The organism is Xanthobacter sp. NM-59, from assembly GCF_021401125.1.
Classification (GTDB): Bacteria; Pseudomonadota; Alphaproteobacteria; order Rhizobiales; family Xanthobacteraceae; genus Xanthobacter.
In genome coordinates this window covers 114,773-170,952 of the sequence record NZ_JACBFQ010000001.1, presented here as the reverse complement: position 1 = coordinate 170,952, position 56,180 = coordinate 114,773, and the positions used below count along the sequence as shown (strand labels likewise).

At 67.6% G+C, this 56,180-nt stretch carries 53 protein-coding genes (1 of these 53 cut by a window edge); 21 read left to right on the top strand and 32 right to left on the bottom strand.

The window, feature by feature from the left end:
* Positions 1–681 precede the first annotated feature (681 nt).
* Together groL and groES are read right to left on the bottom strand one after the other, a co-directional pair.
* Complete coding sequence (gene groL / locus L0966_RS00795; RefSeq protein WP_234049948.1) at positions 682–2,328, bottom strand: chaperonin GroEL; 1,647 nt, start codon at positions 2,326–2,328, stop codon at positions 682–684.
* A gap of 51 nt (positions 2,329–2,379) precedes the next feature.
* Positions 2,380–2,667 carry a co-chaperone GroES gene (groES, locus tag L0966_RS00790; RefSeq protein ID WP_234049947.1) on the bottom strand — a complete coding sequence of 96 codons (288 nt, stop codon included), beginning with the start codon at positions 2,665–2,667 and terminating at the stop codon, positions 2,380–2,382.
* Between the two features lie 353 nt (positions 2,668–3,020).
* Here groES and L0966_RS00785 point away from each other — a divergent pair, with 353 nt between their 5' ends.
* On the top strand, positions 3,021–3,545 hold the full coding sequence (locus L0966_RS00785; RefSeq protein ID WP_234049946.1) for a hypothetical protein: 525 nt from the start codon (positions 3,021–3,023) through the stop codon (positions 3,543–3,545).
* A gap of 484 nt (positions 3,546–4,029) precedes the next feature.
* Here L0966_RS00785 and L0966_RS00780 read toward each other — a convergent pair whose 3' ends face one another.
* From L0966_RS00780 to lepA, 3 genes are all read right to left on the bottom strand, one after another.
* Positions 4,030–4,203, bottom strand: a complete 174-nt coding sequence (locus L0966_RS00780) for a hypothetical protein (RefSeq protein ID WP_234049945.1) — start codon at positions 4,201–4,203, stop codon at positions 4,030–4,032.
* Between the two features lie 72 nt (positions 4,204–4,275).
* On the bottom strand, positions 4,276–4,467 hold the full coding sequence (locus L0966_RS00775; protein ID WP_234049944.1) for a YegP family protein: 192 nt from the start codon (positions 4,465–4,467) through the stop codon (positions 4,276–4,278).
* Between the two features lie 88 nt (positions 4,468–4,555).
* Entirely contained in the window at positions 4,556–6,361 is a 1,806-nt protein-coding gene (gene lepA / locus L0966_RS00770) for a translation elongation factor 4 (RefSeq protein ID WP_234049943.1), read from the bottom strand.
* 275 nt (positions 6,362–6,636) lie between these two features.
* Between lepA and L0966_RS00765 the strand changes: the two genes are divergently transcribed.
* From L0966_RS00765 to L0966_RS00755, 3 genes are all read left to right on the top strand, one after another.
* On the top strand, positions 6,637–7,398 hold the full coding sequence (locus L0966_RS00765; RefSeq protein WP_234049942.1) for a YkgJ family cysteine cluster protein: 762 nt from the start codon (positions 6,637–6,639) through the stop codon (positions 7,396–7,398).
* A 68-nt stretch (positions 7,399–7,466) separates the two neighbouring features.
* Positions 7,467–7,898 (top strand): TIGR02301 family protein, encoded by a 432-nt coding sequence (locus L0966_RS00760; protein WP_234049941.1) that lies wholly within the window; start codon positions 7,467–7,469, stop codon positions 7,896–7,898.
* A gap of 109 nt (positions 7,899–8,007) precedes the next feature.
* Positions 8,008–8,280, top strand: a complete 273-nt coding sequence (locus tag L0966_RS00755; protein WP_234049940.1) for a hypothetical protein — start codon at positions 8,008–8,010, stop codon at positions 8,278–8,280.
* A gap of 429 nt (positions 8,281–8,709) precedes the next feature.
* Here the strand turns inward: L0966_RS00755 and acs are convergent, their stop codons facing one another.
* The gene (acs, locus tag L0966_RS00750) at positions 8,710–10,668 is read right to left on the bottom strand and encodes an acetate--CoA ligase (RefSeq protein ID WP_234049939.1); all 1,959 of its coding nucleotides are present in this window, start codon (positions 10,666–10,668) and stop codon (positions 8,710–8,712) included.
* Positions 10,669–11,041: 373 nt separating this feature from the next.
* On the opposite strand from acs, the gene L0966_RS00745 reads away from it, so the two are divergent.
* Positions 11,042–11,413: a DUF423 domain-containing protein gene (locus tag L0966_RS00745; RefSeq protein ID WP_234049938.1), complete on the top strand. Its 372-nt coding sequence runs from the start codon at positions 11,042–11,044 to the stop codon at positions 11,411–11,413.
* 73 nt (positions 11,414–11,486) lie between these two features.
* On the opposite strand, the gene L0966_RS00740 is transcribed toward L0966_RS00745, so the two are convergent.
* Positions 11,487–12,149 carry a methyltransferase gene (locus L0966_RS00740; protein ID WP_234049937.1) on the bottom strand — a complete coding sequence of 221 codons (663 nt, stop codon included), beginning with the start codon at positions 12,147–12,149 and terminating at the stop codon, positions 11,487–11,489.
* Complete coding sequence (locus L0966_RS00735; RefSeq protein ID WP_234049936.1) at positions 12,146–12,559, bottom strand: EVE domain-containing protein; 414 nt, start codon at positions 12,557–12,559, stop codon at positions 12,146–12,148. Before L0966_RS00735 ends, L0966_RS00740 begins: the two co-directional genes overlap by 4 nt.
* A 192-nt stretch (positions 12,560–12,751) precedes the next feature.
* On the opposite strand from L0966_RS00735, the gene L0966_RS00730 reads away from it, so the two are divergent.
* Positions 12,752–13,051 (top strand): antibiotic biosynthesis monooxygenase, encoded by a 300-nt coding sequence (locus L0966_RS00730; protein WP_234049935.1) that lies wholly within the window; start codon positions 12,752–12,754, stop codon positions 13,049–13,051.
* Positions 13,052–13,111: 60 nt separating this feature from the next.
* Here L0966_RS00730 and L0966_RS00725 read toward each other — a convergent pair whose 3' ends face one another.
* The 4 genes from L0966_RS00725 to hemC form a co-directional block, all read right to left on the bottom strand.
* A complete protein-coding gene (locus tag L0966_RS00725) occupies positions 13,112–14,749 on the bottom strand; it encodes a heme biosynthesis HemY N-terminal domain-containing protein (protein WP_234049934.1) in 1,638 nt (545 codons plus the stop codon).
* A complete protein-coding gene (locus tag L0966_RS00720; protein WP_234049933.1) occupies positions 14,746–16,212 on the bottom strand; it encodes a hypothetical protein in 1,467 nt (488 codons plus the stop codon). The genes L0966_RS00725 and L0966_RS00720 overlap by 4 nt, the downstream gene beginning before the upstream one ends.
* A gap of 83 nt (positions 16,213–16,295) precedes the next feature.
* Positions 16,296–16,994 carry a uroporphyrinogen-III synthase gene (locus tag L0966_RS00715; RefSeq protein WP_234049932.1) on the bottom strand — a complete coding sequence of 233 codons (699 nt, stop codon included), beginning with the start codon at positions 16,992–16,994 and terminating at the stop codon, positions 16,296–16,298.
* A gap of 18 nt (positions 16,995–17,012) precedes the next feature.
* Complete coding sequence (hemC, locus tag L0966_RS00710; RefSeq protein WP_234049930.1) at positions 17,013–17,993, bottom strand: hydroxymethylbilane synthase; 981 nt, start codon at positions 17,991–17,993, stop codon at positions 17,013–17,015.
* An 81-nt stretch (positions 17,994–18,074) separates the two neighbouring features.
* Between hemC and tsaD the strand changes: the two genes are divergently transcribed.
* Together tsaD and L0966_RS00700 are read left to right on the top strand one after the other, a co-directional pair.
* Entirely contained in the window at positions 18,075–19,166 is a 1,092-nt protein-coding gene (gene tsaD, locus L0966_RS00705; RefSeq protein ID WP_234049929.1) for a tRNA (adenosine(37)-N6)-threonylcarbamoyltransferase complex transferase subunit TsaD, read from the top strand.
* A 2-nt stretch (positions 19,167–19,168) separates the two neighbouring features.
* Positions 19,169–20,149 (top strand): NAD(P)H-dependent glycerol-3-phosphate dehydrogenase, encoded by a 981-nt coding sequence (locus L0966_RS00700; RefSeq protein ID WP_370640586.1) that lies wholly within the window; start codon positions 19,169–19,171, stop codon positions 20,147–20,149.
* A gap of 169 nt (positions 20,150–20,318) precedes the next feature.
* Here L0966_RS00700 and rpoZ read toward each other — a convergent pair whose 3' ends face one another.
* The gene (gene rpoZ / locus L0966_RS00695; RefSeq protein WP_234049928.1) at positions 20,319–20,705 is read right to left on the bottom strand and encodes a DNA-directed RNA polymerase subunit omega; all 387 of its coding nucleotides are present in this window, start codon (positions 20,703–20,705) and stop codon (positions 20,319–20,321) included.
* 201 nt (positions 20,706–20,906) lie between these two features.
* On the opposite strand from rpoZ, the gene L0966_RS00690 reads away from it, so the two are divergent.
* Together L0966_RS00690 and L0966_RS00685 are read left to right on the top strand one after the other, a co-directional pair.
* Positions 20,907–21,515 carry an NYN domain-containing protein gene (locus L0966_RS00690; RefSeq protein WP_234049927.1) on the top strand — a complete coding sequence of 203 codons (609 nt, stop codon included), beginning with the start codon at positions 20,907–20,909 and terminating at the stop codon, positions 21,513–21,515.
* 10 nt (positions 21,516–21,525) lie between these two features.
* On the top strand, positions 21,526–22,218 hold the full coding sequence (locus tag L0966_RS00685; protein ID WP_234049925.1) for a uracil-DNA glycosylase: 693 nt from the start codon (positions 21,526–21,528) through the stop codon (positions 22,216–22,218).
* 229 nt (positions 22,219–22,447) lie between these two features.
* On the opposite strand, the gene L0966_RS00680 is transcribed toward L0966_RS00685, so the two are convergent.
* Positions 22,448–24,382, bottom strand: a complete 1,935-nt coding sequence (locus L0966_RS00680) for a lytic transglycosylase domain-containing protein (RefSeq protein ID WP_234049924.1) — start codon at positions 24,380–24,382, stop codon at positions 22,448–22,450.
* A 58-nt stretch (positions 24,383–24,440) separates the two neighbouring features.
* Between L0966_RS00680 and L0966_RS00675 the strand changes: the two genes are divergently transcribed.
* The 5 genes from L0966_RS00675 to L0966_RS00655 all read left to right on the top strand — a co-directional run bounded on the left by L0966_RS00675 (position 24,441) and on the right by L0966_RS00655 (position 27,636).
* A complete protein-coding gene (locus L0966_RS00675) occupies positions 24,441–24,830 on the top strand; it encodes a hypothetical protein (protein ID WP_234049923.1) in 390 nt (129 codons plus the stop codon).
* A 269-nt stretch (positions 24,831–25,099) separates the two neighbouring features.
* Positions 25,100–25,999 (top strand): 4-hydroxy-tetrahydrodipicolinate synthase, encoded by a 900-nt coding sequence (gene dapA / locus L0966_RS00670; protein WP_255683891.1) that lies wholly within the window; start codon positions 25,100–25,102, stop codon positions 25,997–25,999.
* 72 nt (positions 26,000–26,071) lie between these two features.
* Positions 26,072–26,548 (top strand): SsrA-binding protein SmpB, encoded by a 477-nt coding sequence (gene smpB, locus L0966_RS00665; protein ID WP_234049922.1) that lies wholly within the window; start codon positions 26,072–26,074, stop codon positions 26,546–26,548.
* Between the two features lie 12 nt (positions 26,549–26,560).
* Positions 26,561–26,986, top strand: coding sequence for a VOC family protein (locus L0966_RS00660; protein WP_234049920.1), 426 nt, complete (start codon positions 26,561–26,563; stop codon positions 26,984–26,986).
* A gap of 71 nt (positions 26,987–27,057) precedes the next feature.
* Positions 27,058–27,636, top strand: a complete 579-nt coding sequence (locus L0966_RS00655; RefSeq protein WP_234049919.1) for a peroxiredoxin — start codon at positions 27,058–27,060, stop codon at positions 27,634–27,636.
* Positions 27,637–27,918: 282 nt separating this feature from the next.
* Here the strand turns inward: L0966_RS00655 and L0966_RS22415 are convergent, their stop codons facing one another.
* From L0966_RS22415 to L0966_RS00630, 5 genes are all read right to left on the bottom strand, one after another.
* Positions 27,919–28,614 (bottom strand): hypothetical protein, encoded by a 696-nt coding sequence (locus L0966_RS22415; RefSeq protein ID WP_370640584.1) that lies wholly within the window; start codon positions 28,612–28,614, stop codon positions 27,919–27,921.
* A 100-nt stretch (positions 28,615–28,714) separates the two neighbouring features.
* Entirely contained in the window at positions 28,715–30,931 is a 2,217-nt protein-coding gene (locus L0966_RS00645; RefSeq protein ID WP_234049918.1) for an OmpA family protein, read from the bottom strand.
* Positions 30,932–31,107: 176 nt separating this feature from the next.
* Positions 31,108–32,412, bottom strand: a complete 1,305-nt coding sequence (locus tag L0966_RS00640; protein ID WP_234049917.1) for a porin — start codon at positions 32,410–32,412, stop codon at positions 31,108–31,110.
* Positions 32,413–32,774: 362 nt separating this feature from the next.
* A complete protein-coding gene (locus L0966_RS00635) occupies positions 32,775–34,274 on the bottom strand; it encodes a porin (protein WP_234049916.1) in 1,500 nt (499 codons plus the stop codon).
* A 542-nt stretch (positions 34,275–34,816) separates the two neighbouring features.
* Complete coding sequence (locus L0966_RS00630; protein WP_234049915.1) at positions 34,817–35,833, bottom strand: ligase-associated DNA damage response exonuclease; 1,017 nt, start codon at positions 35,831–35,833, stop codon at positions 34,817–34,819.
* 57 nt (positions 35,834–35,890) lie between these two features.
* Between L0966_RS00630 and L0966_RS00625 the strand changes: the two genes are divergently transcribed.
* On the top strand, positions 35,891–36,814 hold the full coding sequence (locus L0966_RS00625; RefSeq protein WP_234049914.1) for a methyltransferase domain-containing protein: 924 nt from the start codon (positions 35,891–35,893) through the stop codon (positions 36,812–36,814).
* 417 nt (positions 36,815–37,231) lie between these two features.
* On the opposite strand, the gene L0966_RS00620 is transcribed toward L0966_RS00625, so the two are convergent.
* Positions 37,232–37,738, bottom strand: a complete 507-nt coding sequence (locus tag L0966_RS00620; RefSeq protein ID WP_234049913.1) for a tyrosine phosphatase family protein — start codon at positions 37,736–37,738, stop codon at positions 37,232–37,234.
* Positions 37,735–38,298: an HD family hydrolase gene (locus L0966_RS00615; protein WP_234049912.1), complete on the bottom strand. Its 564-nt coding sequence runs from the start codon at positions 38,296–38,298 to the stop codon at positions 37,735–37,737. The genes L0966_RS00620 and L0966_RS00615 overlap by 4 nt, the downstream gene beginning before the upstream one ends.
* Positions 38,299–38,630: 332 nt before the next feature.
* Between L0966_RS00615 and L0966_RS00610 the strand changes: the two genes are divergently transcribed.
* From L0966_RS00610 to eutC, 3 genes are all read left to right on the top strand, one after another.
* Positions 38,631–39,158: an NUDIX hydrolase gene (locus L0966_RS00610; RefSeq protein ID WP_234049911.1), complete on the top strand. Its 528-nt coding sequence runs from the start codon at positions 38,631–38,633 to the stop codon at positions 39,156–39,158.
* A 252-nt stretch (positions 39,159–39,410) separates the two neighbouring features.
* Complete coding sequence (locus tag L0966_RS00605) at positions 39,411–40,799, top strand: ethanolamine ammonia-lyase subunit EutB (protein ID WP_234049910.1); 1,389 nt, start codon at positions 39,411–39,413, stop codon at positions 40,797–40,799.
* On the top strand, positions 40,796–41,575 hold the full coding sequence (gene eutC / locus L0966_RS00600; RefSeq protein ID WP_234049909.1) for an ethanolamine ammonia-lyase subunit EutC: 780 nt from the start codon (positions 40,796–40,798) through the stop codon (positions 41,573–41,575). Before L0966_RS00605 ends, eutC begins: the two co-directional genes overlap by 4 nt.
* A 55-nt stretch (positions 41,576–41,630) precedes the next feature.
* Here eutC and L0966_RS00595 read toward each other — a convergent pair whose 3' ends face one another.
* Positions 41,631–42,011, bottom strand: coding sequence for a hypothetical protein (locus L0966_RS00595; RefSeq protein WP_234049908.1), 381 nt, complete (start codon positions 42,009–42,011; stop codon positions 41,631–41,633).
* A 491-nt stretch (positions 42,012–42,502) separates the two neighbouring features.
* Between L0966_RS00595 and L0966_RS00590 the strand changes: the two genes are divergently transcribed.
* Complete coding sequence (locus L0966_RS00590) at positions 42,503–42,865, top strand: hypothetical protein (RefSeq protein ID WP_234049907.1); 363 nt, start codon at positions 42,503–42,505, stop codon at positions 42,863–42,865.
* 245 nt (positions 42,866–43,110) lie between these two features.
* On the opposite strand, the gene putA is transcribed toward L0966_RS00590, so the two are convergent.
* The 9 genes from putA to crcB all read right to left on the bottom strand — a co-directional run bounded on the left by putA (position 43,111) and on the right by crcB (position 55,273).
* Complete coding sequence (putA, locus tag L0966_RS00585; protein WP_234049906.1) at positions 43,111–46,803, bottom strand: bifunctional proline dehydrogenase/L-glutamate gamma-semialdehyde dehydrogenase PutA; 3,693 nt, start codon at positions 46,801–46,803, stop codon at positions 43,111–43,113.
* Between the two features lie 927 nt (positions 46,804–47,730).
* Complete coding sequence (locus L0966_RS00580) at positions 47,731–48,522, bottom strand: ATP12 family chaperone protein (RefSeq protein ID WP_234049905.1); 792 nt, start codon at positions 48,520–48,522, stop codon at positions 47,731–47,733.
* Positions 48,507–49,253 carry an HAD-IA family hydrolase gene (locus tag L0966_RS00575; protein ID WP_234049904.1) on the bottom strand — a complete coding sequence of 249 codons (747 nt, stop codon included), beginning with the start codon at positions 49,251–49,253 and terminating at the stop codon, positions 48,507–48,509. The genes L0966_RS00580 and L0966_RS00575 overlap by 16 nt, the downstream gene beginning before the upstream one ends.
* Positions 49,250–50,026, bottom strand: a complete 777-nt coding sequence (locus L0966_RS00570; protein WP_234049903.1) for a zinc ribbon domain-containing protein — start codon at positions 50,024–50,026, stop codon at positions 49,250–49,252. Before L0966_RS00570 ends, L0966_RS00575 begins: the two co-directional genes overlap by 4 nt.
* 152 nt (positions 50,027–50,178) lie before the next feature.
* Positions 50,179–51,993: a TRAP transporter large permease subunit gene (locus L0966_RS00565; RefSeq protein WP_234050783.1), complete on the bottom strand. Its 1,815-nt coding sequence runs from the start codon at positions 51,991–51,993 to the stop codon at positions 50,179–50,181.
* A 157-nt stretch (positions 51,994–52,150) separates the two neighbouring features.
* Positions 52,151–52,780, bottom strand: a complete 630-nt coding sequence (locus L0966_RS00560) for a TRAP transporter small permease subunit (RefSeq protein ID WP_234049902.1) — start codon at positions 52,778–52,780, stop codon at positions 52,151–52,153.
* Between the two features lie 251 nt (positions 52,781–53,031).
* Positions 53,032–53,727, bottom strand: coding sequence for a hypothetical protein (locus tag L0966_RS00555; RefSeq protein WP_234049901.1), 696 nt, complete (start codon positions 53,725–53,727; stop codon positions 53,032–53,034).
* Positions 53,727–54,815 (bottom strand): RluA family pseudouridine synthase, encoded by a 1,089-nt coding sequence (locus L0966_RS00550; protein WP_370640583.1) that lies wholly within the window; start codon positions 54,813–54,815, stop codon positions 53,727–53,729. The genes L0966_RS00555 and L0966_RS00550 overlap by 1 nt, the downstream gene beginning before the upstream one ends.
* Positions 54,816–54,886: 71 nt before the next feature.
* Complete coding sequence (crcB, locus tag L0966_RS00545; protein ID WP_234049899.1) at positions 54,887–55,273, bottom strand: fluoride efflux transporter CrcB; 387 nt, start codon at positions 55,271–55,273, stop codon at positions 54,887–54,889.
* A gap of 214 nt (positions 55,274–55,487) precedes the next feature.
* On the opposite strand from crcB, the gene L0966_RS00540 reads away from it, so the two are divergent.
* A complete protein-coding gene (locus L0966_RS00540; protein ID WP_234049898.1) occupies positions 55,488–55,742 on the top strand; it encodes a PepSY domain-containing protein in 255 nt (84 codons plus the stop codon).
* 67 nt (positions 55,743–55,809) lie between these two features.
* Here L0966_RS00540 and L0966_RS00535 read toward each other — a convergent pair whose 3' ends face one another.
* Positions 55,810–56,180, bottom strand: partial view of an O-acetylhomoserine aminocarboxypropyltransferase gene (locus L0966_RS00535; RefSeq protein WP_234049897.1) — the end only. The gene runs 937 nt beyond the window's last position; the window shows 371 of its 1,308 coding nt (coding positions 938–1,308); the start codon falls outside the window, past its right edge; the stop codon is at positions 55,810–55,812.

The window sequence follows — 56,180 nt, the reverse complement described above, 5'->3', positions numbered from 1 at the left end:
GCAGACGATTGGCATAGCGTTGTGCGGCTGGCGGCGCGTCCTGGAATGCGTCTGGCCTCGCGGCCCTTGGAGCCGTTGCCACTCGCCTCGACTCCGTCCCCGATTCCCGACGACTTGCTCGCCGCAGCCTTCTCCTACTTGTGGAGAGGAAGGCACCGCATGGGGGCGCCTGGGCGAGAGGGCAGCAGGCGTCGCCACATGCACTGGGCGTCCGCCACACGCCCCCTTCAGCCCGTAACGGAAACAGCGCGACGGTCTATCCCACTGGCTTTATCCACGTCCATCGCACGCGGCAGTTCTCACAGGTCCGGACACGCCTCCGCCCGCCGACAGCGCCGCTCCCCGAACGACGGCAGTGGCATCATGCCCGATCCTCGCCCGGTGCCATCCCCCTCAGAAAAAAGAAAAGGGCGCGACCGAAGCCGCGCCCTTCCCTTTTTGCAGACCGATGGGGCCGGATCGGGGATCCATGCCGCCACCCCAACCGACCTAACCGGCTGGGGCACTTAAGACGTTTGGTCGGATGGGTTTCCTCAGAAATCCATGCCGCCACCCCAACCGGCTTGGCCGGCTGGGGCACTTAAGACGTTTGGTCGGATGGGTTTCCTCAGAAATCCATGCCGCCACCCCAACCGGCTTGGCCGGCTGGGGCACTCAAGATGTTTGGTCGGATGGATTTCCTCAGAAATCCATGCCGCCCATGCCGCCCATGCCGCCGCCGGGCATGGCGGGCATGGCCGCGTCCTTCTTCGGCAGCTCGGCGACGAGCGCCTCGGTGGTCACCAGCAGGCCGGCCACGGAGCCCGCGTCCTGCAGAGCGGTGCGCACGACCTTGGCCGGGTCCACGACGCCAGCGGCGACGAGGTCCACATATTCCTCGGTCTGGGCGTTGAAGCCGAAGTTGGCATCGGTCGCCTCGAGCACCTTGCCCACCACGATGGAGCCTTCCACGCCGGAATTCTCGGCGATCTGGCGGATGGGAGCCTCAAGGGCGCGCAGCACGATCTTGATGCCCGCCTTGATGTCGGCGTTGTCGGAGGTGAGAGCCTCCACCGCCTTCTTGGCGCGCAGCAGGGCCACGCCGCCGCCGGGGACGATGCCTTCTTCCACCGCGGCGCGGGTGGCGTTCAGCGCGTCGTCAACGCGGTCCTTCTTCTCCTTGACTTCCACCTCGGTCGAGCCGCCCACGCGGATCACGGCCACGCCGCCGGCGAGCTTCGCGAGACGCTCCTGGAGCTTCTCACGGTCGTAGTCGGAAGTGGTGGCTTCGATCTGCGCCTTGATCTGGGCAACGCGCGCCTCGATGTCGGCCTTCTCGCCGACGCCGTCCACGATGGTGGTCTTTTCCTTCTCGAGGATGACCTTCTTGGCGCGGCCGAGCTGAGCCAGGGTCACGTTCTCGAGCTTGATGCCGAGATCCTCGGAGATGACGGTGCCACCGGTGAGGATCGCGATATCCTCGAGCATCGCCTTGCGACGATCACCGAAGCCGGGAGCCTTCACGGCCGCGACCTTCAGGCCACCGCGCAGCTTGTTGACCACCAGGGTGGCCAGGGCCTCGCCTTCCACGTCCTCGGCGACGATCACCAGCGGACGGCCAGACTGCACCACGGCCTCGAGGACCGGGAGGATCGGCTGGAGGCCGGAGAGCTTCTTCTCGAAGATGAGAATGTAGGGCTCTTCCAGGTCGGCGATCATCTTCTCCGCATTGGTGATGAAGTACGGAGAGAGATAGCCGCGGTCGAACTGCATGCCCTCGACCACGTCGAGCTCGGTCTCGGCGGTCTTGGCTTCCTCGACGGTGATGACACCCTCGTTGCCGACCTTCTGCATGGCGCCGGCGATCATCTCGCCGATGGAGCTGTCGCCGTTCGCGGAAATGGTGCCGACCTGGGCCACCTCGGCGGAGGAGGAGACCTTCTTGGCGCGGGCCTGGATGTCCTTGATGGCCGCGGCGCAGGCGAGATCAATGCCGCGCTTCAGGTCCATCGGGTTCATGCCGGCGGCAACAGCCTTGGCGCCTTCCTTCACGATGGCCTGGGCCAGAACGGTCGCGGTGGTGGTGCCGTCACCGGCCAGGTCGTTGGTCTTGGAAGCGACTTCGCGAACGAGCTGGGCGCCCAGGTTCTCGAACTTGTCCTCAAGCTCGATTTCCTTGGCGACGGACACGCCGTCCTTGGTGATGCGCGGCGCGCCGAAGGACTTCTCGATGACGACGTTGCGGCCCTTGGGACCCAGCGTGACCTTCACGGCATTGGCGAGGATATCCACGCCGCGCAGCAGCTTCTCGCGCGCGTCGGCAGAAAACTTGACTTCTTTGGCAGCCATCACGGCCTCCTTATGAAACGTGCGGAAAAAGGCTCAGGCACTCTCTCGCGATCAGCCGATCACGCCGAGAATGTCGCTCTCCTTCATGATGAGGAGATCCTGGCCGTCGATCTTCACCTCGGTGCCGGACCACTTGCCGAACAGCACGCGATCGCCAGCCTTCACATCGAGGGCAACGAGCTTGCCGGCCTCGTCGCGGGCACCGGGACCCACGGCCACAACCTCGCCCTCCTGGGGCTTTTCCTTGGCGGTGTCGGGGATGATGATGCCGCCGGCGGTCTTCTGCTCGGCTTCGATGCGCTTGACCACCACGCGGTCGTGCAGGGGACGGAAGGACATGGGTCTATTCCTCTCGGAACATGGAACTTGGCGCGGCATGCGCCGCTGCCGGCATCGCTGGCACTCTCAAAAGAGGAGTGCCAAGCTCGCGGCGGAGATAAGTGCGCCGGTGCGCGCCGTCAAGGCACGCGGCGTGAACTTCACGACCAAAAGGTGGGATACGAACCGGTAACCGCCAGCCCTTAGAGTGATTTTCCGAAGTCCAGCGAGGCGGTTCACCCCCGGCAGCGAACTCTTGAACGAAGCGTTATCGACGCCGCAGGGATGAGCCGTTATGGTCGGCGCGCCGGCCTGAACCCGCGTGGGCAATGGCAAGGACCGGAGTTGAGACGGCGGAGGCCTTGGAATACCCCATGAACATTTTGCTTGCACGATCGAACGCGCGCCTCGGGAAGCAGGGTCGCGTCGGCCGGGGTCGCCTGGGCCTGGCCGGAGTGGCCGCCACCGCGCTGGCGCTCACGCTCGCCGCCTGCAGCACCACGCCGACCGAGCCGCCGCCGCCCGCCAAGCCGCAATATTTCAGCCCCATCCCGCCGGACCGGCTGGTGGGCCGCTGGGGCCTTGCCGCCTATCATCGCCCCGATGATGCCGGCCGCACCGAGACCCAGGCCAAGGCCCAGTGCTCGAACCCTTACGTCATCACCGCCGGCACCAGCGGCGGCGTCATGATGTATCTGGCGGACGACAACAAGCTCACCGAGGTGGTGTCGAAGCAGGTGGCCAATGGCCCCATCTTCATCGGTCCGCCCGACGAACCCGCCGGCGCCCAGGCCGACCGCCAGGTGATGCGCTTCGACGGTAACGTGCTGGTGCTACGCTGGGTGGACACGGAAGTGGCCAAGCGCTACGGCACCATGGTCTACGTGCGCTGCTCGTGACGATCCAGGGTGGGCGCCGCCAGGCCCCACCCACTGCCAGGCTGCGTAGCGAGCCCGGCCGAAAGGCAGCTCGCCGGCCTGAGGCGTCTTCTGGTTTTCCTGGGACGTTTCCCGGTTTTACGGAATCGCGGAGTTGCCCCAGATCTGCGACTTCACGCATTTTCTTTGCGCGAGCCGGTGCCCTCGCCCGAAAGCGATCGCGCCCCTCTTCAGGACGACCCCTGGTGGGAGTGCAGGATAGCGCGCCGGCGCAACTCCAGCCATGTAAAGACGCGGCCACTGCCGGAGACCAATCGCCATTGGGCGAAGGGAACGGCCCGGCCCGCCATCCGCGTTCCACCACCGGCCCGCTTCTCGCAGCTTGGCACCATCCCCTCTTGCCGGGGAGGGGGCGGGAACGATGGGAGTGGATGCCGAGGCGCGCTACGGGGCATCGCTTCAAAGGGGCGCGCGTGCAAGGGCCGCGTTGGAAGAGCCGGGGGCGTCAACGCAGAGCATCGCCCCTCCCCCCGCCTGGGAAGTAGGCGAGGAGGCGCGCCAGTTGCCGCACCTTTTCTCTTGAATGTCGCTCAAGCGCCTTGAGCTGCAGTGTTTTCCAGACCCGAGCCATATCCGCCACGTCGAAGACGCCAGATTCCGTCAGGCTCAGATCAGCCATTCAGCCCGAACACTAAGGGCTTTCGCGCCGCCCCTCTGCCACCGGCCGAAGGCGCAGGCGGCAGCACGCGCTTCAGGTGCCAGCGCTCTTGGTCTCGTCCTCCACCGGAGCGGCAGGAGCATTCTTCTTGATGGACTCAATGGCGCTCAAGGCCGAAGCCTTCGCCTTATAGCCTTCCGAGGAGAACATGATCTCCCCATTGGAAGCCCGAAACCGGAAGCGGAACTCGCCCGCTTTGTCCTTGAAGACCTCGAACTTCGCCATGGCAGTTTCTCCCGGGTGCTGCCCTCGCAGACCTAGCAGGTCGAGGATGCGATGATTCGCACCCTCACGCCATGCGAGTGGCAGGTCGCTACTCGTCCATCTTCAGCGCGGCGATGAAGGCTTCCTGCGGAATCTCCACCTTGCCGAACTGGCGCATCTTCTTCTTGCCTTCCTTCTGCTTCTCCAGAAGCTTGCGCTTTCGCGTGATGTCGCCGCCATAGCACTTGGCGGTCACGTCCTTGCGCAGGGCGCGGATGGTTTCGCGGGCGATGATCTTGGCGCCGATGGCCGCCTGGATCGGGATCTGGAACAGATGCTGGGGAATGAGATCCTTCAGCTTCTCGCACATCACGCGCCCGCGCGCTTCGGCCCGGGTGCGATGCACCAGCATGGAGAGCGCGTCCACCGGCTCGGCATTCACCAGGATCGACATCTTCACCAGATCGCCGGGGCGATATTCGGTAATCTGATAGTCGAACGAAGCATAGCCCTTGGAGATGGACTTCAACCGATCGTAGAAGTCGAACACCACCTCGTTCAGCGGCAGGTCATAGGTGACCATGGCGCGCGCGCCCACATAAGTGAGCTCGATCTGGTTGCCGCGCCGGTCCTGGCACAGCTTCAGCACCGCGCCGAGATACTCGTCAGGGGTGAGGATAGTCGCGCGAATCCACGGTTCGCGGATCTCCTTGATCTTCACCACATCGGGCATGTCGGCCGGATTGTGCAGGTCGATCACCGAGCCATCCGTCATCTCGATTTCGTAGATGACCGACGGGGCGGTGGCGATGAGATCGAGGTTGAACTCACGCTCCAGCCGCTCCTGGATGATCTCCAGGTGCAGAAGGCCCAGGAAGCCGCAGCGGAAGCCGAAGCCCAGGGCCGCCGAGGTCTCCATTTCGAAGGAGAAGCTGGCATCGTTGAGGCGCAGCTTGCCCATGGCGGCGCGCAGGTCGTCGAAATCGGCCGCATCCACCGGGAACAGGCCGCAGAACACCACCGGCTGGGCCGGCTTGAAGCCCGGCAGGGCTTCGGTGCAGGGGCGCTTTTCCTCGGTGATGGTATCGCCCACGCGGGTGTCGGCCACTTCCTTGATGGAGCCGGTGAGAAAGCCGATCTCGCCCGGGCCAAGCTCGGCCATGGCCACCATCTTGGGGGTAAACACGCCCACGCGGTCCACATCATAGGCCGCGCCCGAGCCCATCATCTTGATGCGCTGGCCCTTCTTCAGCACCCCGTCGACGATGCGCACCAGCACGACGACGCCGAGATAGGTGTCGTACCAGCTATCCACCAACAGCGCCTTCAGCGGCGCCTCGCGGTCGCCCATGGGGGGCGGCAGGCGGGTGACGATGGCTTCCAGAACCTGGTCCACGTTCAAGCCGGTCTTCGCCGAGATGCCAATGGCGTTGGAGGCGTCGAGGCCGATCACGTCCTCGATCTGCGCCTTCACCTTTTCGGGCTCGGCGGCGGGCAGGTCCACCTTGTTGAGAACCGGCACGATCTCGTGATTGTTGTCGATGGCCTGATAGACGTTGGCGAGCGTCTGCGCCTCCACGCCCTGGGAGGCGTCCACCACCAGCAGCGAGCCCTCGACGGCCGCCAACGACCGGTTCACCTCATAGGCGAAGTCCACGTGCCCGGGGGTGTCGATGAGGTTCAGGACATAGGTCTCGCCGTCATGCGCCTTGTAGGACAGGCGCACGGTCTGCGCCTTGATGGTGATGCCGCGCTCGCGCTCGATATCCATGTTGTCGAGCACCTGGTCGGTCATCTCGCGCTCCGTCAGCCCGCCGGTGATCTGGATCAGCCGGTCGGCAAGGGTCGACTTTCCATGGTCGATATGGGCGACGATGGAAAAATTGCGGATGTTCTTCTGGGCGCTCGCGGTCATCCGCGCCGCATAGCACCGGTGTGAGGAGCCCACAAGGCACCGCGACGCGTTGCGGCCCGCTCAGCTCACAGCACGGTATGCGAAGGCCTCCGCCGGCCGGCCGCGCGGCGCGATCCAACCCCGGCCTTTGCCGCCTACGCAGTTTCCCCGAATTGGCCGCTATGCATGCGCGGGAATAATTTTGTTCCAGATCAAAGTGCGCTGCCACAGGCGGCAGTCTGTTGCCCGGTCATGTTTTTTTCCGGCTTTATTTTTTGATTTTCAGGAGAGGCGCGGTGTCCATTGCTCAGAGCGCGGCACAGGCCGCTGAAGCCGAAGGTCCCGTTGCCTTCTTCAAGGCGCAGCACCAGGGCTTTCTCAATACGCTCACAAGCTACCGCGCCAAGCCCGATTTGCTCGATCGGGTCTGGATGCAGGCCTTCACAAGCTTCGAGCGCAATGTGCAGGAGCAGACGCGCGAGCTACCGCCCCTCGCCTGCCGCAAGGGCTGCGGCACCTGCTGCCAGATCCTCGTGGCCGCCACCGCGCCCGAGGTGCTGATGGTCGCGCGCTATGTGCGCTCCATGGCCGCCGGCTTCAGGAATGTGGGCATCGACCTGATCGGCCGGCTTTACGGCGCAGCCGACTTTGTGGAGCCCTCCGGCAATGTGCGGCCCATGGCGCTGGTGCGCGAATGCCCCTTCCTCGCCGAAGGCATCTGCGTCATCTACCCGGTGCGGCCCATGGCCTGCCGCGGCCATGCCTCGTTCAATGAGGAAGCCTGCGTCTCCGCTCTTCAGGGCGGGTTGGACAATGTGCCGGTTTCCGAGCCCCACCGCACCGTGCGCGGGCTGGTGCAGAACGCCCTACAGTCCGCCATGCGCGATTCCGGCTTCGCCTGGGGCCTGTACGATCTGGTCGCGGCGCTGAAAATCGCTTTGGCGCGGCCCGAGACCGAGGCAGAGTTCGCCAATGGCGGCGACCCCTTCGCGGCGGTAGCCCTCGACGCAGTGAGCCGCGAGGAAATGGCGAGCACCTTCGACCGCCTGAAGGACTGAGCCCCGCGCCCCGCCCCTTGACCCGCGCCGCGGAAGATCGCACGACAGGGCGAACCCGTGGACGAGCCATGCGCAGCCGCAGCCTTATCGTGTCCAGCCTTCTGGTGTCCCTCGCTTTGCCGCCCGCCGTGGCCGTTGGCCTAGTCGGCGTGGCCGGTCCGCTTGCGGCCGCCCCCTCGGCCGAAGGCGCGGCGCCCCCCTATGACGACGACCTTCTGAAGCTGGCGGAGATTCTCGGCGGGCTGCACTATCTGCGCCCCCTGTGCGGGGCCAGCGGCGAGGCCCAGCGCTGGCGCGACGAGATGGCCGCGCTCATCGAAACCGAGCAGCCGTCGGACGCCCGGAAGGGCAAGATGATCGCATCCTTCAACCGCGGCTATTCAAGCTTCGCCGAGGTTTACCGCACCTGCACGCCGGCGGCGCGCACCGCCGTGGCCCGGCAGCTGGAAGAGGCTTCCCACCTCGCCCATGAGATCGTGGTGCGCTACGGCGGCAATTGATGAACGCGCCGCGGATGCGTTAACCTTTTGGTTAGAATTGGACTTCCGCTGACGGCCTGTCGTGGTACTGATCTCCTGTCGCCGCCGATGGGCGGCTGGAGGCCAAGACGTGTCCACACTGCCGAACCCAGCCATCGACCTTCCCGACATTGCGGACATGGCAGCGGATGATCGCCATGTGGCTTTGACCTATCTGAACGACGCCTGGGTGGAAGCTGTCCGCGACGGCCTGGAGGAGGACTGCCTGGTGCAGGCCGCGCTGTTCACGGCGCTGCGAAACCTCGTCGCCACCTATGGTGAGGAGGCCTGCGCCGAATTCGTGGAGCGACTCGCCGAGCGCGTTCGCTCCGGCGAATACACCATCGCCAGCAGCCGCCATTGACGCTCCGGCTTCGCCCCCGCGCACGCGCGGGAAGATGCCGGCCCGTCGGGAACACAGCTTCGATCGTCTTATACAGTTTCGAGTAACCGCTTTGATTTGAGGAACCGCTTCACTTGGGCGGATCGGCGAATACCCGATCCGCCCACTTCTTTTTGCGCCTCAGCAAAGCGTATCTCGCGCACGGGCGCCGTCACCACACAGATGAGGCGGCACTTCGACCTGCTGCGTCTCCGCTTCCGCGGACCGACCATCACGTGCCGCACCCTGGCAAGAGCGCCCCTCGCCATTCCAAACAGCGAAGCCCACGCCCCTCCCCCGCCGGGCCGGCGACGCGGCGCCCACCGTGTCTCCCCCGCCATCGCCCCATGAAAAAAGCCGGCGCCCCGAAGGACGCCGGCTCGTGATGGCCGCGCTGCGGACGAAACGGCCTCAGGCCGCCGCGTCGCGCTTGTTCTGGCGATTGCTGATGAGATCTTCCACCACCGTCGGATCGGCGAGGGTGGAGGTGTCGCCCAGGCTCTCGAACTGGTCTTCCGCGATCTTGCGCAGGATGCGGCGCATGATCTTGCCCGAGCGGGTCTTGGGCAGGCCCGGCGCGAACTGGATCAGGTCGGGCGAAGCGATAGGGCCGATCTCGCGGCGCACCCATGCCACCAGCTCCTTGCGCAGCTCCTCGGTCGGCTCCTCGCCATCCATGAGCGTCACATAGGCGTAGATGCCCTGGCCCTTGATGTCGTGCGGGAAGCCCACGACGGCCGCCTCGGACACCTTGGGATGGGCGACGAGGGCGCTTTCCACCTCCGCCGTGCCCATGCGGTGGCCGGACACGTTGATCACGTCGTCCACGCGACCGGTGATCCAGTAATAGCCGTCCTCATCGCGGCGGCAGCCGTCGCCGGTGAAGTACTTGCCCGGATAGGTGGAGAAGTAGGTCTGCTCGAAGCGCTCATGGTCGCCATAGACCGTGCGCATCTGCCCCGGCCAGCTGTCGGCAATCACGAGATTGCCCTCGCAGGCGCCGGTCAGCACGCGGCCTTCGGCATCCACCACCTCGGGCAGCACGCCGAAGAAGGGGCGCGTGGCCGAACCGGGCTTCAGCTTGGTGGCGCCGGGCAGCGGGGTGATGAGAATGCCGCCGGTCTCGGTTTGCCACCAGGTGTCGACGATGGGGCAGCGCTCATCGCCCACCACGCGGTGATACCATTCCCACGCCTCGGGATTGATGGGCTCGCCCACCGAGCCGAGCAGGCGGAGCGACGCGCGCGAGGTCTTCTTCACCGGCTCCTCGCCACCCTGCATCAGCGAGCGGATGGCGGTCGGCGCCGTGTAGAAGATGGTGACCTTGTGCTTGTCGATCACTTCCCAGAAGCGGGACGTGTTCGGGTAATTGGGCACGCCCTCGAACATCAGGGTCGTGGCGCCGTTCGCGAGCGGACCATAAACGATGTAAGAGTGACCCGTCACCCAGCCCACGTCGGCCGTGCACCAGTAAACATCACCGTCGTGATAGTCGAAGATGTACTGATGCGTCATCGACGCATAGACGAGATAGCCGCCGGTGGTGTGCAGCACGCCCTTCGGCTTGCCGGTGGAACCGGAGGTGTAGAGGATGAACAGCGGATCTTCCGCGCCCACATGGGCGGCCGGGCACTCGTCCGTCACCATTGCGGTGGCGTCGTCATAATAGACGTCGCGGCCGGGGTTCATATCCACCTTGCCACCGGTGCGGCGCACCACGATCACGTGCTCGACATCGGAATTGTCGATCAGGTTGATGGCCGCATCCACATTGGCCTTCAGCGGAACCTTGCGGCCGCCGCGCAGACCTTCGTCGGCGGTGATGATGACCTTGGAGCCGCAATCGGAGACGCGGCCGGCCAGGCTATCCGGAGAGAAGCCGCCGAACACGATGGAGTGGATGGCGCCGAGCCGCGCGCAGGCGAGCATGGCATAGGCCGCCTCCGGGATCATCGGCAGATAGATGGTGACGCGATCACCCTTCTCCACGCCGCGATTGCGCAGCACATTGGCGAGCTTGTTCACCTCGCTGGAGAGTTCGCGGTAGGTGATGACCTTCGACTCGTCGGGGCTGTCGCCCTCCCAGATGATGGCGGGCTGGTCGCCGCGCGAGTCCAGGTGTCGGTCCACGCAGTTGTAGGCGACATTGGTGATGCCGTCCTCGTACCACTTGATGGAGACGTGGCCAGGATCGAACGAGGTGTTCTTCACCTTGGTATAGGGCTGGAACCAGTCGATGCGCTTGCCGTGCTCGCCCCAGAAGGTCTCGGGGTCCTCGATGGAGGCGGCATACATGGTCTTGTATCGGGCATCGTCCACATAGGCTTTCTGGGCCCAGATGGTCGGCACATCATAGACTTTGTCGGACATGGCTTTTGCCTCCCTCAGCGGGCCTTGGAACCCGCAACCTTGATCATTTCCGCCGCCGGCGCGTCACCGCGAACAGGGACGGGACGGCTTGCAATCTTTTGTTTTGGGCGATTTGGGTTCGCCTTTATTGGCGGTGGATTATGCTGACCTCGCATCCACTCCACAAGGCACCCGGAAGCCCAACTTTGGGTGCATATCCCGTCCTTCAGCCATGCGCGCCGGGCAGGCGAACGCAGCCCGATACCCGCAACCTGTGGATGGGGAAGCGCAGACCGTGCCTGCCCCCTGGGCTCGCCGATGCTGCGTCCTCGGGGCCAATGTTCGCGATGGCGGTACACCCCTATAACGACAGCAGTGTGGAGGAGCTTTCGTAATGGATATCTGGACGCGGACCCTGCTGTTCCTGGCCGGGCTCATGGGGGCGTGCGGGGTCGCGGCGGCGGCCGTTTCCGCCCACGTCGCCGGCGGCGCCACGCTGGAAACGGCGGCGTATTTTCTGATTCTCCATGCCGCAGCCATCGGCGGCATCCTAGCGCTGTCGCTTCAGCTTGCGCGCGGCGCGGTGCCGTTGCGCGCCGGGGCGTCGGTGCTTGTTGTCGGGGCGCTGCTGTTTTGTGGCGATCTGTCTTCCCGCGCGCTGCTGGATGCAAAGCTGCTGGGCGGCAGCGCGCCCTTTGGCGGCAGCCTGATGATCGCGGGTTGGCTGGTGGTGGCTGGCAGCGCCCTGGTGGCCCGCCGGGCGTAAAGCCGCATGCGGGAAGGCCCCCGGCGGGCGGGTTCAAAATCCCCAAAGGGGTCGCCCCCGGCGGCACCGCGCCTCAATCCTGCGCGCGCGGCTGCCAGACGCAGGTGCGCTTGATCTCCATGTCCTCCAGCTCACGCGTCACGGGCACATGGTATTCGGCCAGCTGCTCCAGCCGGTCCTTCGGCAGATAGGTTCGGCCCGGATCGCCGATAAGCACCCGGGCGCCCCGCCGCGAGAGGGCGAGCAGCCATTCATAGACCCGCCCCGCCAGGTCCTTCTCGTAGCAGATGTCGCCGGCCAGCACCGTGCCCCAGCCGAGATCGCGCCCGATGAGATCCTCACCCACGGGCTGAAGCGCCACCCCGTTGGCGTCGCCATTGAGGGCGATGGCGGAGAGCGCGAACGAATCGATGTCGGCACAGGTCACGCGGCGCGCACCCGCCTTCATGGCCGCGATGCCCACCAGACCGGAGCCGGAGGCGAAATCGAGCACATCCTGGCCGGCCACCAGCTCCGGATGGTCGAGCACGTGCCGCGCAAGCGCCTGCCCGCCCGCCCAGGCGAAGGCCCAGAACGGCGGCGGCAGCCCCATTTCGCCCAGCTCCTCCTCCGTGCGATGCCAGATGGGCACGGCCTCGTCGGCCACATGCAGGCTCACCTCCGGCACCAGGGCCGTGGGGCGCAAGCGGGTTTCGGCGCGGATGAAGGCGACGGGGTCGCTGATGGGGCGGCTCACACCCCACCCATGGCGCAAAGAATCTCCCACTCCTCGTCGGTCACCGGCTGCACCGACAGGCGCGAATACTTGATGAGTGCCATCTCCTGGAAGCGCGGATCCGCCTTGATGGTGGCAAGGCTGATGGGCTTGGCCAGTGGCTTCACGGCCTTCAGATCCACCATCACGAACTTGCCCGTGGGGTCGGAAGGGTCCGGATAGGCCTCCTTGATGACCTCGACGATGCCGACGATCTCCTTACCCTCGTTGGAATGGTAGAAGAAGCCGGTGTCGCCCAGCTTCATGGCCAGAAGCTGCTGCTTGGCAAGGTGGTTGCGCACCCCGTCCCAGTGGGTGCCCTTGGCGCCAGCCTGCACCTGCATGTCCCAGGACCATTTGAAGGGTTCGGATTTGTAAAGCCAATGGGCCATGGGCGCGCTCGAAAATCTCGATGGGAAGAACGGCACCGGTGTGCCGCTTCCGCCGCCGCATTGCAAGCCGCTCCGCGCCGGCGCAGCCCGCCCCAGGCGCCCCCAGCCTGCCCGCGACGGCGGTCGACCCGCCCGGCCGATGGTATAAGAAGGTCCCGCGGCGCCCCCGCCGCGCCAAGCAAGGATCGCAGCATGGTCTATGAGGTCGCAACCATTGAGGTGAAGGACGGCGCCGCCGAAGCCTTCGAGGCGGCGGTAAAGGAAGCCGCCCCCTTCTTCCAGCGTTCGCGCGGGTGCCGCGGCCTGAAGCTCGAGCGTTCCGTGGAAACGCCGAACCGCTATTTCCTGGTGGTGACCTGGGACAGTGTGGAAGACCACATGGTGCACTTCCGCAATGCCCCCGAATTCCAGGAGTGGCGCCGCCTGGCGGGCCCGCACATGGCCTCCCCACCCCAGGTGGAGCACCACGCGGTCGCCCTCACCGCTTTCTGAGGGACGCCCTGTCACGAAAAGCGCCCCGGCGAGGATGATCGCCGGGGCGCTGCAAGCGTCTCAGATCCCGAAGAAGCGCCGCTTGGGCGACGGCTCCGGCTCTTCGCCATTGGGGCCGGGATCATCCGGCAGCGGCGGCATGGCAACGATCGGGTCCGCCGCGCGGGCCGGCTGCGGCGTCGACTCGGGGGCGGCATCCGCGTGCGCCACGGCCTCGACCGGCGCGGGTTCGGGCACACTCTCCACCGTCTCGGCGGGCGCCGGCTCCGAAGGTGCGGTGTGGTGCGTGCTGGCGATTGCTTCGTCAGCCACCGCGCGGGCCTCGGCCTCCGCCAGGGCCTTGGCCTGCTCATTGGCACGCACGGCAGCAATGGCCGCCATCACACGCTCGGCGCCGTGCTCCAGGATGGGAGTGGCCGAGACTCCGGGTGGCACCGCCCACACGAAGGCGTCGAGCCGGCCGCTGACGGGCGAGATGGGCTCCCAGTGGTCGGAGATGACGCCGTCGGCGATCCAGGCCGGATCGCGGGCGGCATGCACCGCCCGGGCGGTCCATTCACGAGCCTTGCCCACGTCGCCCTTCTCCGCCGCTTCCAGCTCCGCCATCAACAGGCACACCCGCTGGCTCGGCTGCTCCAGCAGCGGTTCCAGGGTCCTGCGGGCCTCGTCATACTCATGGGCGTCGAGCGCCGCGCGGGCAATGGCGATGGCGCTTTCCACATGGTGCGGCGCCTTGCCGGCCAGAACCCGCACGCGGCGCAGCCGGTCGAGGGCCGCATCACCCGGGCGCAGATGCGCCTCCACCTCGGCCAGCTCCGGATGGGGATTGGCCGCATAAGCGGTCTCGACGATCTTCGCCGCCTTCTTCAGCTCCCCGGCGGCACCGATGAGGCGGCCGGCGCAGGCCGCAGCCGGCACCAGCGTGGGGGCAAGGCGCACCGCCTCCTGCGCCAGCTCGCGCGCCACCAGCGGGTCGGAATGCTCCAGCATCAACGCCTCGGCGGTGAGCAGCACGGCGCGGCGGCGGCGATATTGGGCCTTGTCGATGCCCTTTTGCGCCATCTGCCGTTCGAGCACCGTACGCGCGGCGCGGAAATCGCCGGCGGCGCAATGGGCCTCAATGACCGCGTCGGCGGCCCAGGCCAGGGTCGGCGCATCGGCCACCGCCTCGGCGGCGATGGCGGCCGCGGCCGCCTTATCGCCGCTCTTGCGCGCCTCCATGTGCAGGCCGCGCAGGCCAAGAAGGCGCGTTTCCGCGCGGCCGGCCATGGCCTTGAAGGCGGCAATTGCCACCTCAGGATTGTTGTCGAACTGCGCCGCCTGCGCGGTCAGAAGGTGGGTGAGCGGCTCATGTGGCAGCAGGCGCACGGCATCCGCCCGGGCCTTGCGGGCCCCCGCGGCATCGCCGGAGCCGATGGCCAGGAGGCCCCGGCTCACCGCGCGCAGCCCCTGCTCGCGCCGTCGGCGGCGGGACAGAGCGGCCACCAGCTTGGGCGAGGCAATGAGGAAGGCAATGAGCCGCCACAAGGCCAGCATCACGCCGGTGACCACCGCGATGACGGCGAGCGCCACCGGCACAGTGGTGTCCACCCGCCAGCCCTGCCAGACGACGGAGATTTCCCCCGGCCGGTCAGCGATCCAGGATGCGCCGAAGGCCAGCGCGGCGAGCAGGACGAGGAAACTGACGAGACGGATCACGGCGCTTTCCCCGAAATGGCGGCAAGCGCCTGCTGATAGAGGGTGGCCGCGGCTTCAGCCGCGCGCCGGCGGGCGTCGAGCTCGGCCACGACCGGCGCCAGCTTCTGCTGGGCCGGCTGGGGCAGCTGCTTCAGCGTCGCGAGGGCAGATTCGATGTCGCCCATCCGCACGGCGGCAACCGCCCGGTTGAGCAGCCCTCGCAGGCTGTCGGGATCGATGCCATCGGCCGGGCGCACCTTCACCAGGCTCTGGGCGCTGGCGAGGAAGCGCGTCACCAGCGACGCATCGGCCGCCGGGGCCTCCGGCGCCGGGGTGAGCCCGTCGATGGCGGCATTTCCGGCCGCGAGCAGCTGATCCGCGAGCTGCGGCAGCGGCGGGAAACCCGTCTGCGCCATGCTGGCGAAGGGCTCCAGCGGCGCGGCACGGGGACCGAGCAAAGCGCGCGCGGCCTCCAGCTCCTGCGTGAACGGGTGTCCCGCATCCACCGACTGCTTCAGCGTGCCGAGCACCAGCACCGATGCCGCCCCGCGATTCACCGACGCGGCGGCATTGGCGGCGTCAGCCGCCTCCTTGCGCACCGTGTCGATGCGGGTGTTGATGCCCTCGAGGCGCGGCGCCAGGCCCTGGGCTTGGCCTTGCGCCTGCTGGGCGGTCGAAGTGGCCGCGGCCACCGCCGACTGCAGGGTATCCTGCGCCGTCTTCAGATTGTCCTGACTCGCCTTCAGCGCCGTCACCCGGCCGGAGACGTCGGCCACCGCCGCCTCGGTCTTGCCGAGAGCCGCCTTCAGCGCATCCACGTTCGGCGCCGGGGTTGCAACGGCGGAGGACGACGCAGGCGCCGTCTTCACCGCGGCCAGGGCCGAATCAAGCGCCGTGAATCGCGCATCCGCCCGGCTCAGGCTCTGCCGCAGGCTGGCGAGCGCCTCGGGATCAGCCGCCGGACGGGCCTCCAGGGCCGCTATCCGGGCGGTGAGCGGCGAGAGATCCACGGCCGCAGGCCGCGGCGCATTCTGCATGAGATAATAGAACACCCCGCCGCCGGCGGCTCCGCCCGCCAGGGCGCCGAGCACCAGAGCGGCGAACACCGTGCCGGCGCCGCCGCGACGTGGCGCTTCGGGTTGCGGCTGGGGCTCCTGCGCCGCCGGCTTATCCGCGCTTTCCGATGCGTCGGGCTTCGCCTGCGGGGCGTCGTCGCCTTCCGGGGCTTCCGCCTTCACGTTGTCGGCAGGCGCTTCGGCGGGCGCCGCGTCTGCGGTAGAAGCCGTGTCGCCAGTGGGCTCATTGGCCGCCGGCTCCACGCCTGCGGGCACAGCCTCGGCGGCGACCGATTCGCCGTCGGCCGGCGTTTCCGTGGCAGCTTCAGAAGGGGTGTCGGCGCGCACTTCCTCAGCCTTCAGGTCGAGGGTTGGCGGAGTGCGGGAGCGGCGGGATGAACCGCCAGCCGTGGGATTATCGCTCGCCATGGGCCTCCTCGTGGGGTCGATCCGCCTCTGCTTCGGATAGACCGCCCGGCGGCCCATCGCAACTTCCGGCGGACGCGGCGCGATCAGAACAATGCGAACAGGGCATCCTCATTGGGCGCGGAAGCCGCCTCGATGGGGAAGCCCGCCTTCACCAGCGGCCCGCCCACCTGCTCGGAAAGGCAGAACTCGCGCACCCCCGCGAGCTCCCGGGTGAGCCCGGCCGCCGCCACGCACGTCAAAAGAGTCTTCACCGTGCGCTGGGAAAAGTGAAGCGCCGCATTAATGCGTCCCGCCGCCAGCGCGTCGCGCGCCTCGGTGGAAAGGGCATCGGCGGGCTCCGCCGCATAGATGATGGTGAGCACCAGCTCCAGCCCCGGGGCCTTCAGCAGCTCGGCAAGGTCCGCCGCCCGGTCCTCGCCCGCCGGATTGAGCACGCGCGCGCCCTTCGGCAGCGCCTCCGCCAGCCGGCCCGCCAGCGCGTCCGCATCGCCGGCGCAATCGGTGACGTGGGAAAATCCCACCGCCCGCGCTTCTTTCGCCGTGCGGGTCCCCACGGCGAAGGCCGGCAGATGGAACAGGCCCGCCCCTTCCGGATGGGCGGCGAACGCCTTCACCCCATTGATGGAGGTGAAGGCCACCGCATCGAACGGGCCCGCCGGCAGCGGCTCCGTGGTCGGGGCGATACGCAGCATGGGGTCCACGGTTGCCTCATGCCCCATCTTGCGCAGCCGTTCCGCGGTCTGGCTGGCCGCCGGTTCCGGACGGGTGATCAGGAAGTGCATGGCGGTGTCCCCCTTCGCTCACAGACCCAGAGCGCGGGCCGGCGCGCTGTCGCGCAGCCGCGCGCCGCAACGGGCGCCCAGGGCAGCCGCCTCCGCGATGGGCGCGCTCTCCCCGGTTTCGGCGGCATCGGAGCCGTCGAGCGCGAGCACCAGTCCGTCCAGCCGCACCCGGTCACCCTCCACCCGGGCAAGGCCCGCGATGGGGGTGCGGCAGGAGCCGTCCAGGGCGGCCAGAAAGGCCCGCTCCGCATCAAGGGCGATGCCGGTGTCGCGGCAGGCGATGGCGGCGATGGCGCCATTGGTCACGGGGTCCGCCACCCGGCATTCGATGGCCACCGCCCCCTGCCCCACCGCCGGCAGGAAGGCGGCGGTGTCCAGCACCGCATTGGCCTCATGGGCGAGGCCAAGACGGGTGAGGCCCGCAAGGGCCAGGAGCGTGGCGTCGAAATCCCCCTCCCGCACGCGGGCGAGGCGGGTGTGCACATTGCCGCGCAGCAGCTCCACCTTCAGGTCCGGCCGCAGCCGCTTCATCTGCGCGGCACGGCGGAGCGAGGCGGTGCCCACCTTTGACCCGGCCGCGAGATCGTCGAGGCTCGTCCCGGTCTTGAGAATGAGCGCGTCGCGCACATCGGCGCGCGGCAGGTAGCCGGCCAGATGCAGCCCATCGGGCAGCACGGTGGCCACATCCTTGGCCGAATGCACGGCGAGATCGATGCGCCCGTCGAGCAGCGCCTCCTCGATCTCCTTGGTGAAGAGGCCCTTGCCGCCGGCCTCCGCCAAAGCGCGATCCTGAATCGTATCGCCCGTGGTGCGGATAATCTCGATGGCGATGCTCTCCACCGGGCGCGAGAGGGCCTCGGCGAGGGCCGCCTGCACCGCATGGGCCTGCCAGAGCGCCAGCGGGCTACCGCGCGTGCCGATGGTGAGGCGCGCGCCAGGCTGGGAAATTCCGGAAATGCCTGAGGAATGGCGCGTTTGGGTGTTCGTGTCTGCACTCATGGGCGCGTACAATGCTCGCAGGAATCAAATCGCGGTAGAGCGGCGTTCCGGCGCAGCCTCGAAAGGTGCGGGAGCGCGGCGATGAATCGAAGCGGGGGCAACGTGGCGGATCTTGTCGTTCTCGGCATCGAGACCACCTGCGACGAAACCTCGGCCGCCGTTGTGGTGCGCTCACCTTCGGGCGCGAGCGAGATCCGCTCCAACGTGATCCGCTCGCAGATCGCCATCCACTCCCCCTATGGCGGCGTTGTGCCCGAAATCGCGGCGCGCGCCCATGTGGAAATCCTGGATCACGTCATCGTCGAGGCCATGCGCCAGGCGAATCTCTCCTTCGGCGAGCTCTCGGGCATCGCGGCGGCGGCGGGGCCGGGGCTCATTGGCGGGGTCATTGTCGGCCTCACCACGGCGAAGGCCATCGCCCTGGCCGCGCGCAAGCCCCTGGTGGCGGTGAACCACCTGGAAGCCCACGCGCTGACCGCGCGGCTGACGGATGGGGTGGCCTTTCCCTATCTGCTGCTGCTGGTGTCCGGCGGGCACACTCAATTGCTGGCGGTGGAGGATGTGGGCCGCTACACGCGGCTTGGCACCACGCTGGACGATGCGGTGGGCGAGGCCTTCGACAAGGTGGCCAAGATGCTGAGCCTGCCCTATCCGGGCGGGCCGCAGGTGGAGGCGCAGGCCGCCCACGGCTATGCCGGCCGCTTCGCCTTTCCCCGCCCCATGATGGGCCGGCGCGAACCGGACTTCTCCCTCTCCGGCCTCAAGACGGCGGTGCGGCTGGAGGCCGAGAAGCTCGCCCCCCTCACGGACGATGATGTCAGCGATCTGTGCGCCGGCTTCCAGGCGGCGGTGGTCGAGGTGATCGTGGACCGCGTGAAGGCCGGCGCCCGTGCATTCCGCGACCGGCTGGGCCGCGGGCCCACGGCCCTTGTGGTGGCAGGCGGCGTCGCCGCCAACGGCGCCATTCGCGAGGCACTGGCCCGCCAGGCAGCGGAGCTGAACACACGGTTCGCCCTGCCCGCGCCGAATCTGTGCACCGACAATGGCGCCATGATCGCCTGGGCCGGCGCCGAGCGCCTTTCCCGCGGCCTGACCGACACGCTGGAGGTGAGCCCGCGCGCCCGCTGGCCCCTCGACCCCGCCGCGGCCGCCTCCGCCCACGCGCGAGCCTGATCGTGAGCGACTTCCAGACCATCGGCGTGGTGGGCGCCGGCGCATGGGGCACGGCCCTGGCTAATGCCGCCGCGCGCGCGGGGCGCAAGGTGCAGCTTTATGCCCGCGACGCGCTGCAGGTGGCCGACATGATGGCGCGGCGGACCAATCGGCGCGCGCTGCCGGGCATCCCGCTCGACCCCGGCGTGACCCCCACCGCCCGGCTCGCCCAGGCGGCGGAATGCGATGCCGTGCTGTTGGTGGTTCCCGCCCAGGCGTGCCGCGCGGCGACACGGGAGCTGGCGCCGCTGCTGCGGCCGCAAACCCCGGTGGTGTCGTGCGCCAAGGGCATCGAGCGCGGCACCCGCGCCTTCATCTCGGAGGTGATCGCGCAGGAGGCGCCGGCGGCCCGGCCCGCCGTGCTTTCCGGCCCCAGCTTCGCGAGCGACGTGGCCGCCGGCCTGCCCACGGCCGTGACCCTGGCGAGCGCGGACGAGGCGCTGGCCTCTGCCTTGGGCGACGCCCTCGGCTCCTCCACGCTGCGCCTTTACTTCTCCACCGACGTGCGCGGCGTGGAGATCGGCGGCGCCACCAAGAATGTGCTGGCCATCGCCGCCGGCATCGTGGCGGGGCGCAAGCTTGGGGCGAGCGCGGGGGCCGCGCTGGTGGCGCGCGGCTTTGCCGAGCTTACGCGCTTCGCCGAGGCCTATGGCGGGCGGGCGGAGACCATGACCGGCCTTTCCGGACTGGGCGACCTCATCCTCACCACCTCCGGCCCCCAATCGCGCAACTTCGCCTTCGGCGCCGCCCTGGGCGCGGGCCTGGAGACGCCGGACAAGCTGGCTGAAGGCGCCTTCACCGCCAATGTGCTGATGGAAATGGCCCAGGCCAAAGGCGTGGACATGCCCGTGAGCAGCGCCGTGGATGCGGTTCTGCGCCGGCGGCTGTCCATTGCCGGCGCCATCGAGGCGCTCATGGCCCGGCCGCAGAAGGCGGAGCGCTGACGCGCGACTGCCGTGCTGGCCGCGCCGCCCGCGCAAGCCAGGCGTTCACGGGCGGCTGCGCCGGTTCCGCCGCGCCCGTCAGTTTTCAAACCAACAAAAAGAAAGCGGCCGGGCAGAACCCGGCCGCTTTCTCAAATCCTTGATCGCGGGGCCGCTCAGGCCGCGCCGATCAGCCTTCGTCGTCGTCCGAATGCTCGGGCGGCACGAGGCCCTGAAGACCCGCCAGCAGCTCTTCCTCAGTCATGCGGTCGAGCATGACGTCGCTGTCATCGCCGCTGCTCTCGCCGGAGGCGATCATGGGAACAGCCTCGGGCTCCGGCTCGTCCACCTCCGTGTACTTCTGGAGCGAGTGGATCAGGTCTTCCTTCAGATCCTCCGGGCTCACCGTTTCGTCGGCGATCTCACGCAGCGCCACAACGGGGTTCTTGTCGTTGTCGCGATCAACGGTAATCTGGGAACCCGAAGAGATCATGCGGGCGCGATGGGCGGCGAGCAGCACCAGTTCAAACCGGTTGTCCACCTTGTCGATGCAATCTTCAACCGTGACGCGGGCCATGGGCTCGGCACTCCCTCATGCGCATTAGCGCTGGATCATAGCCTGGGAAGAGGGGGTCGATACAACACTTTGATATCCGGAGCAAGCGCCGGCACCTTTTTCGCTTGCGTTGAATCAGCCTTCGTCCGAGAAAGGCAGCGGACGGCGAGGCATACAGTCGTTCCAGCGTTATGCCCATCCCTTTCCATCGGCGGACATTTTATGCAGGGCCTTGAAAAGATCGCTCTTCTCATCGACGGCGCAAATCTATACTCCGCGACCAAGGCGCTCGGCTTCGACATCGATTACAAGCGCCTGCTGAAGGAATTCCAGGGACGCGGCTATCTGCTGCGCGCCTTCTATTATACCACCCTCATCGAGGACCAGGAGTATTCGTCCATCCGGCCGCTGCTCGACTGGCTGGATTACAACGGCTATTCCGTCGTGACCAAGATGGCGCGCGAGTTCACCGATGCCCAGGGCCGCCGCCGCGTGCGCGGAAACATGGACATCGAGATTGCCGTCGACGCCATGGAGCTGGCCGAGCACGTCGACCACATCGTGCTGTTCTCCGGCGACGGTGACTTCCGTTCGCTGGTCGAGGCGCTCCAGCGCAAGGGCATCCGCGTGTCGGTGGTGTCCACCATCTCCACCCAGCCGCCGCTGATCGCCGACGACCTGCGCCGTCAGGCGGATGTCTTCATCGATCTCGTGGAGCTCCAGCCCAAGATTGGCCGCGACCCCTCCGAGCGCCAGGGCCGCATGCAGGAAACCCCGCGTTTCCTGGAACGCCGCGGCGCCCCCGCCGGCACCGACAACGACGGCTGCTGAGCGCGCTGCCATGGCGCGCGCCGCCGTCAAGTCCGCCGTCATCGCGAATGCCGCCCCGGCCGGCGCCATGGCGTCGACGGAGCCGTCCGCCGACTGCCCGCTCTGCCCCCGCCTCAAGGATTTTCGCGATGAATGGCGGCTGAATGAGCCGTCCTGGTTCAACGCGCCGGTGCCCGGTTTCGGCCCGATCACGGCCCGCCTGCTCATCGTCGGCCTTGCGCCCGGCCTGCGGGGGGCCAACCGCACCGGCCGCCCCTTCACCGGCGACTATGCGGGCGACCTGCTCTACGCAACGCTGCTGGATTTCGGCTTCGCCCGTGGCCGCTACGAGGCCCGCCCCGACGATGGCCTCGAACTCGAGGACGCGCGCATCATCAATGCGGTGCGCTGCGTTCCGCCGCAGAACAAGCCGACGCCGGAGGAAATCCGCACCTGCCGGCGCTTTCTCTCGCCCACCTTCTCGCACATGCCCCACCTGAAGGCGGTGGTGACCCTGGGCAAGATCGCCCATGATTCCACCCTGGCGGCCTTGGGGGCGAAGGCCTCGCACCTCAAGTTCGGTCACGGGGCCAAGGGTGAGATTGGGGGCGTGAGGGTGTTCGCGAGCTATCACTGCTCGCGCTACAACACCAATACGGGCGTGCTCACGCCCGCCATGTTCCGCGCCGTGTTCCAGGACGTGCGCGACTTCCTCGCGGACTGACGGCGCCTCGGGCGCGCGCACCGCATCACGACCTGCGCTCAGCCAATCCCTTGCCCGGCGCATGCGGCCGCCTTCAAATAGCATCGACCGCTGCCCGATCGCACAGGCGCCTCCCTAAAAGCACAAACTCCCGCCCCCGCGCTGTACAGCAGCGCGGGGGCGGGAGTCTGGTGCGGTAGGATCCGCCGGTTGCCTTAGCTGATGGCCGCGGGTCCCTGGGAGGGGCGGCTCACCTCGTACCGCGCAGGTCCGCTTCCATCTGCAGCTTGGTGGGGCTGTTGAAGCGCACCTTATAGGCTTGGTAGTTTTCCATCACGCGCTGGACGTAGTTGCGGGTTTCAGCGAAGGGAATCAGCTCCACCCAGTCCACCACGTCCACATTGGGGTCGCGCGGGTCGCCATAGCGCTGGATCCATTTGCGGACATTGCCACGGCCGGCATTGTAGGCGGCGAACACCAGAACGAAGTTGCCGTCATAGTTCTGCACCAGCTCGCCCAGCTCGGCGGCGCCGAACTGAACATTGTAGGACTGGTCGCTCATCAGGCGTGCTTCATTATAGGGCACGCCCGTGTCCTTGGAGACCTCGCGGCCGGCGGCCGGCGTCACCTGCATCAGGCCCATGGCCTTGGCGCTGGACAGGGTGCGCGGGTTGAACTGGCTTTCCTGCCGGGCCACCGCATACACGGCCGCCTTTTCCACCGGGTGGCCGATGGACGTGTAGGAGGGCAGACCGAAGGTGGGGAACGCTTCCTGCTCAAGGGGATGGCCCTCGGCCATGCCTTCCTTGCCCACCACCAGCGCGCCGCGCGCGTCGCCATTGGCCTCCGCCAGATTGGCGAGCAATGCGAGCTGGCCGGAATTCTCCATGCGCCAGGCCAAGTCGTAATAGATGGTCAGCGGAATGTCGCGCTCGCCGATGGCATAGAGCAGGCGAATGGCGCGCACCGGCTCGATGCGAGGAAAGTCGTTGCGGTCCTGGAACGAAACCTGCGCGGTGCGCAGCACGACCGGGTTCATGCCGAGCTGGGTACGGGCCAGCTGGCCGTAATAGGTCGCCGGATATTGCGCGGCCTCGCCATAGGCGGAACGGGCACGGCCGGCATCACCCATGGCCTCGGCGGCTCGGGCTTGCCAGTAGGCGGCGCGAGAGAGGGTGATGGGGTGCTTCTGCCCATGGGCCACGCGGGCAAAATGGGCGGCCGCCGTGCGCGGGTCATGCAGGAAGCGCAAGGCGATCCAGCCGGCGGTAAACTGCTGTTCGGCGCGATAATTGTCGGCCTTGGGGGCAACCCCGGTTGCGGCCACCTTGTAGGCGGTCTGGGGATCGCCGGCATCCAGCAGTTCGCGGGCGACGAGGCGGCGCTCAATCCACCATTCGTCCGGATCGGCATTGGCCGCAGGGTCGGCCGCGCCAGCCAGCAGCGCCTGCGCCGCCTCCCGCGGCTTGTCGGCGCGCCGCAGCAGCTGGGCCTTGGCGAACAGATAGGCCGGATCGTTGTTCAAGGTGAAGGGAACGGCACCCAGCAGCGCCGCGCCATTGGGCTGCTTGCTGGCAATGGCAAGCCGCGCCTTGGTGAGGGCCACCACGTCGGATCCCGCGCGGGAGGCGGCGCGCAGCGCGCGTTCGCTGTCCGGCTTGTAGCTGAAGCGGTCGGCGCGCAGCTTGTGGTCCGTGCGGGTCAGCACCGAGCCGAACTCGTCCATGATGGTGGCTTCGAAGCGCTCGTTCAGCAGGTCCTCGCGCCAGGCCTCCCGAACCCAGTCGACGGCATCCTTGCGGTCACCGCTGGCGACGAGCGCGCGCGCAAGCGCAACCTTGCCCTCGCCGGTGATGGGCGGGCGCTCGGCAAAAAAGGCGCGGGTGCGGGAGGCGTCCCGATTCTCCTGGAACAGCACGCGCTCGGCGCGCTGGCGCAGGGTGGAGGGCGTCGGCCAGTCAGGCTCCTCCTTGAGGAATTCCTGGATATTGTTGAAGCCGAGATCGTTCGGCGCATGGCGGATGACAAGCCAGGTGACCAGCTTGCGCGCCACCGGGTCGCTGAGCTGGCGGGCCGCGCCCATGGCTTCGCCGGCGCGCCCGTTGCGGGCCGCGATCACAGCGGACTTGAGCGTGCTCAGCTCTCCCCCGTTCAACCCGCTGGAGGCGGCAACCGCGGGAGCCACAAGGCCTGCCGAGCGCAGCGAGGACGCCGCTTGCGACGAGACGCCACCGGAGGACGGCTTGCTGGATGCGGTCTTGCTGGATGCGGTCTTGCCAGACGTCGCCTTGGACGAGCTCGGCTTGGCCGTGCTGGTCTTGCTCGACGACGGCTTGGCAGCCGACGAGCTCTTGGAGCTGGGCTTGGACTTGTCGCTGGCCTTGCCGCTGGTCTTATCACTTTTGGCGGAGGCCGGCTTCGTGCTGCTGGATTTGGCGGACGTGGATTTGGCGGCGGCGGGCTTGGCTGTGGGCACCGGAGCCGCTCCCGTCGCCGCTTGCGCGACGCCGGCCAGGGCGACAGTGATCGCCAGGACGCTCGCGGAGACCAGGCTCGAGAAAGGCGACATCAGGGTTCCTCGCTTTGCGGGGCGCTCTCAAATGGTGGCCGCCATGTTGGGCGAGGCGCATTGACGAAACCCTAACCAGATCCTCCAATCCGGCTTGCGCGTGTCCCGTGTGCCTCACCCAGGCGCTACAACCTGCCGGGGGATCGCGGCAAAAGCGCGACCTGCTGTAGCTTTGCGCTGTGCCCCTTTCCGGAACGCCCGCGACAGGCTATGGGAGCTATTCCGCGCCGTCCCGGCCGGTGGCCAGAACGCTCCCGGCGACGTCATCACAATGCCGTCATCCGGGCCCACGTCCGCAATTCAACCTCGCTTTCAGGAAACAAGGCGCTCGCCATGTCGCCCATCCCGTCCCCGTCGCCGTTCCGCGGCTCCTTCACCGCCCTTGTCACTCCGTTCCGCGACGGGGCGCTGGACGAGAAAGCGTTTCGCGCGTTCGTGGATTGGCAGATCGCCGAGGGCACCCATGGCCTCGTGCCCGTGGGCACCACCGGCGAGAGCCCGACCCTGACCCACGAGGAACACAACCAGGTGGTGGCCTGGACCGTGGAGCAGGCGGCCGGCCGCGTGCCGGTCATCGCCGGCGCCGGGTCCAATAACACCGCGGAGGCCATTGCCCTCGCCACCCACGCCCAGGAGGTGGGGGCCAGCGCCGTGCTGGTGGTGACGCCCTATTACAACAAGCCGACCCAGGAGGGGCTCTACCGCCACTTCAAGGCCATCGCCGAGGCGGTCGACCTGCCGATCTTCATCTACAACATCCCCGGCCGCTCCGTGATCGACATGTCGGTGGAGACCATGGCCCGGCTGTACGAGATCAAGAACATTGCGGGTGTGAAGGACGCCACCGCCTCCATGGCGCGGGTGTCGCTGCAGCGGCAGGTGCTGGGGCCGGACTTCATCCAGCTCTCGGGCGAGGATGCGACCGCGCTGGGCTTCATGGCCCATGGCGGCGTGGGCTGCATCTCCGTGACGTCCAACGTCGCTCCGCGCCTCTGCGCGCAGTTCCAGACCGCCTGCCTGAAGGGCGACTTCGCCACCGCCCTCTCGATTCAGGACAAGCTGATGCCCCTGCATACGGCGCTGTTCGTGGAGACCAATCCCACCCCCACAAAGTATGCGCTCTCGCTGCTCGGCAAGATGGGCGAGGACGTGCGCCTGCCGCTGGTGCCCGTGGACGAGGCCACGCGCGCGGTTGTGCGCTCGGCCATGGTGCATGCGGGCCTCATCGACTGACCCCTCTCGCGGGGCACGCTTTGACCAGCGGGCCCCCTTGTCTGCCAGTGCCGCAGACATCAGGTTCTGAGCATGACAGACAAGAAAAAGGACGCCCCCCGCAAGGTGGCCGCGGAGAACCGGCGAGCCAGGTTCGACTACGCCATCGAGGAGGTCTTCGAGGCCGGCGTGGCCCTGACGGGCACCGAGGTGAAGAGCCTGCGCACCGGCAAGGCCACCATCGGCGAGAGCTATGCCGCCCAGAAGAACGGCGAGATGTGGCTCTACAACGCCTATATCCCCGAATATCTCGAGGCCAACCGCTTCAACCACGAGACCCGCCGCCCCCGCAAGCTGCTGCTGCACAAGCGGCAGATCGCCAAGCTTGGCAATGCGGTGGAGCGGGAGGGCATGACGGTGGTGCCGCTGAAGATCTATTTCAATGATCGCGGCCGTGCCAAAGTGGAAATCGCCCTGGCCAAGGGCAAGAAGACCCACGACAAGCGCGAAACGCTGAAAGAGCGCTCCTGGGCCCGCGACAAGGCCCGCCTCATGCGCGAGAAGGGTTAGGGAGGCACGACCGTGAGCGATACGCTGCCGCTGGAGCTCGACCACTGCGTGGTTCACGTGAGTGACTTCGCGGTTTCGAACGCCTTCTATGCCGCCGTGTTGGGGGCCGAGGTGCTGCCGCGCGGGGCCGGATTCGTTTATCGCTTCAAGGATCGCCAGCTGAACCTGCATGGGCCGGGGTTGGACCCCAAGCCGGTGGCGCGCGTGCCCGTGGCGCCCGGCAACAGCGATCTCTGCTTCCGCTGGAATGGCCCCATCGAGGATGCCATTGCCCACCTCGCCCGCCACGGCATCACGCCGGAGATGGGGCCGGTGGCCCGCTTTGGGGCGCTGGGACCGGGGCTGAGCGTGTATTTTCGCGATCCGGACGGCTCGCTGCTCGAATTCATCTCCTATCAGGGCGCTTCGCCGTTTCCCGGACGCGGAGAAGTGCTTTAGCTTACGAATGACACGCGTTTTCTGCGCGCGAACCGCGCTCCCCCTCGCTTGAAAACGCTCCAGAGGGCGCCATGACCGATTTCCAGACCCTGCCTTCCGATCTTCCCGCGCCGGAGGATGACGGCGCCGCTGCTCACCTGCCGGGGCTGGAATTGCCCATTATCGCGCTGGCGGCCACCGACGGCCGCAGGGTGGACCTGTCCTCTCTCTCCGGCCGGGCGGTGGTCTATGCCTACCCACGTACCGGCGCGCCAGGCACCCCTTCGCCGGATGGCTGGGATGCCATTCCCGGCGCGCGGGGCTGCACCCCGCAGTCCTGTGCCTTCCGCGATCATTATGACGACCTGCGCGCGGCGGGGGTGGAACATGTGTTCGGCCTCTCAGTGCAGGACACCGGCTACCAGACAGAGGCTGCCGAGCGACTGGGCCTGCCTTTCCCGCTGCTCTCGGATCACCAGCGCGCGTTCGCGCACGCGGTGCGGCTGCCCACCTTCGAAGTGGATGGACAGGTGCTGCTGAAGCGCATCACCCTCATCATCGAGGAGGGGGCCATCTCCCACGTCTTTTATCCGGTGTTCCCGCCCGACCAGAACGCCGCCCAGGTGCTGGCTCACCTGCTGGCCAAAGCCGCCGGAGAAGACGACGCCTAGGGCGTTGCAGAGCGGAGTGCTACGCGGTTCGTGCGAGAAAAATGCGCCAATTCAATGTGCTGGCGCATTTCCCGATTTCCATGACAGAGAAGCATCTTCCGGCGTGCATTTCGTGCGCAGGCGATCTTGCCTCGGCTCGGATCATTGGGTGCGATCAAGAAGCCGGAGCGTTCTCCCGATTCCGCGAAAACGGCGACCTTCTGGGCCCCAGGGGAATGCCAGCCAGCTCCACGCGGCGATGAAAAGCCCCCGTCCATCACCGATGCAGGCGATGCGAAGCCGTCACGGAGCGGGCTTGTCCGGTGCGCCATCGTCTCCCTTGGCCACCAGCGCCTGCGCCTGGCCGATCCAATCCTCCCGCTCGATCCGCCCCGGAAAGGCGAGATAGCTGCCGACCCAGGCGGCCTCATCCGGCGTCCACGCCGCGATCTGCCTGAAATGGAAGATGCCGAGGGCGTGAAGTCGCCGCTCATTCTGCGGGCCGATGCCCTTCAGGCACTTCAGGTCGTCGGCCGCGCCCCCCTCGGGCTCCGTGAGCACTGGCGGGCGCACGCCCGGATGGTTCGCGCCAGCACGGTCGATCGGGCTCGTCCGGCGGGGCGGCGGCTCAGGATCATCGGCGATAGCGCCGGCTGGAACGTTCAGCAGATGACCGAACAGATCCGCAACCGGCTCGCGCAGCGGACGCAGAGCAGGTTGCGCCGGCTCCACTGCGGTCGGCTTCGTGCCTTGCACGCCATCCTCCGCGCGGACGCCCTCCCCTGTGACATCCCCCGCGATCTGGCCCGAGGGTGCCGGTCCTGCCCCATCGCCGGCCGGCGGGTTCGCCCGCGTCGGCGGCAGATTGGACGGCACGGGCACCATGACCTCGCTCTCGGCCGCGCGCCTGCGCACCCGCCGCAGCCACAGACCCAGCACCAGGCCGAGCGCGAACGCCACCAGCAGCAGCAGCAACACCTCCAGATTGAAAGCCGTCACGACGTGCCTCCCGTCCGCTCCCCCTGGAGAAAATAACCGGTGATGGCGCCAATGGCGAATGCCACCAGGAGGTGGAGCCAAAGCGTCAGCATGAGGTAGATCATGGCCCCCGCCCCTCCTTCAACGTGAAGACGATGCGCCGGTTGCGGATGCGGCCCGCCTCGCTGTCGTTCGCCGCCACGGGCTGCGTGGCGCCATGGCCGGTAGTCACCAGGCGCTCACGCGCGATGCCCGCATCCGCTAGGAAGGCTGCGACTGCCGCCGCCCGTGCCTCCGACAGCTTCTGATTGGTCGCCGGCTCTCCGACGGCATCGGTGTGGCCGGCCACCTCCACCATGGTGGAAGGACAGCGCTGCAATACGAAGACCAGCCGATCCAGCAGCCCCAGCGAATGCCGATCGATGCGGGCGCTGCCTGAATCAAAGAGGATCGTTCCGCGCCCCATGAGATCCGAAATCAGCCCCTGGCACTCCTGCGTGCCGACCAGCGGGCCCGGCGGCGCAACCTCCAGCGCGGTCTCGACAGCGAACGGCGATTTCACATCCCGCTTCAGATCGTCCTCGATCTCGCCACCCACGCGCCCCCGCAAGGCCGCCCCGGCGAGACGAAGCTGCGCATCCGTCAAGGTGAGCTCGCCATTTCCCATCCGTGCGAGCGCGCCGAGGCCGGCGAGCGCCGTCGGCAGGAAGCCGACCGGGGCCCCGCTGCCCACGGCGGACAGGTCGTTGACCTTCTCCTGCAGGAAGTCCCGCTCCAGGGCCGCCAAGAGCGCGCGGTGCGCCTTCTCGTCCGGGTAGAAGCCCGACATGGTGAGCCCATCACCCTCGCGACGCACCGAGAAGACATAAGGCGAAATCCGCGGTGGCTCCACCGCCTGCGCGCTCGCCGAGAGCCCGGCGGGCACCGATTTCATGGCCTGCACAAGGGACAGATAGGCCGCTGAATCGAACGCCTCGCCACTGAGCACCAAGCTGGTGCCGCTGGCCGCCACACGCCCCGTACGCAGCCGTGCAAGCTGTGCAACGGCGAAATTCGCGCCGGCACCCCACACTTCGGCCGGCGGCCCGCCGGAAGCCAACTGCATCTCATCCTCAACCGGCACACCCGGGAAGGCACTGCGAACCGCATCAAGCAGCTGCCGCCGCGCCTCGTCCGAGGGCACATAGCCGCGCAGCCGCACCGCATCCGCCGTGCGCACCAGCTCCCAGGTGAACGGTGCCGCCCGCGGCGGCTCCACCGCGAAACGCGTGACCTGAAACCCCTCCGGCGGGGTGCGGCGCGCGGCAGCGAGCACATCGAACGCCGCAAAGGTGGGCGCGACACCTTCGACGCTGATGGTGCTATCTGCCAGCGTGACCTGAAGCTGCGGCACCTGCGCCAGCAGGCGCCCGGCATAGCGCACCGCCTTCAGCCAAAGATCCGTGCTCGGCGCGCCATCCGCAAGGCGGGTATCGTCGCGCACATTCACCCCCGGAAGCGCCGCGATCAGAAGCTTGCCCACCTCGGCGCGCGCATCTTCCGACGGAATGAAGCCGGAAACCCGCAGCGTGTCTCCCTCACGGCTCGCCGACCACACGAAGGGCGAGGCCACCGGCGGGCGCACGGCGAACCGCGCCACTGTCATCCCATACGGCAACGGACCATGGATCACGGCAGACAGGGAATCATAGGTCGCGAGATCCGGCGCCCGCCCCTCAATGGAAAGCGCTCCATCGGATAGAGTGATCCGCCCCGACGGCAACCGCTCCAGCTGTACCAAGGCAAACTCCACCAAGCCGGCGAAGTCCCCAGGGGGCGCCCCCCGCGCCCTCACCAGGCGATCCTGGCCCGTGAGGCTGTTGCCTGAGGCATTCACCGCGGCGATGATCCGCGCCAGCGCATAGCGCGAGGGAACATAGCCATCGAGCGATACCATGCGCCCATCCTTCACCGCGCTGAAGGTGAAGGGACGGCGCTCCGGCAGAAGAGTGGTGTCGTCGCGCACGGTGCGCACACCGAACATGTTCTCCAGCGAGGCACGAACCTTGGCGCGGGCCTCTTCCGCCAGCGACTCGCCTTCAAGCGTGGCGTCGCGCCCCTCGAAACGAGCGGTCGCCCAGGACTCGCCGGTACGAGCCAGCACTGACTCCGCACTCCGCGTCAGATCCGCCTCGACGGCGCCGCGCGCAGTGAGCAACGTGAAAGCCGCCAGCACCGCCCACGCCGCCAGCCCAAGGACCAACACCCAGACCCGCCAACCCGCGAACCGATGGATCGCCCGCCCCCGCTTGCCCGCGACGGGGCCTCCGGTGTCACCTTCCGGTGCATCCAGCGCCATGAAACGGCAACTCCCGACCATTCTCTAAGATCGCTGCGGAGTTCAGCACATTTCGACATCGTTCCGAAACCCCGCGACGACCTTAACCGCACTACGGGGCCGCCAAAAAAAGGCCGCCCCCGGCAATGCGTGCCCGGGGCGGCCCTTTCTAAACATCGCGACCGAAGGCCTGCAGATCAAAACTCACGCTGAGCGAAGAGCAGAACCTGGCTCGCATCAGTCGAGCCCCGGCTGGGGCCATAACCGGTGAACACGTAATTGTCGGCCTTGTTGTAGTTCCAATCGTACTGGACGGCGAGCAGCAGGTTCTTGACCGGAGTGAACCCGATATAGCCACCGACATTGCCGTTCACGCCGCCGGTCGCACCGTAGAAGGACTCGGCCACCGAATCATTGAAATCGTAGGCCGCATAGCCGCCGAACACCGCGGTGCTCCACTTCTCATTCCAATTGTGCAGCAGCGAGGCGGTGACGTTCCAACCGCTGACCTTGCTGATGCCATTGGCGCCGACAAAGGCATCCGGAGCGCCATACGCGCCCGCCGGATCAACCAGCCCCAGATAGCTGGTCGCACCATCCACATAAGCCGTCTGCAGGTAGAGCGTATCGCCCTCGCCCAGCATCGGCAGGTTGAACATCAGGCCCGCCTGGAGGGCATAGCCCCAGCTATCCTCTGTACCGCCCAGGAGATTGATGTAATCCAACGCGCGCACCTGATGCAGCGCGCCCGAGATCTGCGCCTGGCCCCACTCGCCGGTGTAGTTGATGTTGGCGACGATGTCCGGAACCTGAAGGCCCGCCTGATAGTCGTCGGTGCCGAACAGCACCGGATTGTTCACGCCAATCCCGGCCTTGCGGTCGGCGGCATCTTCAAGCGAGATCGTCGCGCTGAAGCCCTTGCCGAACTCGGCGGTATAAGCGGCCAGGTTCAGGCGGACGTCGTCGCCGATCGTTGCGGGATCCGTACCCAGAACGTTCGCGTTGGCATAAAAGTCGAAGAACGACTGCGCCTTACCGAAGGTGAAGCCGGCGAACTGCACATAGGCGTTCCACACCTCGACCTCATTGCCGTTCGGCCCCTCGGACCACGGGTCAGCGGAGCGCCACTTGAAGCGGGTCTCCAAATACGAGCGCAAAGTGCCGTATTCGGTCTCCGTCCGCGCATCGAGGATCACGCCGCCGGTCGCGATGGAGTAGGTCTTGTCGTTCTCCGACGGATAGTCGGAATAGGTGTTGTAATAGCCTTCCGCCCACAGGTAGCCACCAACACGCAGACAGGTGTCAGTGCCCGGGATGTAGAAGAAGCCCTCGCCCTGAGACAGACACTGCTTCATGTAAACCGGCTTCGCCTTCGTCTGCAGCAGATCCGCCGCCTGAACTGGCGCCACCATCGAAAGCGTGCCCGCGGCCCCAAAGAGCGCCGCGAACGCAGTCGACGTGCCCAAGCCCCGAAGCAGCGGACGATGCTGTGCGAAATTCATCACCAACCCCCAATGATATATTGTATCATCACCGACATGCCATAGGGCAGGCGTGATGGCAAGACAATACGGCCCGTTTTCCGGAAACCGGATGACACAACGCCAGCCCTGTCCGAAATACCGACGCCCCGCGGAGCGGTGCGCATAATATTTCGCGCTCACCTGGAGCGATGACTCATCAAAAAGGCAGGCTGCGTCGCTTGCTTGCCATTGTGGATCGAACCTTCGCAGAAGGGAATATCACCAGCTCCACTATAGGAATGTTCCAAACTACCGGACCTTTTTTCAGAAGATCCCGCAGACAAAAGAAAAACCCCAGTGGTTGCCCACTGGGGTTTTCCAAAACATCGCTGATGCGAAGATCAGAAGTTCCGCTGAGCGCGGAAGCCGCCCGAGAACACGTCGGCAGAGCCGCCGATGAGGCCGCTAGCGGTGGTGCCGATCGGAGCAACGGTCGCGCCGTTGACAGCGGTGAGCGAGGTGTCGGACTCAACCTTGGTGTAGAGGAACTCCAGACCCAGATCGAGGTTCTTCACCGGCGACCACACGAGATCCGTACCAACCTGCCAGAGGTTCGCACCGGTCACAGCGATGACGGTGGAGTCAGACGGGCTGTAGTCGACGTAGCCACCGTACACGATGGAGCGCAGACCCGGGGTCCAGTAGTGGCGCAGCTGAGCCTGGATGGCCCAAGCGGTGGAGTTGCTGTAGTTGCCGAACACGTCGGTCACGACAGCGTCAGCCAGCGGCACATAAGCGCCAGAGAGGCTGCCGTTGGAGTTGACCTTGACCTTGCCCCAGGCGCTCGCGGTGCCCTGGCTGTTACCGCCCATACCCGCATAGCTGATCGCGCCATCGGCATAGTTGGCCTGCAGCAGGAGGCTGTCGCCAGCCGCCAGGAAGGGCAGCTTGAACTCGGCCTCGGCGCCGATCGCCCAGCCCCAGTTGTCGGTGGACGACGCGCCAGCGAAAGCGGCCGGGCCCACGCCACCGGTCCAGGTCAGAGCGTTCACCTGATGCAGAGCGCCCGAGATCATGAACGTGCCCCACGCCTGGTCGAGGCGGATGTTGGCAACGATATCGGGAGCCTGCTGGCCGGCCTGGAAGTTGGCGTAACCGAGCGAAGCAGCGGTCACGTTCAGGTCAGGACCAAAGAAGGTGTTGGAGAACGCACCCGCGGTCGAAGCCGCGGTGCTGCCCTGCACGCCGGTCGTGCGGTTGGCAGCGTCTTCCAGCGACAGCGTGGCGGAGAAGCCGTTGCCGAACTGGGCGGTGTAGGCGATGGCACTCGTCCAGGTGTTGGAACCCGCGAACGGCGTGGTCATCATGTAGTTGGTGCCCAGCTCGAAGAACGACTGGGTGTAACCGAACGTGAAGCCCGCGAACTGAACGAAGGCGCGCTCGAAGTACAGGTTGTTGTTCGCGGTGGTGGAGGCGCTCGCCTGAGAGTTCCACTCCGCGCCGAAGCGGACGTAGGAACGCAGGGTGCCGTAGTCGGTCTGCGTGCGGGCGTCGAAGTCGATGACGCCACGAGCGCGGGTCAGGTAATCCGGATCATCAGAATCGCGGAAGGGGAAGTTCAGCGCACCCACGCCCGGGCCACCGAAGCCGGTGCCGGCGGTGGTCGCGATGTCAGGACGGAAGGTGCCGACAGCGTTCACATAGGTGTCGAAACGGGCATAACCGCCGATCTTCAGGCAGGTGTCGGTGCCGGGCACATAGAAATAGCCGGCGCCGTAAGCGGAGCACACCTTAACGTACTCCACCGCCTTCGCCTTGACAGGCAGGTCGGCGGCCTGGGCTCCGGCCACCGCGACGAGACCCGCCGCGCTGCCAAGGAGAAGGCTCTTCACCATCTTCATCGTGACCTCCAAGTTTGGTTCCGAGGGAGCGAGCGCCGCTTCGCCGGTGCGATTGCACTTTTGAGAGGTTCTTGCCCCGATACCCAGTTCGCCGCGCACCCCGTTCCCAGCGCGTCTCCAGCGAACTGATCGACCGGGGACTGCCCCCCTTCGTCGCAAAGCCAACATACAAAAGGCGGAACCGTGATCAATGCGGCAGGGGCGAAACGGCGCCTTGCGCGGCCCCTTTTCCGGCAACTGTTGCACGAAAAGCACGACGGGCAATGCCGTACAATAACACCATTTCGCGTCGCAATATTGCGCGATTAATCCTATGTTATCATTGTACTTTCAGGGGCCACAGGGGGCCACCGTGGCGATGGGAAGAGCTGCTGTTGAGTGTCGTTCGTCGGCTATGCAACAGAGCGAACTTCACAGCCCTTACCTAGCGGCTGGGGCTGCCATCGGGTGCCGCATTGCCCTCTGATTCCCATTGAGGAGGGGGATTTTGAGGGAAAACACGTCCGCAACGGCCGACTCCGGCAACCGGGCGACGCGTCAGGCTAGATGTCGGCCGTTTGCGCTGTGTCGCCATAGCCGACGAGCCGCAGAGGGAGCGCATCGAGCTGGCGCAGCGCGGCCCAGCGCACCAAGGCGTCTTCCGCGCCGTGGGTGACCCAGAGCTGCTCGCAGCCCGTCGCCAGGATGCTGGCGCACAAGCCATCCCAATCCGCGTGGTCGGAAATCACGAGGGGAAGCTCCACCCCACGCTGCCTGGCGCGGGCGCGCACGCGCATCCAACCGGAGGCGAAGCAGGTCATGGGATTCGGAAAACGCCGCGCCCAAATGTCCGTCATCGCCATGGGCGGCGCGATGACGATCGCTCCGGCGAGCTCTTTTCCAGCCGCGTTCTCGACCGGATTCAGGGGGCCGAAGTCCACCCCATGGCTGGCGTAATACTCAGTGGTGGGCCGCAGCGCGGCATGCAGATGGAGGGGTGCTCCATAGCCTTGCGCGCGAAGCAATGCCATCAGCCGCTGCGCCTTGCCGAGGGAATAGGCCCCCACCAGATGGGTGCGCTCGGGAAAAAGCGCCACGGAAGACAGCAGCTTAGCCACCTCCCCGGCGGCATCGGAATGGCGGAACACGGGGAGCGCGAAGGTCGCCTCGGAAACGAACACGTGGCAGCGCTGGGGCTCGAACGGCGCACATGTGGGATCGGCGACGTCCTTATAGTCGCCGGAGACAACCACCACGAGGCCGTCCTTTTCCAGTCGCACCTGGGCTGAACCCAGCACGTGCCCGGCCGGGTGAAGGCTCACGGATACCCCATTGACCTCCAGCCGCTCCCCGTAGCGCAGCGGCTGGCGCGCGCCGGCGAAATTCGGCCCAAGGCGCAGCGCCATCAGGTCCAGGGTTTCGGCTGTGGCCAGCACGTGGTGGTGGCCGGCGCGCGCATGGTCGGAATGGGCATGGGTAATGATGGCCCGCGGCACCGCCCGCGTCGGGTCCACGTGAAAGTCACCGATGGGGCAGTAAAGCCCCTGGGCGGAGGGGCGGAGCAGGTCTTCCGGGCGCATGGCTGGTCTCTCGGGCAGACTCTATATATGGGGAGCCCCTTGAACCTGCGAGGTCCCGTGGCCGCTCTTCACCATTCCGCAAGCTCCGGCGATCCCGCCCTGGATCGGCGCCTGGACTGGGCGCGTGCCCTGTTTGACGAGGGCGATCTTAACGCGGCATGCGACCTGCTCGCCGATACCGTGGCCTCGGCGCCGCGCTTCGCCGCCGCGTGGTTTCTGCTGGGTGAGGCGCGGGAGGCGGCGGGCGATGGAGCCGGCGCCGCCGAAGCGTTCGCCGCAGCCCGCGCGTGCGATGGGGAGGACATGCTGGGCGCCGGCCTGCGCCTTGCCCGGCTGGGGCGGCTGCCGGCGCAGGAAGCGATGTCCGCTGCCTATGTGCGCACCCTTTTCGACCAGTACGCCGACCGGTTCGACACCGCCTTGCGCGACAAGCTCGGCTATCGCGGGCCGGAGCTGCTGCTGGCGGCGCTGCTGCGGGTGGCGGGCGAGCAGCGGCGCTTCCGCCATGGGCTGGACCTGGGCTGCGGCACCGGCCTCGCGGCCCCGCTGATCGCACCGCTGGTGGAGGTGCTGGATGGGGTGGACCTTTCCCCCGCCATGCTCGCGCGCGCACAGGCCCTGGGGCTTTACCGCACGCTCGAAGCCGCGGACATGGGCGAGGCCGTGGCCGCAGCGCCGGCCTCCAGCCTCGACTTGATCGTGGCGGCCGATGCCCTGTGCTACCTCGCCGAGCTGGCGCCGCTGTTCACTGCCGCAGCCCGGGCGCTGGTGGTGGGCGGGCTGTTTACCTTCACAGTGGAAACCCATGGCGGAGAAGGTGTTCTGCTGCGCGAGACCCTGCGCTATGCCCACCCCGCGACCACGGTGCGCGCGGCAGCAGCGGCGGCCGGCCTTCGCGTGCGCCTGCTGGAGGATGCCTCCACGCGCAACGAAAAAGGCGTGGCGGTGCCCGGCCTCGTGGCGGTGCTGGAACGCGGCTGACGCGTCGCCGCAATCACTGCGCCACTGAGCCTGCCCCGACCGCTCCGTTCTTCAGGGCAAAGGCGAAGCAGCCTGCCCTTTGGTCTTTCCGCATTTCCTTTCACGCGAACCGGTGGCCGCCTCGCTCGGAAGCGCTCGGGCGCAGGGGGCCACCGCCGCTCTCGGAACGCCCGTTGACGGGCCTTGCGCCCATCTCGGCGCGGCGTGCGCGAAGCCCCGATTTCGTGGATAGAGCATTCGCTCCGTGAAGCGGCGGTCGCGCCAGGAGGCGCTCGAACCGCGATATGCCGTCGCCAGCGCCCCGCGCTCGCGGCACGCAGCGAACGCGGGGACGGCCCGGCTCCCCTGCATCGAGGGGTGGACGCGCGTACGTTCACCACCTGGAGAGAAGCCGGCCTTTTGCCCGGCGTGTCTGCATCAGTTCACCGGAAGAACGAAGGGCGCGCCCTCGAACGCCTCGCGCCCACGGCCGATGGAGGAGATGGCGGCCACCATGCGCCCTTCGCGCTGGAGGGCGGCGTCCGCCAAAGCGACAATGCGAGCATTGGGGGTGGCGGTGGGCGAAGCCTGCCGCAGGCGGCGGGCCAGCTCCATCTCGTCCTGGTCCGGCAGCAGCGCGCACAAGGACGCGTAGGCCGCCGCCGTGGAACGGGAAATCCCCGCGAAGCAGTGGATCACCAAGGGCGTCTGGCGCGGCCAGGCATGCACGAAATCAAACAGCTCGCGCATGTGCTGCTCGGCCGGCGCCACCATGCCTTCCATTTCATCAACGATGTCGTTGATGCCCAGGAAGAGGTGGTTGGTTGGGTCCACATTGCTCGGGCAGGTGAACACCGTTCCCCCGTTCACCAGCGAGATCACATGGCGCGCGCCAGTGGCCGCCACCGTCTCATGCAGCTTGGACAGGGAGCATACATGAATCATGTGTCGAGCTCCTCGAATCGTTGCAGGAACCGCCGCTTGGCGGTGTCCGCCTCCCAAGGAGTGAGATAGTCACTTTCCTCTAGGTCGTCGAGCCGCACCGGGCGGCCGAAGAAATGCCGCGCCTCCTTGTCGGAGAAGCCGGCAAGGTGGGTGGCTTCGAGATAAGCGGAGGCGCGATCAGCCGCCTTCACGATCTTCACCAGCGCCTGTGGCCAGGCGATCGGCAGCGAAAAGCGCAGCGAAATGGCCGCCAGCAGGCGTGCCTCAATCACCTTGTAGTCGCCCCCCAGCACCGCCTTGAACGGGGAGATCATGTCGCCGATCACATATTCCGGCGCATCGTGCAGCAGCACGCAAAGGCCCCAGCGGGGGTCGAGATCGGGATGGCTCACGCGCGACAGGCGCTCGGTGAGGAGCGAGTGCTGCGCCACCGAGAAGATGTGCGAGCCATGGGTCTGCCCATTCCAGCGGGCGACGCGCGCAAGGCCGTGGGCGATATCCTCGACCTCCACATCAAGGGGCGAGGGGTCGAGCAGATCGAGCCGGCGCCCGGAAAGCATCCGCTGCCACGCCCGCGGCGGGGAACCGGACTTCCCTCGCGGCCCGCGCCCGGAGGCGGGGGAAGGAGAATCCGGCGGCGGCGAAGGGGATCGGGGGGTCACGAATCGAGTGCTCCGTTATCGCAGCGGGGTCATAGCGCACCCCGGTGAAGATTGGTTGCGGCCGGGGCGGGTTGTCACCCGGTCAACCGTTTCAGATATATGCCGCCCGCTGGCATTTCCCCGCTCCACGGACGTCGCGAAATGCCAAGCCTATCGAGTTGACGTGCTTTCTTCACGGAGCGGTTCCGCTTCGCTCGCGACGGCGCCGCGCCGCCACAGGAGTTCACACCATGCCCGCATCGCCAGACACCCCGCGTGACGAGATCCGTCCCACGCTCGCCGCCAGCGCCGCGGTGTTTCGCGGCCCCCTGGTGCTGCTGGCGCGCCGTGGCCATGAGCCCGCGGCGGGCCTGTGGAGCCTGCCCGGAGGCCGGGTCGAGCCGGGTGAGACCCTGGCGGACGCCGCCCGGCGGGAACTGCGCGAGGAAGTGGGGGTGGAAGCGGAGCTGGCTGGCGTCGCCGCCACGCGGGAAATCATCCGCCGCGACGACACCGGCCGCCTGACGGCCCATTTCGTGGTGGTGGCTCACGCCGCCCACTGGCGCGCGGGCGAACCGCAGGTGAGCACAGAGGCGGCCGAGGTCGGCTGGTTCCGCCCCGCCGAGATCGCCCGGCTCCACGGTACGGACGGGCTCGCCGAGGTGGTGGCGGCCGCCGCGCGTGTTCTGGGTCTCGAGGAGCCGCTCGCGGCGGCACCGGGACTGGCGGAGCCCACCCCCCACCACGCGCCCCCGCCCGCCGCCACGACGCAGGCCTGAGCGACGGGGTGATCCCCGGAAGGGGCGTCCTCTGCGGCCCGGCGGGCTGTTTCTCGCGCGCGGCGCACGCGCCGCGTTCGGACAGGCGCGCCCCGGCCGGCTGCTGCGCGGGCTTGTGCCTTGCGAAACGGGGCGAAGACTCTCCCCTGCGGCAGAGGCGCCTCCGCGCATGGACACACAAAGCCACACATCTCCACAAAATGGCACGATTATTGTCTATAGTGCGGACGAATCCGAATAAGGAGCAGCCTGATGGCCTTCGTCCACCGCATCGGCGCCCGAACCCATGCCTTCGCTGACCTGAAGGATCTCATGGCCAAGGCGACCCCTCCCCGCTCCGGCGACATGCTCGCCGGCATCGCAGCGGCCTCCGCCGAGGAGAATGTGGCCGCTAAGATGTGCCTGGCCGAGGTGCCGCTGAAGACCTTCCTCACCGAGGCGCTCATTCCCTATGAGAGCGACGAGGTCACCCGCCTGATCCTGGACGAGCACGACCCGGTGGCCTTCTCCCCGGTCTCTGCCCTGACGGTGGGCGATTTCCGCGACTTCCTGCTCTCCGATCAGGCAACGCCCGATGTGCTCGCAGGCCTCGCGCGCGGACTGACGCCGGAAATGGTGGCCGCCGTCTCCAAGCTCATGCGGAACCAGGACCTCATTTTGGTGGCGAAGAAATGCCGGGTGGTCACGCGCTTCCGCAACACCATCGGCCTACCCGGCACCATGGCCGTGCGGCTCCAGCCCAACCACCCCACCGATGACGCGGCCGGCGTCTCCGCCACCATCCTCGACGGCCTGCTCTATGGCTGCGGCGATGCGGTGATCGGCATCAATCCCGCCTCCGACAGCCTGCCGGTGCTCGATCGCCTGCTGAAGCTGATGGATGAGGTGATCCGCCGTTTCGACATTCCCACCCAAAGCTGTGTGCTCACCCACGTCACCAGCTCCATCGAGCTGATGAACCGGGGCGCCCCGGTGGATCTGGTGTTCCAGTCCATCGCCGGCACGGAGGGAGCGAACCGCTCCTTCGGCGTGGACCTCAAGGTGCTGCAGGAGGGCTATGAGGCCGCCCGCGCCCTCAAGCGCGGCACGGTGGGGCAGAACGCCATGTATTTCGAGACCGGCCAGGGCTCGGCCCTGTCCGCCGGCGCGCACCATGGCGTGGACCAGCAGACCCTGGAGGCCCGCGCCTATGCGGTGGCGCGCAAATTCGAGCCGCTGCTGGTGAACACGGTGGTGGGCTTCATCGGCCCCGAATATCTCTATGACGGCAAGCAGATCATCCGCGCCGGGCTGGAAGACCATTTCTGCGGCAAGCTCCTGGGCGTGCCGCTGGGGGTCGACGTCTGCTACACCAACCATGCGGAGGCCGACCAGGATGACATGGACACCCTGCTGACCCTGCTGGGCGCTGCGGGCGTGACCTATGTGATGGGCATTCCCGGCGCCGACGACGTGATGCTGAACTACCAGTCCACCTCCTTCCACGACGCCCTCTATGTCCGCGAGGTGCTGGGCCTGAAGCGGGCGCCGGAATTCGAGGCGTGGCTGGAGCGCATGGGCATCACCGATGCCACCGGCAAGCTCTTGCCCGCCAGCGGCGCTCACCCCCTTCTCGGCTTCGTTCAGGAGCAGGCGGCATGATCGCGCGTGATCCCTGGCAGTCCTTCGCCCGCCACACCCCGGCGCGCATCGCCCTGGGCCGCACCGGCGCCAGCCTGCCCACGGAAGAAGTGCTGCGCTTCTCCCTGGCCCATGCCCAGGCCCGCGACGCGGTGCACATGCCGTTTGATGCCGAGCGGGTGGAAAGCGAGATTCGCGCCCTCGGCTTCGACACGCTGCGGGTGGAGAGCGCGGCGCCCGCGCGCGACGTCTATTTGCGCCGCCCCGATCTCGGCCGCCGGCTAAGTGATGAGAGCCGCGCCCGCCTCGCCGCGCTCGACGCGCCGCCCGCGGATCTCGCCATCGTGGTGGCCGATGGGCTTTCCGCCGCCGCCATCCATGCCCAGACCGCGCCCTTCCTGGCCGCCCTCAAGCCCTGGATCGAAAAGGAAGGTTGGAGCGTAGCGCCGGTGGCACTGGCCGCCCAGGCCCGCGTTGCGCTGGGCGATGAGGTGGGCGAGCTCTTGAAGCCCCGCGCCTTGGTGGTCCTGGTGGGTGAGCGGCCGGGCCTGTCCTCCCCGGACAGCCTCGGCCTCTACCTCACGCTCGCCCCCCGGGTTGGCCGCACCGACGCGGAGCGCAACTGCATCTCCAACGTGCGTGCGGAAGGGCTGAGCCACCCGCTCGCGGCCTTCAAGCTCGTCTGGCACATTCGGGAGGCCCTCCGGCTCGGCCTTACCGGCGTGGGGCTGAAGGACGAGAGCGACCTGCTGCTGGTGGATGGCGCACCACCCGCCGCCCTTCCCCGCCCCGCCTGACAGCGGGCGAGAATCGCTCCCGGGCCGCAAGGCGCGAGCGCCGGGAGCTGCGCCTTCAGGCCGCCTCGACGGAGACGACGCGGAAGGTGTGCATCTCATCATCCTCGCGGACGGAAATGTACTCACCCACCTCGAACCGCTCGTCACCGAAGCGGTAGCCCGCCTCATCATCGTCGGTGCCGGCGAGATCATAGCGGAAGGCCCAGCTTCCGCCGGGGCGGCGCACCAGGTGGCCGACCTCGTCCTTCTCATCGGGGCGGAAGCGCACGACGCGGCAGTGCTCGCGGTTCTTGGCCCACAACTCGGGATCGATCTTCCCATCCGCCGCCAGCGGGGCCACGAAGGTGTAGCCGAAGTTCCTGGCCCCCTCGGGGAAGGCCTTTTCCCGGGCAAGCTCCATGCGGATCTTGTGCAGGCCGTGTGGAAGCTGCGTCATTGTTCTCTCCCGGCGTCTCTCGGTTTTCGCGCGGCGCGCACCGCCTTTGCCATATCCAATAGTTGGCAACGTTTTCAAGGGCCTGGAGCCGCTGCGCAAGGGCGTGGGCTCACTGTAGAGGATCACGCGCGATTCGCGAGCCCGCCTGCAGGCCCCCAGGCGAACCCACCGCAGCGCACCCCCATGAGACCCGCCAAAAGCCAAGTCTGAGGCCCGCCGAAGGCGAAGTTTGCGTGCACTGCCGCATCGTCGCCCGCGACAGGGTGCACGCAATGGGATACTGATTGTCGTCCGCCAGGAACAAAGGCACGCCGCCACACGTTGGACAACTCGGTGGATGTGCCATCATGGATGGTCAGGCAGGGGTTGCTTCCAACCATGCCTTGACCTAACGCAATGTGCCGGTTTCGTTCTTTCGCGATAATTGTTTTCCCCACACGAAGAAAAGTAAGGGGAGCGGGGGAACGTTAGCAACCTTAAGGAGAGACGCCATGAGTGATTCGACCATCTTTCAGGGCCTGAGCCGCGCATGGAACATCGGCACGCCTGCCGAATGGCCGGCGACCGCCATGAAGAATTATTTCTTCGAATGCCCGGTGGCCGTCACCTCTCACCTTCAGCGTTTCATGATGCGCCAGGCGCAGGATCAGATGCAGATCTTTGCGGAGCTGGCGAAGGATCCGAACCCGGCCAATGCCGTGACGCGTGAAGCCGCCTTCCTGCAGCAGTCGGCCCTGGCCTGGAACACCGAGCTCCTGGAGCTGGCCGAGCTGGTTCAGAGCAAGATGCTGGCCGCCGCCGCCCCGACCGCTTCGCAGCAGGAGCAGGCCCCTTCCGTGCCCCGCGCGGCCTGACACGCACCAGCCTCCGGTGGGTTCGCCCGACCGGAGGCGGCACCCCGTGAGGGAGCTCCAGCGGGGCGCCCCGGCGAGGAACGCGACCGGGGCATTTCCCCTTTTTGGTGGAAACAGGAAATGCTCCAGCGCATCGGGTTGACGCGTTTTCCTCACGCCAACCCGCACCCATTTTCGCTCGAAACGGCGCAGGGGTTTCAAAGCGCGCGAAGGGTTTCCGGTGGGCCGTTTCATACAGCGGCGTCTCATACAGCGGCCATGAGGCTGGCATTGCCTCCGGCTGCGGCCGTATTCACCGAAATGGCCACCTCGCGCATCAGCCACGCCAGTGGAACGTCCGCGCTTCCGCCGCTCTCCTGAGGCGGCAGCACATGGAGGGGCACCACCGGCCCCTCAAGGCGCGCAAGGCTCTGGGCAAAGGCCGCGATCCACGCCTCATCCCCCTCCACGATCGCCGCGTCGAACATCCCCCCGTGACTTCCCTCCGCCCACGCACCGGCCGGGGCGATCCGCGCCGCAACCGTGCCCGGCATGGTTTCCGGGAAAAAGTCGAGGGTCGGAGCATCCACCATCACACGGTTGCCGGTGGCGAGGGCCACAGCGATCAGCAGCAGCAGTCCCCACCGGCTTTGCGCGGAAATGAGCACCGTGCCGCACGGCCTGAGGCCATAGCGGTTGCGCTCCCCCACCGGGCCGGGCAGCTCCATTTCACCGCCCACGGGCGCCATCGCGGCCCAGGCGCGCGCCCGATGGGCCAGGGCGCCGAGCCCCTGGGTGTCGAGCCATTGGGCGAAAGCCAAAGCGGCCGCATCGGGCTTTTCCCCTGCATTGGCAACGGGCAGATCCGGCGCGCCGCGCACCAGGCGCTGGAGATAGAGCGGGCCGCCGGCCTTCGGCCCGGTGCCGGAGAGCCCCCGCCCACCAAAAGGCTGGGCCCCCACGACCGCGCCAATCATGTTTCGATTGACGTAGATGTTGCCCGCGCGCACCCGCGCCGTGGCTTCATCGCGAACCGCCTCAAGCCGTGAGTGGAGGCCGAAGGTCAGCCCGTAGCCACTGCCGTTGATAGCGTCCATGAGCAAAGGCAGGTCCCGCCGTCGATACCGCAGCACATGCAGCACGGGCCCAAACACCTCCCTCTGCACCTCGGACAGCGCGCCGATCTGGATCAGGGTCGGCGCCACGAAGGTTCCATGCGCCGCCTCCGGCGGCAGCGGCAGGCGAAAAACCTCGTGGCCGCCGGCCTCCATCCGCGCCACATGGGCCTCGATGGCATCACGCGCGGCATCGGAAATGACCGGCCCCACATCGGCCGAGAGCGTGCAGGTCGGCGTCACCCGCAGTTCCGCCATGGCGCCGCGAATGAGCTCAAGCAGCCCGTCCGCCACCTCCTCCTGCACGCAGAGCACCCGCAGGGCCGAGCAGCGCTGGCCCGCGCTGTCGAAGGCGGAGGCGAGCACATCCGCAACCGCCTGCTCGGCCAGGGCGGAGCTGTCGACGATCATCGTATTGAGCCCACCGGTCTCGGCGAGGAGGACCGGCGGCCGGCCCTGAGCTAGCCGCCCCGAAAGCACCTGCGCAATCTGCCGCGCCACTTCAGTGGAGCCGGTGAACATCACACCCGCCACCGCCGGAGAGGCCACCAGAGCCGCCCCCACGCGGCCGTCTCCGGGCAGCATCTGAAGCACCGCTTCGGGAACGCCCGCCCCATGCAGCAGGCGCACGGCCTCGGCGGCGATGAGCGGGGTCTCTTCCGCCGGCTTGGCCAGCACCGTGTTGCCGGCGGCCAGAGCGGCGGCCACCTGGCCGGTGAAGATGGCCAGCGGAAAATTCCACGGGCTGATGCAGGCCACCGGCCCAAGCGCCCGCTGGTCCGCCCGCAGCGCCCGGGCGGCGCCGGCGTAATAGCGCAGGAAATCGATGGCCTCCCGCACCTCCGCCACCGCATCGGCCGCGGACTTGCCGGCCTCGCGCATCACCAGCCCCATGAGCACACCCATCTGCGCCTGCAGGGCATCCGCCGCCGCCAGCAGGGGCGCCACTCGCCGCGCCACCGGCTGCGCCGCCCAGCCGGGCGCGGCCAATTCGGCCACCACCACCGCGGCCGCGATGTCCTGCGGGCCGCAATCCCGCACGCTGCCCACCAGCTCCCGCAGATCCCCCGGATTGCGGATCTCCCGCGCCGCCCCCTCGCCGGAGGGGGGCGCCGCGCTCCAGGTGCGCTGCGCGCTGGCGGCGAGATCATCGGCCAAAACCGCAAGCACGTCCTCGCTCGAAAGGTCGAGCCCCGCCGAATTGCGCCGCCCGGGAAACAGCGCGGCGGGCGCCAAGATGCGCGGATGGGGCGTGCCGGGTTCCGCCATCGCCTGGACCCGCGCCACGGGGTCCGCGATCAGCTCATCAATCGGCACAGCCGGATCGGCAATGCGGTGGACGAAGGAGGAATTCGCGCCGTTCTCCAGCAGCCGGCGGACCAGATAGGCCAGCAGCGTCTGATGGCTGCCCACCGGCGCGTAGATGCGGCACGGGCGCCCGAGATGAGCCGGCCCCACCACCTCATCGTAAAGCGGCTCGCCCATGCCGTGCAGGCACTGGAACTCATAGGAGCCAAGGGAGAATTGCTCGCCGGCCAGGTGGTAGATGGTGGCCAGCGTCTGCGCATTGTGGGTGGCGAATTGCGGAAACACCGCGTCGCGCGCCGCCAGCAGCTTACGGGCGCAGGCGATATAGGAAACGTCCGTATAATCCTTGCGCGTGAAGACCGGGAAATCGTCGAGCCCGTCCACCTGGGCGCGCTTGATCTCGCTGTCCCAATAGGCGCCCTTCACCAGCCGCACCATGATCCGCCGGCGGCTACGCCGCGCCAGATCGATGAGCCAGTCGAGCACGAACGGACAGCGCCGGCCATAGGCCTGAACCACGAAACCGAGCCCCGCCCAGCCCGCCAGCTGGGGGTCGAAGCTCAACTCCTGCAGCAGGTCCAGGGACAATTCGAGCCGGTCCTGCTCCTCGGCGTCGATATTGAGGCCGATATCGTGACGCTTCGCCAAGGCCGCGAGCGCGGTCAGGCGCGGCAGCAGCTCGGCCTTGACCCGCCCCGCCTGGCCGCGGCTATAGCGCGGATGCAGCGCCGAGAGCTTGATGGAAATGCCGGGCCCGCCATAGACCCCGCGCCCCGCCGCCTCCTTGCCGATGGCGTGGATGGCCGCCTCATACTCGGCCAGATAGCGCGCGGCATCGGCCGCCGTCACGGCCGCTTCCCCGAGCATGTCGTAGGAATGAAGGAAGCCGCGCGCCTCGAGCGCGCGGGCACGGGCCACAGCCGCCTCAATGGTCTGGCCCATCACGAACTGCTCGCCCATCAGCCCCACCGCCACATCCACCGCGCGGCGCACCACCGGCGCACCGCAGCGGCTTACAAGGCGGGTGAGCGCGGCCGCCAGCCCGGGCTCGCTCCACGCCCGCGCCAGCTGGCCGGTGACGGCGAGGCCCCAGGCCGCGGCATTGACGAAGAGCGGACGGCCGCCGCGCGCCTCAAGATGCGGCTGCCAGTCCCCGCGGCCGACCGTGTCCCGGATCAGCGCGTCACGGGTCGCCGCGTCGGGAATGCGCAGCAGCGCCTCGGCGAGGCACATGAGAGCGACACCCTCCGCGCTCGACAGGGCGAACTCCTGCATCAGCTGCTCCACCACCGAGCCCCGGCCCTTGGCCCGCAGCGCCTCGACCAGACGGTGGGCGGTGCCCGCGATGTCGGCGCGCATCCCGGCCGGCAAGCTCGCCGCCTGAAGCAGCGGCCCCAGGCACTGCGCCTCCGGCCGGCGGGTGGCCGCGGTGATCACGCGCCGCAGGTCCGAGCGCTCCGGAACCGGATCGGCGAAGTGGGAAAAGGGTCCAAAGACGTCCAGCGGCGGCGCGGGAGGCAGGGTCTCGGTGGTCATGGTGCGCTCTATCCCCCGTGGGAGGCCCCTGCGTGGCGGACGCAGGGTGGGCCATTTCCATGACGCGCAGTGTACCGTCATCCTGGGCTTGCGACGACCGGCGTCAGCACCATCCGCGATCCTGGCCAAGCCGCGCCCGCGGGCAATGCCGGGGCGGCGCCGATGCGGCCGAATCCGGAAGGTCGTGGCACATGCCCCCCGGCGCTCCAGGGGTGGCCGCGACCATGCAAGCGCTCAAGGCCCCGCGCGCGCTCCTCATACCACTGCACCGCAGCAGGGCCCCTGTAGGGGCGAAACCCGGAAGGGGCGTCCTCCAGCCATTGCAGTACTTTCATCGCCTCCACGCGCCCGCGTTGCGGGGAGGTAGCGCATGGCGGGCTCCCACCCTGGCATGGAAAGCGTCAGAGGAACCAACCCGCGCGCCCGTCTTGCGGCGCCCGCATCGGCCACGGAACGGGTGGAGGGGCCATTGACGGCGTGGGACACTCGGGTCCTGCGCCATGCCCTGCCCGCTCAGCCCCGGATCGGCCAACTTCGGGCCGCCAAGAGATCCGAGGGTGCACGCGATGGCGCGCCAGCGGCATGCTGGTTGTTCACGAAACCGAGGGGAGAGCATCCAAATCATTGATTTGACGCTATTTCATCCCGCACACTGGGTCCCATTTCGCTGGACGCGCCGCAAGGTACTCCCCCGGGTTCTCGAAACCCGGAAGCTCTGTCATGCTTTGATTGTGCGTTTGTTCCCAGCCCGTGACGACGGCCACTTCACTCGAGAACGCTCCGGGTCGGTCCCACGCCAACCGAGGCACCGGGCCGGTCGTCCCTGCGCGCGCCGATCATCTCTGGTTCGCGAAACGGCGACGTCGAGCCGGAGCCCCCTTGCACCGACCTCCCCAGCAAGACAAGTAACGGACTCAAGCGCCCGGCTCAGCCCCGGTCGCTATGGAGACGCAGCAGGGCCACCGCCGCGTCCATGTCCACCCGCCGCGCGTCGCGGCGCGCGGTGGCGAGCTCGTCTTCGCCCCATAGCTCGCGATTCCAGTCCTCATCCACATGAGCCGCCTGCCATGCCGCGTCGGCGTCCAGGACGCCCTCGGCGACGGCCAGCGCCAGCAGCGCCGAGCCCGTCAGAGTCGTCATCACATGAACGGCCGCAAGGGGAAGCGCGTCCCCCGGCACCAGCTCACTCATCCGGGCGAGGGATTCCTCCGGCTGGGCCACGTGGCGCACGCCCTCGGCCAGGAAAAAGGGCGCCCCCCTTTCCTCCCGCGCCCAGGCCAGCACCGGATCCCAGTGCTGCGCCTGCCGCTCCAGGAGCGCGGTTGGCCCATCCGCCCGATAAAAGAGCATGTCGGTGCCCGCATAGCGCACCACTTCGTCCCGCACCGCCGCCGGCTCGGCAGCGACCCGGTCCAGAGCCACATTCACCAGCCGCGTCATGGGCATGGAGAAGGGATTGATCTCCCCCTCCTGGACCTCCCACTCCCGCGCCAGCGCCTCGGCGAGGGCGCGCGTGGGCACCAGCAGCAGGCCGCGAGCGGGGGTACGCACCGGGCGCCCGTCCAGCAGAACGGTGAAGCCGCCTTCGACCTCCCCCACGCTCACGTCCTTATAGAAGCGCTTGGGCAGTTGCGGCCGCTGGGCCGCCTGGGCGCGCGCCATCGGATTGGCATCGGGGCCGGTATTGGTCCCGTCGAGATCCGTCAGCAGGTCGCGCATTGGTCCCTCCCCGCCTTTGCCCCGCCACTCGCGGACAGCAGATCGGCGATGGCCGGCGGCACGGCCTCGAAATGGGTGACCACCTTCTGGGCGCCGGCGTGCCACAGCTCATCGGTGCTGTGATAACCCCAGGACACGCCCAGGGCCGAAGCCCCCGCGGCCCGCGCCATGGCCATGTCGAACGAGGTGTCGCCCACCACCACGGTCTGCGCGGGGCCGATTCCGGCCTCGATCATCGCCTGCTGCACCATCGCGGGATGGGGCTTGGAGGGCGCGTCGTCGGCAGTCTGGATGGTCGTGAACCACCCCTCCATGTCGTGGGCCTGCAGCACGCGCGCCACGCCGCGCCGCGCCTTTCCGGTGACCATGCCCAGCACCACGTCGTCGCGCGCCCGCAGCGCCGCCAGAACCTCCCGGGCACTGGGGAACATGGGCTCCGGCGGGCGCAGTTCCCGGAGCCGCATGAAGGCGCTGCGATAGGCCTCCGCCATCTCCATCACCGGATAGGTCCGGTCGCCCGCGGCCAGCACCGTGAAGGTCTCGGGCAGCGACAGGCCGACGACCGAGAGCACCCGTTCGCGATCGGGCACCGGAAGCCCGAGCGCCGTGTGGGCGTCGTGCATGGCCGCGACGATCATGTGCTGGCTGTCCACCAGGGTGCCGTCGCAATCGAACAGCACCAGCGTCACGGGCGCATCGGAGCGGGACGAAGAGCCTTCGGCGAGCGTCATTTCACGGACATCTTCTGGGTTGCGATATCATAGGACCATGTGGCCCCTGTGGGGTCCTGGAACAAGATCTCCGTGAAGCCGCGCTGCTGGCATTGCTTAGGGAATGGGCCGGCAACGATCAGCTCCGCCGCCGTCTTGGCGGAGAAGTTGAACTTGATGGTCAGGATCGTTTCATCCGGCCCCGAGGTACTCACCTGCAGGTCGAGTCCGTTCTGAGCGAAGCTGTCCTGCTTGCTCTTGGCGAACGCGCGCCGGGATTCGGCATCGCCCACCGGACCTTCCTCCGGTGCCGGGGAAGCCGACAGCGGGGTGACGGCGACGCTCGGTCGCGAGGTCGCGTCAAAGCCGGACGGCGGCGGCGCGAAAGCCGAAGGCGGCGGAGTGGTGGCCGAAGGCGCGGGTTCCGGCAAGGCCATGCGCGGCGGAGTGGCCGGCGCTGCTGGCGCGACGACGGGCGCGGGCGGCGGCACCAAAGCCGGCGCGGCGGACTCAGCCGCAGCCGGCGCGCTCGCGACCGGCGCGGGCGCGGCTTCGGGAGCCGGAGCGGATGCCTGCGGCGCGGCGGGCCGCGTGTCGGCGCCCTGCGGCGCGGGCGAGGACAGGACCCACCACACCAGCGCGCCGGAAATCAGCGCCAGGGCCGTACCACCGAGCCCCACGATCACGGGCGTCAGGAAACTGGAGCGCAGCGAGCGGCCGCAAAAGGGGCACTGAGCCTCTTCCGGATAAACCTGGGCGCCGCAGCCGGGACAGAAGTCGTGCTTCGTGTTCATGCCTCACCGTCTCTGTGCCGGCCTGGCTCCGACCGGCCTACCCCTGCCCCGCCCGGGCAAAGTTGCCCGAAGGGAGGCATGAGGTCCACCCTGCCGGCCCCACACGCGTGGAAAGCCGGCAGATCAGCTCTAACAGAGCAATGTGGCAGCTCCTAATTTGGATTGCCAAAATCCAGAGGCGGTGGCGGCGGCGTATCCAGCCCCGGAGACAGGTTCTCGAACTGCTCCTGCACCTGGCTCTGGTCGAGCTGCACCGAGCTGCCCTTGTAGTGTGTAACCATCTTCGGGAACAGGACGATGAGCGCCACCATGATCAGCTGGATCACCACGAACGGCACGGCGCCCCAATAGATCTGCCCGGTGGTCACCGGCTCGGTCAGCTTGCCCGTCACGCGGTCCACATAGGGCTTCTTGGCCGCCACCGAGCGCAGGAAGAACAGGGCGAAGCCGAACGGGGGATGCATGAACGAGGTCTGCATGTTCACCGCCAGCATCACGCCGAACCAGATGAGGTCGATGCCCAGCTTGTCCGCCGCCGGCCCCAGAAGCGGGATGATGATGAAGGCCAGCTCGAAATAATCGAGGAAGAAGGCCAGCACGAACACCAGCAGGTTGACGGCGATGAGGAACCCGGCCTGCCCGCCGGGCAGCGACACCAGCAGCTCTTCCACCCATTTGTGCCCGTCCACCCCGTAGAAGGTGAGCGAGAACACGCGCGCGCCGAGCAGGATGAACAGCACGAAGGCTGAGAGCTTGGCGGTGGAATAGGTGGCCTGCCGCATCAGGTCGAACTTCAGCCGCCCGCGCGCGGCCGCGAGCGCCAGCGCGCCCACCGAGCCCATGGCCCCGCCTTCGGTCGGCGTGGCGACGCCGATGAAGATGGTGCCCAGCACCAGGAAGATGAGCGCCAGCGGCGGCACCATCACGAACACCACCTGCTCAGCCAGCTTGGAGAGCAGGCCCAGGCGGAACAGCCGGTTCGCCACCGCGATGACGAAGGCCAGCGCCACCGTCGCCGACATGGCGAGCACCACATAGTCCGAGCCGAACTTCACGCCGGTCTGCCCCATCAGCACGATGGAAAGGGCGATGGCGAGCGCCAGCGTGATGTAGAGCGACGGCGTGAGGAGCCGCGCCGCGCCGGACAGGATGAAATAGAGCACCACGAACGCGGCCACGCCCCACACCACGGTGTTGGCAAAGCCGGGCAGCATGTCCGCCGTCAGGTGCGGCGCCGATCCGGTGGCGATCAGCACCGCGAAGCCGGCCGCGGTCAGCGCCCCGAGAATGTGGGAGTAGCCGGCCTTCTGGTTCGGCTCCCGCAGGTTCTGCGCATCCGCCGGCAGCCCGGGTGCGGCCTGCGGGAAGAAGGTGGCGACGATGAAGATGTAGAAGGCATAAAGGGCCGACAGCAGCAGGCCCGGAATGAAGGCGCCCTCATACATGTCGCCGACCGAGCGGTTGAGCTGGTCGGCCATCACGATGAGCACGAGCGAGGGCGGGATGATCTGCGCCAGCGTGCCCGAGGCCGCGATCACGCCCGAGGCCACCCGACGGTCATAGCCATAGCGCAGCATGATGGGCAGCGAGATGAGGCCCATGGAGATGACCGAGGCGGCGACCACGCCGGTGGTGGCCGCCAGCAGCGCGCCCACGAAGATCACCGCATAGGCCAGGCCGCCGCGAATGGAGCCGAACACCTGGCCGATGGTGTCGAGCAGGTCCTCCGCCATGCCGGAGCGCTCGAGGATGAGGCCCATGAAGGTGAAGAACGGTACCGCCAGCAGCACCTCATTGTTCATGGTGCCGTAGACGCGCTCGGGCAGCGCCTGCAGGAAGTCCGGCCGGAACAGGCCGAGCCAGATGCCAATAACACCGAAGATGAGGCCGTTGGCCGCCAGCGAGAAGGCCACCGGGTAGCCCAGCAGCAGAAACACCACCAGCGCCGCGAACATGATCGGCGCCATATTGTGGATGAACCAGCCGCGGAAGCCCGGCTCGGCCGCGAACGCCGTATCGGGCAGGAAGGAGACGAGGGCGAAAGCCGTCAGCAGCACCCAGGAGAGGTGTGCCGGCTTGAGGCGACGCAGGGCCGCAAAGGAAGCCTGGATCATGAAGCTCTCCTCAGCGCTGGCTCTGCGAGGAAGAGGCTTCCGCCTCACCTTGGCTGTCGGCCTGACTTTCCATCAGCCGCTCAGCCTCCGCGGCGAGCGCCGCATGGGTGCCGCCCTCCCCTTCATGGGGGTCGTTCATGCGGCCGGTGAAGATAGCCACGCGCTTGATGAGCTCCGAAATACCCTGCAGCGTGAGGAAGAAGAAACCGAGCGGCACCAGCGCCTTCGCCGGCCACTGCGGCAGCCCGCCCGCGTTCAGCGACTGCTCGTCAATGGCATAGGAATTCAGGAAAAAGGGCACCGAGGTCCACAGCAGCAGGATGGAGAAGGGCAGCAGGAAGAACAGGTGCCCGAAGATGTCGATGCCGTCGCGCACGCGCTTGGTGAGGTGGGAATTCACGATGTCGATGCGGATATGCTCATTGTCCAGCAGCGTCCACGACGCGCACAGCAGGAACACCGCCGAAAACAGCACCCATTGCAGCTCCAGCCACGAATTGGAGCTCACGTCGAACAGCTTGCGCACGATGGCATTGATGGCCGAGACGAAGATGGCGGCAACGATCAGCCAGGCAGCAATCTTGCCGATGCGCGCGTTGACGGCATCGATGCCGCGGGCGAGCGCGAGCAGGGGTGTCATGGGTTCGTGTCCCTCGGGCGACTCATTATCGCGGGCCGCCGCTTTCAACATGAAGGCGGCCCATTAAGCCGGCACCATAGGCTAAGCGGACCGCACTTCAAGTGCAGCCCCCCTCAAAACCGCGCCAGGACGCCATTCCGGCGGCCTAGCCTTAAGAAAATTGCGACAAAAGTCGAACACTTGTGTGTGTTATTGCACCGCGTGCGCCGAATCGGCCCTTCTGTTGCGCCGCGATCAGCAGGCCTGGGGCTTCAGCGGGCCTGGGGCTCCGGCGCGCTGCCCCAAGGGGGCGCCCCCTGCAGGGCCGGCCCGCGCGTGAAGCTGCCGCGCGCGCTGTTCCAGAGCAGTGATGCGCCCGTGCCGGCAACGGGGCTTTCACCCACGCACCAGGCGCTCACGTCGGTTCCAGCGCGCGGCAGCACCGCGACCACACTGCCCAGCCCCTCCCAGGCGGCGGTGTCCTCCTGCACCTCGCGCGGCGGAGTCCGGCACAGGGTCGCGTCGAGCTCCTGCGGCCACACCCGGTCTGTGACGAGGTTCCAGCGGCCAGAAGCGCGGGAGTAAAAGCGAAGCCGCCCGCCGAAGGGCGCGGGCCCCTTCATGCCCCATTCGCTGAGGCCCACCAGGGGCGAGCCTTCCGCGTCGATCCAGGCGGCCATCTCGGTCACCATGCCGTCGGCGGTGTCGGCATCGCCGCGGTCGGTGATGCGCAGATAGAAGCGCGGCTTGTCCAGCAGCAGCGACACCCGCGCCCGCGCGCCATGAAGCAGGCCGCCCGAAGCCACGGGGCCGGCGGGCGAGGCCGCGATCTCGTAGGACGGGAAGCCGTTGGGCTGCGCCACCTGGAGCTCGCGATAAAGGTCCAGAATGTCCGGCCCCTGCGCCCACGCCACCGCCGGCGCCAGGAACGCGGCCAGCAGGGCGAGGCGAAGCGGCAGGCGCGCCATCACCCCTCCGGCGATTCCAGGATCGGGTCGTACTGGCTGGCGTCGAAGCCGAGCACGGCGAAGGATTGTGCCATGTGAGGCGGCAGCGGCGCGGAGACGTCGATCACCCCCTCCCCCCGCGGGTGGGGAATGACCAGCCGCCGGGCAAGAAGATGCAGCTTGTTCTGCAGCCCGCCGGGCAACTCCCAGTTCTCGATATCGAAATACTTGGGGTCGCCCACGATGGGGTGGCCGATATGGGCCAGATGGGCGCGCAGCTGGTGGGTGCGGCCGGTGACCGGCTTCAGCGAAAGCCAGCTCATCTTCTGCGCCGCCTGGTCCACCACCGCATAATAGGTCACCGCGTGGCTGGCATCGTCCTCGCCATGGCGGGCCACGCGCATCTTCTCCTCGCTCTCGTCGCGGGCGAGATAGGTGGAGATGCGGCCCTGCCGGGGCTTGGGCACGCCCGGCACCAGCGCCCAATAGACCTTGCGCGCCTCGCGCGAGCGGAAGCTCTTGGCCAGCACAGAGGCGGCAAGGCGGGTCTTCGCCACCAGCAGGCAGCCCGACGTGTCCTTGTCGATGCGGTGGACGAGGCGGGGCTTCTGCCCATCCTTGTCGCGCATGGTCTCCAAAAGGCCGTCCACATGGCGATAGGTGCCGGAACCGCCCTGGACCGCGAGGCCGAACGGCTTGTTGAGCACCATCACGTCCTTGTCCTCATAGAGGATCAGGGAACGCAGGAAGGCGAGATCATCATTGATCTTGGCCCCGGGGCGCGCCGTCGCGCCACCGGCTGCACCTTTGCCTGCGGCGGAAGCGCCAGGCGCCCGCCCCCCGGCCTTGGTGGCGCCGGCGGTGGCCGTCTCGCCCTCGCTGGGTCCGAGCGGAGGCACGCGCACGCTCTGGCCGGGCTCGAGATGGGTGGAGGTCTTGATGCGGCCGCCATCCACCCGCACCTGCCCCGTGCGCACCAGCTTCTGGAGGTGGCCGAAGGACAGGTCCGGGTAATGCAGCTTGAACCAGCGGTCGAGACGCATGCCGGCCTCGTCCTCACTCACCGTCTTCAGCTCAACTGCCATCTTGGGCCCATCCTCGCGCGGCATTCCGCCTTTGCGCTCAGGCAATAGAGCATGGCGGGCGAGCCGTCACCTCTCCCGCGACATGACGGGGATGCTCAGGTGAGCATCCGCACCAGCGAGATGCCGGCGAACACCCCCAGGAAGCCGCAGATCACGGAAGCCGCCGCATAGAGCAGCGCCAAGCCGCTCTCGCCCCGTTCCATCAGGAACAGGAAGTCCAGCGAGAAGGTTGAAAAGGTGGTGTAGCCCCCCAGCATGCCGGTGGTGAGGAACAGGCGCGCGCTCTGGTTCCAGCCCTCGCCGTCCTTGAAGGCGAGGTAGCCCGTCAGCAGCCCCATGAACAGGCTGCCGCTCACATTGATGATGAGGGTCGCGAACGGGAAGCCCAGGCCCAGCAGCTTGGGAATGGACAGGTTCATCAAGTGGCGCAGCACGCCCCCGAACCCGGCGCCCAGAAAAACCACGATAACGGGATGCAACATCACGGACGGCACGGCTTACCCCCCAAGCAGCGACAGCAACCAACGGCCCCTTCCCGCAGGGGCCGGCCCGGCCAGCCCACCTTTAGCGCGCAGAAACGCCACCCACCTCCGGAAAATGTGACCGAAGGGGAGCGCCTCTCCGCGGGAACAAACGCGGGCGTCACTATATAAGCGCGCTCAAGGCGGCAGTTTTTCAGTTTCGAGGAGAAATGTGATGAAGACGCCCCTTCTCGCCGCTGCCAGCTTCCTGGTTCTCACCAGCGGAGCAGCGCTCGCCGACCGTCCGCTCACTCCGACAGAGCAGGAAAAGGTCCAGGCCACCCTCACCGAGCAGGGCTGCAAAGGCGGCCACGTGGAGTTCGACGAGGGGATTTTCGAGGTGGACAATGCCACCTGCGCCGATGGCCACGTCTACGACTTCAAGATCGGCCCGGATTACAAGGTGCTCCACAAGGAGCTGGAGCACTGACTGCGGCCTGAACCTGGTGCGGGGGAGCCGGAACCTTCATCCCGGCTCCCCCATCTCTTCAGACCTTTCAGACCTTGGCGAGGGCCTGATCGAGATCCGCGATGATGTCGGCCACGTCCTCGATGCCCACCGAAAGGCGCACCACCTCCGGCCCGGCACCGGCCACCACCTTGGCTTCGTCCGTCAGCTGGCGATGGGTGGTGGAGGCGGGATGGATGATGAGCGAGCGGGTGTCGCCGATATTGGCGAGGTGGGAGAACAGCTCCACGTTCGACACCAGCTGCACGCCGGCCTCGTAGCCGCCCTTCAGCCCGAAGGTGAAGACCGCGCCTGCGCCCTTGGGCAGGTATTTCTGCGCCAGGGCATGATAACGGTCGCTCTCCAGGCCCGGATAGCTCACCCACGCCACCTTGGGGTGCGCGGCAAGATATTCGGCCA

Coding starts and splice junctions, on each gene's coding strand:
- eutC (WP_234049909.1), top strand. CDS start 40,796: ATGATCGCGCGTGATCCCTGGCAGTCCTTCGCCCGCCACACCCCGGCG.
- L0966_RS00715 (WP_234049932.1), bottom strand. CDS start 16,994: ATGCACTTCCTGATCACCCGTCCGGAACCGGCGGCCAGCCAGACCGCG.
- tsaD (WP_234049929.1), top strand. CDS start 18,075: ATGAATCGAAGCGGGGGCAACGTGGCGGATCTTGTCGTTCTCGGCATC.
- L0966_RS00560 (WP_234049902.1), bottom strand. CDS start 52,780: ATGACACCCCTGCTCGCGCTCGCCCGCGGCATCGATGCCGTCAACGCG.
- L0966_RS00780 (WP_234049945.1), bottom strand. CDS start 4,203: ATGGCTGATCTGAGCCTGACGGAATCTGGCGTCTTCGACGTGGCGGAT.
- L0966_RS00720 (WP_234049933.1), bottom strand. CDS start 16,212: ATGGCGAGCGATAATCCCACGGCTGGCGGTTCATCCCGCCGCTCCCGC.
- dapA (WP_255683891.1), top strand. CDS start 25,100: ATGTCGCCCATCCCGTCCCCGTCGCCGTTCCGCGGCTCCTTCACCGCC.
- L0966_RS00590 (WP_234049907.1), top strand. CDS start 42,503: ATGAGTGATTCGACCATCTTTCAGGGCCTGAGCCGCGCATGGAACATC.
- lepA (WP_234049943.1), bottom strand. CDS start 6,361: ATGACCGCGAGCGCCCAGAAGAACATCCGCAATTTTTCCATCGTCGCC.
- groES (WP_234049947.1), bottom strand. CDS start 2,667: ATGTCCTTCCGTCCCCTGCACGACCGCGTGGTGGTCAAGCGCATCGAA.
- L0966_RS00775 (WP_234049944.1), bottom strand. CDS start 4,467: ATGGCGAAGTTCGAGGTCTTCAAGGACAAAGCGGGCGAGTTCCGCTTC.
- L0966_RS00605 (WP_234049910.1), top strand. CDS start 39,411: ATGGCCTTCGTCCACCGCATCGGCGCCCGAACCCATGCCTTCGCTGAC.
- acs (WP_234049939.1), bottom strand. CDS start 10,668: ATGTCCGACAAAGTCTATGATGTGCCGACCATCTGGGCCCAGAAAGCC.
- rpoZ (WP_234049928.1), bottom strand. CDS start 20,705: ATGGCCCGCGTCACGGTTGAAGATTGCATCGACAAGGTGGACAACCGG.
- L0966_RS00540 (WP_234049898.1), top strand. CDS start 55,488: ATGAAGACGCCCCTTCTCGCCGCTGCCAGCTTCCTGGTTCTCACCAGC.
- L0966_RS00635 (WP_234049916.1), bottom strand. CDS start 34,274: ATGAAGATGGTGAAGAGCCTTCTCCTTGGCAGCGCGGCGGGTCTCGTC.
- L0966_RS00550 (WP_370640583.1), bottom strand. CDS start 54,815: ATGCCGCGCGAGGATGGGCCCAAGATGGCAGTTGAGCTGAAGACGGTG.
- L0966_RS00620 (WP_234049913.1), bottom strand. CDS start 37,738: ATGATTCATGTATGCTCCCTGTCCAAGCTGCATGAGACGGTGGCGGCC.
- L0966_RS00690 (WP_234049927.1), top strand. CDS start 20,907: ATGCAGGGCCTTGAAAAGATCGCTCTTCTCATCGACGGCGCAAATCTA.
- L0966_RS00730 (WP_234049935.1), top strand. CDS start 12,752: ATGGTCTATGAGGTCGCAACCATTGAGGTGAAGGACGGCGCCGCCGAA.
- L0966_RS00685 (WP_234049925.1), top strand. CDS start 21,526: ATGGCGCGCGCCGCCGTCAAGTCCGCCGTCATCGCGAATGCCGCCCCG.
- L0966_RS00575 (WP_234049904.1), bottom strand. CDS start 49,253: ATGACGCTCGCCGAAGGCTCTTCGTCCCGCTCCGATGCGCCCGTGACG.
- groL (WP_234049948.1), bottom strand. CDS start 2,328: ATGGCTGCCAAAGAAGTCAAGTTTTCTGCCGACGCGCGCGAGAAGCTG.
- L0966_RS00745 (WP_234049938.1), top strand. CDS start 11,042: ATGGATATCTGGACGCGGACCCTGCTGTTCCTGGCCGGGCTCATGGGG.
- L0966_RS00615 (WP_234049912.1), bottom strand. CDS start 38,298: ATGCTTTCCGGGCGCCGGCTCGATCTGCTCGACCCCTCGCCCCTTGAT.
- L0966_RS00640 (WP_234049917.1), bottom strand. CDS start 32,412: ATGAATTTCGCACAGCATCGTCCGCTGCTTCGGGGCTTGGGCACGTCG.
- L0966_RS00610 (WP_234049911.1), top strand. CDS start 38,631: ATGCCCGCATCGCCAGACACCCCGCGTGACGAGATCCGTCCCACGCTC.
- L0966_RS00760 (WP_234049941.1), top strand. CDS start 7,467: ATGCGCAGCCGCAGCCTTATCGTGTCCAGCCTTCTGGTGTCCCTCGCT.
- L0966_RS00580 (WP_234049905.1), bottom strand. CDS start 48,522: ATGCGCGACCTGCTGACGGATCTCGACGGGACCAATACCGGCCCCGAT.
- L0966_RS00655 (WP_234049919.1), top strand. CDS start 27,058: ATGACCGATTTCCAGACCCTGCCTTCCGATCTTCCCGCGCCGGAGGAT.
- L0966_RS00570 (WP_234049903.1), bottom strand. CDS start 50,026: ATGAACACGAAGCACGACTTCTGTCCCGGCTGCGGCGCCCAGGTTTAT.
- L0966_RS00735 (WP_234049936.1), bottom strand. CDS start 12,559: ATGGCCCATTGGCTTTACAAATCCGAACCCTTCAAATGGTCCTGGGAC.
- crcB (WP_234049899.1), bottom strand. CDS start 55,273: ATGTTGCATCCCGTTATCGTGGTTTTTCTGGGCGCCGGGTTCGGGGGC.
- putA (WP_234049906.1), bottom strand. CDS start 46,803: ATGACCACCGAGACCCTGCCTCCCGCGCCGCCGCTGGACGTCTTTGGA.
- hemC (WP_234049930.1), bottom strand. CDS start 17,993: ATGAGTGCAGACACGAACACCCAAACGCGCCATTCCTCAGGCATTTCC.
- L0966_RS00595 (WP_234049908.1), bottom strand. CDS start 42,011: ATGACGCAGCTTCCACACGGCCTGCACAAGATCCGCATGGAGCTTGCC.
- L0966_RS00565 (WP_234050783.1), bottom strand. CDS start 51,993: ATGGCGCCGATCATGTTCGCGGCGCTGGTGGTGTTTCTGCTGCTGGGC.
- L0966_RS00555 (WP_234049901.1), bottom strand. CDS start 53,727: ATGGCGCGCCTGCCGCTTCGCCTCGCCCTGCTGGCCGCGTTCCTGGCG.
- L0966_RS00645 (WP_234049918.1), bottom strand. CDS start 30,931: ATGGCGCTGGATGCACCGGAAGGTGACACCGGAGGCCCCGTCGCGGGC.
- L0966_RS00785 (WP_234049946.1), top strand. CDS start 3,021: ATGAACATTTTGCTTGCACGATCGAACGCGCGCCTCGGGAAGCAGGGT.
- L0966_RS00630 (WP_234049915.1), bottom strand. CDS start 35,833: ATGCGCCCGGAAGACCTGCTCCGCCCCTCCGCCCAGGGGCTTTACTGC.
- smpB (WP_234049922.1), top strand. CDS start 26,072: ATGACAGACAAGAAAAAGGACGCCCCCCGCAAGGTGGCCGCGGAGAAC.